This is a genomic window from Nostoc sp. DedQUE02 (assembly GCF_034531035.1).
GTDB lineage: Bacteria > Cyanobacteriota > Cyanobacteriia > Cyanobacteriales > Nostocaceae > Nostoc.
On record NZ_JAVRBY020000002.1, the window covers coordinates 115,343 to 173,013 of the forward strand.

The following is a 57,671-nucleotide window of genomic DNA, read 5'->3' on the forward strand; positions in this document are numbered from 1 at the left end:
CATCTTTGTAGCAAGTCATAATCCTATTGGGTATCCCGGTACTAGAGTTTTCAAACCGCACTCGCCAGTAGAGACTGTTTCCTGAGAAAAAAGCCTTGTTGACACTGCTGTTCTGGACAGTATTGAACTCCTCTAGCGACCAGTACTCATCGTGACCAACCGACAGAAATACTTTGTGCTGTTGCAGCAAATTTGGGTTGGCGTGGATGTCAACATTAGTTACGTAGGAGACATCATAGCCTTGGGACTCCAGCCATCGCACCATATTATACTCCCAAATTAATGGGTCCCAGTAGTAGTGATAACCAGTGGGATTCATAGTGCTATATTGCGAGAATGGTCGGTCATAAGAAACCTTGAACGCCCTTTGACCATTGATACTCAAGTCTGGGTATAAAGAGTAACCGCCACTGAGATTATAAGCTTGGATTGTGTTAAAGCTGCTCTGGAATAATATGTCAGACCCTCCACTGTCATCGCGAACAACAAACACTACCTGAGACTGACTGCCACTTCTCTGGTCAGTTAGCTTGGCAATATACAAACCACTAGTCCAGTCATTGCCAACTTGTAATGTATAGGAAGTTGACCAGTTTTCACATGAGGTTGTGCGGGTAGAACTGTCGAAATTACATGCGGGCTGGGTAATTCCATTGAGCTGACCGCTACTTAATACCAATCGGCTACCTTGACCCCCGTAGTAACCTAAGCGGTAGAAATCAATGGTATAGTTTCCAGATTGTGCCAGGGAAACTTTAATTGCCAGTGAACCGCCCTTATTTACACTAGTTGCTACTGCATAGCCAGCAATATCCGATTGAGGAGATTTGGGAATTTCCCAACCCGTATTACCAGGTTTCTGGTTTTCCAAATAAATGGCATTAGTAACACCTGGATTCGCTGCGGCACTGAAGGTGACGCTGCCTATGCCAGAAGCTGTTGCACTCACGGTGTTTGTTATACCAACTGTTGTCCCCAGAGTTAGTATCGTGCTAGCTTGACCATCGTTACCAGTTACCACACTAGCGGACGAAACTGAACCCCCACCATTGATGACAGCAAAGTTTACTGTCACTCCTGATTGAGGATTGCCACTAGCATTTGTGGCTTTCACGACCAAAGCATTGGGTAAGGCAGAACCTGCCGTACCAGTTTGATTATCTCCGCTTAATTTGGTCAGACTACTGCCAGCGATAAATACTATGTCGCGGAAATAGTTATTATTCTGATAGGAATTAGTCGGGAAAGAATTCAGACTACCAAAGACTCCATTGTTGCCATCAGCAACTGATCTAATATCGCCATTGACAACTGGGCTGGCTAATCCATTATTCGTGACTCCAAAATAGCTATTGCAACTGACAGTCACGACATAGGTAGTATTAGCTAAGATGCTCACTGGATTGCTGAGAGTCTGCTGTTGCCAACCCGAAGCCGTTTCATTCGAGAAAGTAATGCTTCCTAGTATAGATCCTGTTGCCGACCAGATTCTACCAATGTGGGTGCCAGTCTCATTCACCGCTTTCCAATAGCGAATCGCAGTAATTTGACCACTCTTGGCACTTTGGAACTTCATTCCTAGTTCATAGGATACGCCATCACTCCATTCAAACCCAGGTACCTGACTTGTAAATACACTTTGCAAGGTAGTCTGAGCCTGAGCTAAAAGTATCCTATCGAAATCGCTTTGCTGAGTCATTATTGTTCAAAACTTTTATTCAAACATTAGTTAAAATAAAAAAAATAAGTGCAAAATCTTAGACTGGGTAGTAAAGTAACTGATTGATATTGTTATTATCAAATCTTTAAAATACTATCTTTCAAATACTTATTAAATTACATCAGCAAATGTCCGTTCCATTTTGCGGAAGTACCAAATGCCACTTACTACTAACAGAGCAACTAGTCCTAGAGATAGTGTGAATCCAGTCCAGTAAAGTTTGGACTCTCCCCCTAAAATCGCCCAGCGAAAGCCATCAATCACGCCTACCATTGGGTTCAAATAGTAGAGCAAACGCCATTGTTCTGGTATAATACTGCTACTAAAACCGACGGGCGATATATATAGACCAAACTGCACAATAAACGGCACAATATACCGGAAGTCTCGATATTCGACATTCAAAGCTGCTAACCATAGCCCTACTCCTAATGAAGCAGCAAAGGCAATGCTAATAAATAACGGTAAAGATAATATCCGCCAACTGGGAACATAATTATACCAGGCCATCAGCCCTAAGAGAATCATTGCAGAAACGAGAAAGTCCACAAAGCTAACAATCACTGAACTAGCAGGCACAATCAAGCGCGGAAAGTAAACTTTAGAAATCAAGTTGGAATTACTAATTAGGCTGTTGCTACACTCACTTAGGGAATTGGAAAAAAATTGCCAGGGTAACAAGGCAGCAAATACCAGTATCGGATATGGTGCTGTCCCCTCCGAAGGTAATTTCGCCAAACTTCCGAAGATGACGCTAAAGACCACCATCGTCAAAAATGGTCGAATGAGTGCCCAGAGCATACCAATCACTGTTTGTTTGTAGCGTACTAGAATGTCACGCCAAGCCAGAAAATAAAATAGCTCTCGATAGCGCCACAGGTCTTTCCAATACTGCTGCTCACTACGTCCAGCTTTAATTATCAACTCTGGCTTTGAGGCAATTCCTTTACTACTCATAATATTGATTAAAGACCCTGCTTTTAAGCATTAATTGACAAACTGAAAATTTTTGATGTCATGATACTTAAGCACTTTTGCTTGTCTGCGAGTAAATTCTCCAACAGAAGGGTTTCCCTGAGGATCGATTACTCCTGCTACCTGCCGCCAAAGCTCTTGTGGTGCTATAGAAATTTCATAGGTGCGCTCATCAGACTTGCGGATGTAATACCACTTTGTTTGCTGGCAACGATCGCACCAAAAAGCCTCTAACCATTCTCCTTCTAAAGGAACTGCGGTTTGGCTAGCGACCAGCATCAATGCACTCCGCCGACTCATGCCCCGTTTCTGCAACTGCCCTGCTTGATCGGCAAACAGTTGATATTTCTGACTGCTGCTATCGAGATAGCAGCCATGAACTGGACAGTAGACAGCCCGTCGTTTTGAACGTTTCCGATTTCGATCACACCTTCTCTGCAATTTGACCTCCCACTTCAGTAAATAAACAGCAAAATTAGGAAGGTTATGTTGGAGGGACTGAGATCAAAAAGACCATCAAAGCCCATCTCCTAAAGTTAAGCAATACATATTATTTAATTACAGTCCACCAATTATTTTTTTATCAATAGTATTTTGTTTGATAACAACAATCTGAAAACCCCACTTGTTCAAGTTTTTAAATAAATTAAATTTGAATTGCTAATTATTAACCTTTGTCAATCTGTATTAAAGCATAACATATTTTGACGTGCTTAGATTATCTTAATTTAAATAAATACAATACTAAAATAAATCTCTTTGCAAGGCTTTTTAAGTATTTTTAAACATGGTAATATTTCAAGCTTTTAAACCAAGCTTAATTCGTCAGTCTATTTGCCAGATATTACTATAATAGGCTTATGAAAATTGTTTACAGCGTTGATTACCCATAATATATACCCCTTCCAAAGCTAAGATTTTCTTGAATCAATAACAATATTTTCTCAAAAAAACGCAAACTTTATGATAAAAAATGAAAATTTTTATAGTTGATCATAAGTTATCTTTTATCTATTGGTCTTGTATTTTGGATATTGACAAAGTGTTAACAAACTCAAAAATCTGATGGAAAATCTGATTATGAAACCTGACTTTATCTAGACTAAACCCTGATGTCAAAAAGTTGTAAGCTGCTTAAATACTGCGATGAGGAACTAGCATAGCCCTGACTATTATGAGTGATTTTCAACAAAGCTGAGGCTGAAAGTCTTTGTAACCTACCACCAATATATGGTGACAAGTTATCAAAAACTTATTTTCTATGGCTTTTAGACATAGCTATCCCACTATCAGTGAATATTGCCTGCTGTAAAACATCAAGGTATTGTTGAGAGATAATTTTAGGTGTAAAGTGCGATCGCAAATATTGGCGACCTGCTTTGCCCATCTGCTCCCCTATTTGTGGATCTCGATTGAGAAAGCGAATAAATTGCGCTAGACCTTGACCATCTCCATTGTCAAATGTCCCGCCACAGTTGGCTTCAACTATTAGTTCCCTCAGATATGAAGTCTCGGAGCAAATTACTGCTATTGGTCGACCAGAGGCTAAAGCTGAATATAGTTTGCTGGGAACAACTAAACCCTCTGTAGTTGCATCTACACTCACTAGTGATAGATCGCAAGCTGTTAAAGAATAAGGTAGTACTTGCTTGTCTTGATAAGGTAGAAACGTAAAATTGTTTAGCCCTAACCGCTCCACTTCGATGATTAATTCATCGCGTTTGGCACCACCACCAATACAAACAAACTGAATTGGCTCATCTTTCAATTGCTTTGCAGCTTCTAACATGGTGTCGATGTCATGACAACGACCCATATTGCCAGAATAGAGGACGGTAAATTTGTTAACTAAGTTATGCTTCCAAGCAAACCAGTTTTCTCGCTTGGCAATCGGTACGATCGCTTCTGGGTTAGCCCAACTGTGAATTACAGAAATTTTCTCACTAACTTCGGGACAATGCGCTACTACCTGTTGTTTCATTGCAGGACTAAGTACTATAATCCCCTTGGCGTTTAACCAAACCTGTTTGTTAATCCCACGCCACAAGCGCACTAGCCAGTTACGCTTTGGAATTACGCCTAATGCGATCGCAATATCAGGGTATAAATCATAAAGTATGCACACATAGGGCAATCGGAACAAGATATAAGCTAGATATCCGATCACTGGCAAAAATGGGGGAGCTGTAGTTAGTAACAATATATTGTTACGACGCCAAGCTTTGAGGAGATAGAGTGTAGCACGTAAGGTATATAGGACTCCATTAACTGCTTTACCACGAATCCTTCCTGGCCAAAGTTGGGCAGTGCGCGATCGCTGAATTCGGATTTGGTCAGCCCATTCAACTGCTGGAGCCGTATGAGAACTAAACGCATATCCTGGCTGACTTGTAAATACTTCAATATCTACCCCTTGCTTGCCTAACTGTTTTACTAGTTCTTCAATCAACTGTCCTGTCGCAGCATAATCTGGAGGGAAAAATTGGGTGACTACAGACAATTTAATTGATTTTTCAGCTTTCATAGAAGATTGGTTCTTCGTATGTAACTGAGTAGAAATGGATTGCAAAAAATTTTGATTAATCCATTCATTAAGTCTCATAAGCTATGTCCTAGTCTGGAAGAGAAAAGTTTTGTTTAAGTACGTTACTAAAATCAGCCAAGCCATTAATCTTTGTTATTAAACTTGTCAGAATTGATACCTGTTTCTATACAATCAATCTCAAACTAGTTTAAATTAACTTTAGTACAAAATTGAAATTGTTTAGAATTATAATTCTCTGGAAAAATAATAATTTTAACCAGATTATTTTTCAAAAGTCTACCAGATCAGAGGAAACTTTCAATCAATCAAACTTAAGATTACAACTTAAGAGACATAAATTCAATAATCTGCGACTTACGTAGTGTACGCAATAAATTACAAAACTGAAGTTTTGCATTTTGTTTAATCCACGCTTTGAAATAGTACCTCAGTTAATAAGATCATACAGCTTCAAAGGCTTTTTATAATTAGCTCTAAGGGCTTACGTATAAGCATATTAGTTTTATTGTTGGTAAGACTAACTCACAGAATACTTACTCTTTTAGTTTCTACGCACACTTATCTAAAATATAATCTGGGAACACAAGGATAAAAATGATGCGTATAAGCAGCAACAAACTATTTTAAGTAGAGCTAATATGTTTTCTGGTAAGGTCTTTTATCACTTCCTAAGGTACTTGTTTCAACTTTCAAAGAGATACTTAACGGTAGTAATCTCTATTTTGCTGTTAGGCAACTGAAAGGTTTAGAGTGAGCGCTCTTGTTTGGATTAAAGTCTACCATGCTTTTTTTAAGCAATGATATCTATTTGATTTTCAGTCATTTCGTACAACACAAGTAAACTATTTACCCTTTATGGGTAGTAAATGTAATATTCGATTTTTACAATACCATGTTTGAATATGAAATCAAGTTATTCATGAAAAATTCATATTTTTAAAGGAATCTAAGTTAAATCTTTATAAAACAAACATTTTATTGACTATCAAAGTTGTTAAATAACTAACTAAGTTGGTATAAATATTTATCATTATTAATAACAGAGGAAGTAGTTTTGCTAGAGGTGAAGCAGTGCCGTCTTCTCCATCGGCACTAGCCTTTTCCTTTAAAAGCTATCCATTACCCACAACTTTTTTAACAATCAAAAAAGATACTTAACGTAGGAGTGAAAGGTCTGACACGTATAGTTTTAAGAGAATAGAAGCTTTAAAAAGCGGTTGTGGATTTGAGAAATTAGATGATTTTAGCGAAGTTTATCAAAACTTATATAGTTTGGTTTTATTGTGCCAACCTATTTATAATTTTCTCACTTTAATTTTGAAAAAATACTGAGAATAAGTCAAAGTAAATTGTATAAATTGTGTCTATAAATTTGACCAGTTGACTATTTGCTGTGTTTTTAATATCTCCAAATATAAATCGTTTTGATCAGAGGATAATGAAATATCCTTTAGTTATCAAAATGTGTTACGACTTACACACTGTACAAATTGACCATCTTATGTATCAACTAAATTTAGTCGTTGTAGGCTTTTGGTGATTAACTTCAGATACAGCAGTTTGCAAGTAACTGAGATACAAAACGCAGGGATTAAAATCAGACATAAACAGTTTCTAACTTCTGCCTTCTGCTTTAAGCCCATAACTTTGTACCTTATGCAAAAGAAAACTGCTGTAAATAGCGTAGGCGTAGCCCGCCGCATCCCTAATAAATGTTGACAGATCAAGCTTGAATGCCTGAAAATCACATCACATATTTGGTATTTTATATCAATGCATAAGTTACATAGGGTTTTTCTTAAGTACAAAATTCTAAAATTTCTTATTCAGTAATATATATAAAATTGGTATTATTAAATACTTTGTATAAATAAATAAGTAGTACCATGCATTCCAGAAAAAATACTTAGACTTCATCATAAGTTTATCAAATAAATATCCTATTTAGAATAGATTAGTGCTTATGTCAAAGCTATCTCACTGAAGCTTTTAAAAGCCTTTCTACTTAATCGTGTCCAGTTGTATTACCGAATATTAAGCAAATGATGGAGAATTCTTCTTCCCAATCCTCCAGTTCCGATCGCAGTAATAATTCTGTGCCTCCATTTCCTCAAAATCAACTTGTTCCGTGGGCTGAGGAACAAGAAGAGGGGTGGAACTTTCAAGAGTTTCTAAGTCTTTTACAGAGGCGATCGCTAGTCATGGCAGGTGTAACGATTGCTGTGATGATAATTGTAGTTATTAGCTTGGTGCTAAACCGAAAGCCCCCAGAATATGAAGGCACTTTTCAACTGTTAGTGGAACCTGTAAATGATGACACCAAAGCTGTGGATGTTGTCAAAGACCCTAACTCACAGAAGTCTAGTCTAGATTATGAAAGCCAAATTCAGGTTCTTAAAAGTCCTGAACTAATGAGAAGCACCCTTAAACAGTTGCAAGCATCTTATCCAGAAATCAACTATTACACTCTTCTCCAATCTTTGAAGATTACTCGGTTAGGTGAGACTAAGATAATACAAGTTCTCTATCAAAGTAATAATCCGAAGAAGACTCAATTTGTACTAGAGCGAATTGCTGATAATTACTTAGATTACAGCCAAGTTAGGAGGCAAACCAAGTTACGTCAAGGGCTTCAGTTTGTTGAAAAAGAACTACCGGTTACACAGAATCGAGTAGATAAACTCCAAAAAGAGTTGCAGATTTTTCGACAAAAATATAATTTTAACGACCCAGAAACCCAAGAAGCGGAGATTGGATCACAAACTGTTGAATTCTCTAAACAAAAACAAGCGATTGATCTACAGTTAGCTCAAGCTCGTGCTAATTTGGCTATTCTAAAAGAAAAAAATGGAGCAACTACAATCCTGAATAATGATCCTTTATATCAGCAGTTGATTGCTCAAATACGCCAACTTGATATTCAGATTGCTACAGAATCAACTCGTTTGCAAAAAGAGAATCCAACTATTCAAACATTGAAAGAAAAACGAGCTAGTCTTTTACCTGTATTACGTCAGGAGTCGCAGCGCTTATTGGGTGTAAAGTTTGCAGAACTAGCAACGCAACTTCAGACCTTAGAAATACAAAGCCAAGAACTTATCAAAACAGAACGGGAACTTGCACAAAGACGCAACCAATTGCCAGTTTTAACGCGACAGTACACTGAATTGCAGCGTAAATTACAATTTGCAAACGAGAATTTAAATCGCTTTCTTTCAACCCGCGAAAATCTCCAAATTCAAATATCCCAAACAGAGCTTGGTTGGCAATTACTTCAAGCTCCAACTACACCAGAGGTTCCTGTTTCTTCTTTTAATACCGGACGAAATTTGATCTTGGGAATAATTGCAAGCCTCCTCGCAGGAATTGGTGTTGTTTTACTAATAGATAAGCTAGAAAATACCTACCATAGTGTTGATGAACTTAAAACAAAAATAAAACAGCCATTGTTAGGGAATATTCCTTTTGAAAAACAAGTTCAAACTAATAAGCCAAATCACGCTTTGAATCAAACGATTTCCTTAGCAAATATACAAAATTATTTTTCTCAGGCAATCGCTAATTTGAGCGTTTTACCAAATCAAGAAGATGGTGATTCTTCAACCAACTTTTCAGAAGCCCTGCGCGTACTTTATACAAATATTCAACTACTCAGTTCCGATCGCCCGATTCGCTCTATAGTTATGAGTTCAGCTATGTCTGGTGATGGGAAGTCTACGGTTGCTCTCCATCTAGCTCAAATAGCTACAGCAATGGGGCAACGAGTCCTACTGGTAGACGCTGATCTTCGTAAACCCCAAATTCACGACCTCTCAAATTTAAATAATCTACGGGGATTAAGTAATTTAATTTCTACAAACTTGCAAATGGGAGAAGTAATGCGACAACTACCTTCCATGAACCAATTATCTATAATCACTGCTGGGCCAATACCACCCGATCCCACAAAGTTGCTCTCATCTCAAAAAATGAAGCAATTAATGGCAGATTTCCATAATAGTTTTGACCTAGTGATTTATGATGTTCCTCCCTTGGTGGGATTAGCAGATGCTAGCCTAATAGCACCCCATACTGATGGACTTCTGATAGTAGTCAGGATTCATAAAACAAATACCTCTATGCTAAAAGCAGCTTTAGATAACCTGAAAATTTCTCGGTTGAATATATTAGGCATAGTTGGTAATGGTCAGCAAAGTACTATCAAGAGTTATTATCAATAGTTATTTGAGTTCAGAAAAAACTTAAAAGAGTTGAGGATAAATGGCTAATAAGGTATGCGTACCAAGCACCACAATATTGAGGAGCCGTGTGAAGGGAAACCTTTATGCACGGTTTTGAACAGCAACGGGGTTGATGACAACCTTGTTGAGTTAGATTCTGAGACTGCAATTACTGTTTGAGCTAGAATCCCCGTGCGATCGCGTCGAGGAGTTTGATAGTATCTCAAATAACTGATTTTGATATATTTTGATATGAGCCATCTAACATAGACGATATCAAAATTTGTTCAAAAACTTTGGAAAGAGCAGTTTGAAAACGCTGACGATGCTTGATTTTGAAAAAAGGTCGAACTATTTCTGCGATTGCACCTTTACCTTCTCTATTATCAATAACTCGAATTGCCCGCAGAGTCCCCAACTGGATTTCTTTTTTTACCATCAACTCAGAGATTCCAGTTGCGCCTACGCCATTTTCAATTGCGGCTTTTGCCATCTCACCACTGGTGAACACTAAAATGACATTCAGTTCACTGAGGTTGATGCCCCAATTTTGCAACGCTTCCTCAAACCTTTGCTGGGTTCCAGATTCGCGCACCCGCATCACCCAAGGAGTTTGGGTTAGTTGACTTAAATCAACTTCTCCCCACTCAAACCAAGGGTGTTTTTGACCGACCACAATTTGCAAGCGATCGCTCCCCACTATTTCGTACTCCAGAGTATTCTGAAGCGCTGGCTTCACATCTCCTTCCACCAAACCTAAATCAAACTGTCCCATCGCTGTACCGACACAAATCGTTTCTGCATTGGCAAGGATACAGTCAATCTGGATACCAGGATATTGGCTTTTAAACTCACTAATCTTGCTAGGTAGCCAGTAGTTGCCAATTGTCAGACTCGACCCTAATTTCAATTCACCCCGTTGCAGATTGTTCAATTCTCGCAATCCCCTTTCAGTTAAGGAAACTTGATCGAGAATTTTTTGCGCTTCCACTTGCAGTAATTTACCCGCCTCAGCAATCTCAATATGGCGACCAATCCGATGGAATAGTTTCACTCCGTATTCTTGCTCTAAGTTGTGGATCGCTGCACTGACGGCAGGTTGTGTAATATAAAGCTCCTCTGCTGCGCGAGTAAAGTGTAAGTTCTGCGCCACAGCCAGAAATATTTTTAGCTGCTCAAGCGTCATTCCTGCCATTTATCGTATCCCTAAGACTTGGTGTCAAAATTTTAATCACTTTCATTTATCATTCTGACAAATAAAAGCATTTGATTCTATCGGTTAGTTTGACTAAAGTATAAATCAAGGCTTCGGCACGGACTCAAACGACCAAGTAGAGAGCAGAGGGGCAGAGGGGCAGGGGGAGAATAACTCCTAACTCAGCACTCCTAACGCCCAATGCCCCAGCATGAAAATAAGGACATTCACAAATGAACGATTTAGTAACTGCAATTACCACAGGGATTACCGCATTCACTGCCACTAATATTGATGATATTGTCATTCTGACGTTGCTTTTTTCACAAATCAGTAAAACGTTTCGTAGTCGTCACATCCTTGCTGGTCAGTATCTCGGTTTTGCAGCATTGATCATTGCTAGCCTTCCCGGTTTCTTCGGTGGACTAATCATACCGCAGGACTGGATTAAACTACTTGGTTTTATGCCCATAATCATTGGTGTGAACAGTTTACTAAAACGCGAAGAGGATTCATCTGAGGAAGCCGAAGAAGAAACCGAACCGTCTTGTCCGTCTATAGTTAGAAGTTTTCTCTCTCCGCAAACTTGCAATGTCGCTGCGATCGCCTTTGCCAATGGCAGTGATAATATCAGTGTCTACGTGCCCCTGTTTGCCAACTCAGAATTAGATAGTCTGCTAGTGATACTAAGTGTATTCTTTGGACTAGTGGGCGTATGGTGTTATACCGCTTATAAATTAACCTACTTGCCTGCGATCGCCAACTTTTTAACTGAAAATGGCAACACTTTTGTACCTTGTATCTTGATTGGTTTGGGCGTGTTTATTGTCACAGAAAATGTTACTTGGACTCTTTTATCAGTAGTTTCTAGTTATGTATTCTCATTAATCTTAGGTTTTACTACTCAGCCGTCGAGTGAAGAACAAGAAAAATTAAGTGTCTAAAAACAGGTGCATCATGAATTTTCTGAGCTAAATGAATTCTAAACTAGAAAATATCTCACCCATCAACAGGAATCAAAACATGAAAATCTGGAAATCTCTGCTAATTGTCTTAATGATTGTCGCTAATCTAGCCTTTGCTCAACCTTCTTTTGCTGATAGACCAAAATTTAGCAAAAACCCTGATTACATCGAAGTCACTAAAGCACTTAAGCAACTCTCGCAGACAAAAGATACTCAAACTCAAGTTGAAGGTCTCACACCAGAAGAAATTCAAAAGAGAACCGAGGAATTAACACTGCAAAAATATGCTTTAGAGACGGGAATCAATTGGGGACAATGCAACAACCAAACAGGTAATACTATTGCGGTATACGGCAAAAGACCAAATGATGAAGAAGATGAAGATGCCGTATACGAGAATGGTCTATATTTTCTAGCTGATGGTCAATCCACTAAAAATAACTGGGATTGTGATGGCATCTATCTACCGAATGATGTTCAGGTAGAAAATTTCACCTCTAGTCCTAATGGACAAGGTGAAGAATTGACAGGGGCGGCGGCTTTGAAGATTCTTGATGGAACTCAGTTAGTAATTAAGAGAAATCCAGATACTGCTGCGATTGAATTGAATGTCCCGACTGTAAAAGTTCTTAACAGCAAAGAGGCTAACTGGTTTATCCCAGACATATCGCAGGATCTCATAAATACACGAGTTCCTAATGCGCCTAGCAATCAGTCTTGAAATATAGCAATCCAATTTGATTTCTGTATCCCTCACGGGAGCGTAGCCATACTTATTTGCGTAGGAGGCAAGAGGCAATAGGCAATAGGCAACAGTCAAGAAGCCTCTTTGAGTTGTACTGAATTTTTTCAGAAATCAAATATGAGTTCTATAGAACTGCATAGTTTATTTTTGAATGATTGTTCTGAATTTAAACAGGTTAACAGCCAAAATCAGAGAAAAAACAGGACAAACACTGGTGAAAAATCTCTCTGATCTTGGCTGTTTTTTTGAATTGATCGAATAGAATTCATGATTCAGGAGTCAGAATTCAGTTGCGTATTTTGTACAACTGGCGGATGAATAATCAACGTTTTCGCACCTCCACCAATTTGTATATTTTGTGGCGCAACAATTCAGTCGCAGGTTTGAATCCCGACTGATAGCGAGCGTCTTGATTCTGACTCCTGTTAGCGGTAGCGGGGCGTTTAGCCCATTCTAACTTCTGAATTCTTCTTCAATTATTTATCCTCAATTTTAGGCTTGTTTTATTTCGATATCTGCATTAAAATAAATTTTGGAAAAATGTACAATCATAACAAGTATATTTCAATAGCGCAACTATTGCGCTCGTTGCGAGTCATTTGGAAAGAGATTTCCTACTATCTTCGCATTTTTTTGATAAGAGCGGCTTTGGGGATAAAGGTATTATTGATGCAGTTAAAATTGAAACCTACAGAAGAAGATAAAGATAAAAAAAAGCCAGGGCGACTGAATCCGTCCAGAATCCGAGATCATTTGGCAAATGAGCGTACCTACCTCGCTTGGATGCGGACAGGAATCGCTCTTTTAGGTTTTGGTGTTGTTATTGTACGTTTGCGTGCTTTCCAAGTACCTTTAGTACCTCGTCCTGGCAATGGCTGGAAGTTAGGTTTAGTCTTCTCGCTAGTGGGTTTAATCACGGTGTGGCTCTCAACAGTACATTATTTTGCTGTCCGTCGTGATATCGAAGAAGATACTTACGAACCAACAGACCGATGGGTGTTGCTGTTTAGTCTCGCTGTGATGATTCTCGGCACTGGGGTAATCTATTTTGTTTTTACAACTTCTTTAGATCCCATGAGTCCACTTATCCCTGAGTAATACAGCAGAATTCAAAATTCAGAATTTAGAATGGGCTAAACGCCCCGCTACCGCTAACAGGAGTAAAACACGCTTTATAGCTTGGTAACAGACGCGAGCTTGTGTACATCACCAATTTGAAATCTGCTGTAAGATTTTTAAAATCGTACCTTATACAACTCGAATAATTCCCCTGATTTATGCGTTACGACTTTAGCACCAGCGGCCTTAATTGTTTTTTCCCATTTAGCCAAAGGCTCTAAAAACACTTCAGCCCCTAGATAGGTTTCCAGAACTGCCCAATCTTCCGCTAAAGGCTGTTCTGGATTGAGAACGTCAAACACAAAATGTCCACCCGGTTTTAACACCCGCTTCACCTCTGCTAGTACAGCATCCCAATATTCGAGGGGAAAATAGCAGCTAAATCCGGTGGCGATCGCTAAATCAAATTGCTCTGATGGATAGTTTAACTGATGAGCTGCTCCCGACTCAACACCTTTGAACAGCTTAGAATTCAACTGTGGCCCGCGAGAATTCAGGGTATCGCGTGCCACATTACTGATTTCTTGCCCATGAAAAAATGCTTGCCAATCCCGCCAAGGATAGATTAAAAAGCTGATACCACAGCCAATATCTATACAGTGTTGGTTTTTTTGAGGTTTAGCAATTTCCCAGAAAGGGGAAGCGATTCTTCCTGAAAAACTACCAGCAATCCACTCGCGGAATATCGGCATCGCCTGTACTTCTGCTGGGAGTTCAAAGGTTTCACGTTGATATTCTCGGTTAAAGCGATAGGCTACTTGGGCTAATCTTTCGTCCCAGTTGGTTGATTTGGGTGAACTAAAGAGATTTTGAAACTGAGAATCGGACTTTTTAGACATTTAGGTTTTTGCTACTCTTTCTAAGGATTGTAGTCAAATTCGCAAAGCGATCGCCAACGCCGAGCGGGTACGCCATCGCACCTGCATCCAATCTCCTGCTAAGGTTTGTCCGAAGTCATTGGTACTAACGATCAATGACTTCGGACAAATGACTAATACTTCGACTACGCTCAGTACAAGTGACAAATGACTAATACTTCGACTACGCTCAGTACAAGTGACAAATGACTAATACTTCGACTACGCTCAGTACAAGTGACAAATGACTACTCAACTTTTTCATACCAGATACCTACTTTCTCAAAAGCACCATAAGCAAGCTTCAGAAAATTCACTACTCTCTGTTTCCCAATTATCCCAAATTCTTTATACTCTCTAGCCTCTGCAAAAGTCAGGCGATTTTGGTCAATTATGTTTCTTTCTCTGTATGCTAACTTCGGAAAATCTATAACTTTTATCTGATATTTATTTACTATGTTCTGAAAGTTGGAGTCTGAGTCTAGATGCTCCCAATCATCACACAGCCCTAAATTTCTCACCAGAATATGAGGGATTTTATCACCGTAAGTATTCACTGATTGAGCAAACAGGTTGATGCTGTCGTATCCTCCTGTCGATACAAACCATTTGCAAAACAGAACTCCCTGCGAACTTCCTAATTCAAGTAATTGATTAGATTCAATCCACCCTTGTACTGCTCTATGCGATTGTGCGGCTAAATTCACAATTACTGGCTTCTCTATCGCCCACTCAAATATTCTATCTGCCTTATTTGCCTGTCGTTCATTCTCACTAAACACAGCATATTTACATATTTCCTTATATACCCCTGCAACATCTGGATTCGATCTATCTGTCTCCACTGGTACAAATGGGATTCTCTTATCCAGACAATACTGAATCATTGTCCTAGCAAAGAGAGACTTTCCTACCCCGCCTTTTTCACCATCTACAAAATGAATCGTCGGCATTACAGCCACCTCTAATAATTATTAAAGTCTGATATATCTTTCCCAAACTTAGAACTTTTTGGCCATTGCCCCCCAATACTTGTCGGTTAACGGGAAAAGGGGAATGGGAAAGGGAAAAGAAAAAACCTTTAACCTTTACCCTTTAGCCTTTTCCCAAAACCAAATTCCAGTTTAAAATCCAAAATCCGAGCAGTATTGCATTGCCCCCTAGTGTTGTGGTGGTTTTATGAGAAAGTATAACCATGATTTGAATATATTCCAACAGTCTCATTTTACACAGGCAAAATCCGCACTTCTCTACGAGACGCTGCGCGTAGCTTGCTTCCCCGGAGGGGTACGGCAGGCTCAGTTACCATCTGCGCGGACTAAGACAAAACAAGGGGCTTAAGCGCCTTGTTGTAAGTTGATTGAGAACTAAAAACCGAAAATTTAGGTTTTCAGACATTCTTTACAACAAGAATTAGGAATTTTTAGAAGAAATTGCTTTGGGATGTTGTTTAAAATAAGCCTGGAGTTACTTGCAGATTAACACTATGGCAGAAATTCGGTTGGCGATCGCAGGTGAAGATGCGATCGCAGCAACAGAGGCGCTTTTGGAAATTCCTGGTATATCTGGTAACTATGCAGTGAGTTCAGATGCACCGGAAAGAGAAGGAGTAACAGCAACAGTTGTTACCATCGTTACTATTGTTGGGGGTGCGATCGCCATTGCTGAACAAATCCGCAAGTGGTATCAAGAGTATAAAGCCAAGCAGTCTGGTAAAAGAATTGAAAAGGTGTTGATTGTCGGGCGCAATGGTAGGCGACTTCTTTTAGAGGATGCAACCCTGGAAGAGATTCGCCAAATTTTAGAATCGTAGAGACGGAATTGGGGGTGGTAGACTTGGGGTAAATACTGAAGTCTCAAGATTGAGAACGTGCAAACCCTCCACCTCGACCTCAAGCCAGTTGATGAGAATTACGTAGAGTTACGTTACTTTGTTGATAATCCAAACCAGTATGAAAAGCGCTCGCTTCCTCTATCAGAAATCGCCGATTTGATTCAGTTGGCAGAGCGAGATTATTACGTTGCAGATTTACCAGAGGATTATACGGTAACTGGGCGGCGGTTGTATAACTGGTTGGATGGGAGCGATCGCACTCTGCAACCCTTACTAGATAAGCATCGGCGTGAGGGGATTGTATTGGCGATCGCCACTACAGAAAAACTCGCCCATCTCCCTTGGGAAGTGCTGCACGATGGCGTTAGCTTTTTGGTTGAGCGAGTCCCGGCGATTGTCCCCGTGCGCTGGGTGTCAGATAGTACGGTAAAAAAATTGACCATTGACGGGGAACCAGAAAATCGGGCGCTGCAAGTTTTGTTTATGGCAACTTCGCCTTTGGATGTCAAACCTGTGCTGGATTTTGAGGGAGAGGAAGCACGGATTTTGGAGGCGACAAAGCGCCAACCTTTAGCGCTGACTGTGGAAGAAAGCGGCTGTTTGTCGGAGTTGGGTTATTTAGTTGATGGTTACGACAGAGATTATTTTGACGTTTTACACCTGACGGGTCATGCTACTTTACAAGATGGGCAACCCCGCTTTATTACAGAAACAGCAACAGGTGAAGCTAACTATGCCAGTGCTGGAGATATCGCCCAAGAATTACAATTTCGATTGCCTAAACTCATCTTCCTGTCTGGGTGTCGCACCGGACAAGCAGGCAATTCGGGATCTGTGCCGTCAATGGCTGAAGAATTGCTGAAATCTGGCGCAAAAGCGGTTTTGGGTTGGGGTCAAAAGGTTTTAGATCCTGATGCTACAGCCGCAGCTGCCGCACTATATCAGGAATTGTCAGCCGGAAAGCAAATCACCGAGGCTGTTGCTTGTACATACCAAGCATTAATTAAGAACAAGGCGCGGGATTGGCATTTGTTGCGGCTGTATGCAGCAGGTAATTTACCAAGTTCATTAGTTACACCTTTGCGGACTCGCAGACGGAAACCAGCACCACCGCCTTCTGTTTCTACCCAGTTTTTAGATCCTGCGGGTAAGGTGAAAGTCCCGACGCGGGAGAGTTTTGTTGGTCGTCGTCGGCAATTGCAAAGTTGTTTACGGGTGCTGAGTCAACCAAGCGATAAAGTTGGGGTGTTGATTCATGGGATGGGCGGTTTGGGTAAAAGTAGTTTAGCAGCTAGGCTTTGTGACAGACTGCCCAATTTTGAGCGTGTTGTCTGGGTGGGGAGAATCGATGAAGCTAGTTTGGTGAATCGCTTGACTGAAAAGTTGGATGACGACGAACAACGCAAACGCCTACAAGATTATGATGAAGAATTGAGATTTCGGCTGCGGCGAGTTTTCCAGCAGTTGCATGAGGATGCAAAGCCGTTTTTGTTGGTGCTGGATGACTTTGAAGTGAATTTAGAGACCTCTCCCCCAACCCCTCTCCGAAGCAAAGAGGGGAGTCAAGTTCCCCCATTCCCTGGTAGGGAAGGGGGGTTAGGGGGGTTAGGTCGTCTGCAACCGGAAGCAGCAGAGGTGTTGAAAGCTTTAGTTTGGGCAATTAAAGAAAATTTCACTTCTCACCGCATCATTATTACTTGCCGTTACGATTTTGAATTTACTCAGTTGCAGTATTTCCACAAGCAGCCGTTGGATGCACTGCAAGGCGCAGATTTGCAAAAAAAGTTTAATCGCCTCACAGCCTTTAATACTAAATCTCAGGTGGATGAGGCGTTAAAATTGCAAGCGCAGAAGTTGGCGGATGGGAATCCTCGCTTGCTGGAATGGTTGGATAAAATTCTGCAAAATACAACTGTTGATGTGGCGGCAATTTTGAATCGGTTAGCAGCAGATCCGGTGGAGTTGCGAGAGCAAGTTTTGGCTGAGGCGCTGCTGGAACAAATGGATACAACCATGCGGGAGATGTTGTCATGGGGATTGGTGTTTGAGTTGCCAGTACCAAGGGAAGCTTTAGCCGCAGTTTCTGAGAATATCCCCAATTTGGAACATTATATTAATCGGGCAGTGGCGTTGGGGCTGTTGGAAGTGAGCTATGATGAGGCGTTACGAGTACCACGCATTTTGCCTGTGCAGTTAGCAGGAGATGGGGAGGTTTTGTATGAGCAAGCGGCTGAAGTTTTGTATCGTCTTTGGTGGGAGACAAACATAGCAACTGAAGAACAATGCTTAGAAATTCATCGGCTGGCGTTGCAAGGGAAGGTAGACAAGATTGCTGTAGAAATGGCAAAGTTGACAGGGCTTTGGATAAATCAAAGCCGATTTCGAGAAGCTGTTCAACTGTGCAAATCAACTCTGGAAATTTGTGAAGTTTACTTAGTCTTACATAACTTAGCTCGTTCTTATCAAGCATTAGGTGAAGTTAGTAAAGCACAAGAGTATTACCAAAAAGCTCTAGATAGTTGTCTGGTAGAAGATAAAAAAGAAAAAGCTGCAATCTTTAATAATTTGGGAATACTCAAAGCCGATAGAGGAAAAATAGAAGAAGCGATCACCTTTTATCAACAATCTCTTGCTCTCAATGAACAAATCGGCGATGTCCAAGGTCAGGCGACGACCTTGAATAACTTGGGAACGCTCAAAGCCGATAGAGGAAAAATAGAAGAAGCGATCGCCCTTTACGAACAATCCCTTACTTTCAATGAACAAATCGGCGATGTTAAAACCAAGGCAGCGACGTTAAACAATTTGGGATATCTCAAAGCCGATAGAGGAAAAATAGAAGAAGAAGCAAACTGTTATGACATATACTTGGTGAAAAAAAAAAAATTGGGGATTGGCCAAGGTGAAGCGGGGACGTTAAACAACTTGGGACTGCTCAAAGCCAATAGCGGAGAAATAGAAGCTGCGATCGTCCTTTATGAGCAATCCCTTACTCTCAATGAACAAATCGGCAATGTCCAAGCGACGGCAACGACGTTGAACAACTTGGGAGCGCTCAAAGCCAATAGCGGAGAAATAGAAGCTGCGATCGTCCTTTACGAACAATCCCTTACTCTCAATGAACAAATTGGCGATGTCCAAACCACAGCAAAGACATTGAACAACTTGGGACTGCTCAAAGCCAATAGAGGAGAAATAGAAGAAGCGCTCGCCTTTTATGAACAATCCCTTGCTCTGAGTGAACAAATCGGCGATGTCCAAACAACGGCAAGGACGTTGAACAACTTAGGGTTACTCAAAGCCAATAGAGGAGAAATAGAAGAAGCGCTCGCCTTTTTTAAACAATCCTTTGCTCTCAATGAACAAATCGGCGATGTTTACGGTCAAGCATTGTCATTATCAAATTTGGGGGCTATGGCAGAGGAACAGGGAGATTACAATAAAGCACTAGATTATTTGCAGCCAGCCTTGGAGATATTACAACGTATCCAATCTCCTGATGCTGAGGGAGTTAGGCAAATGGTAGCGAGAGTGCAAGATTTAATTCGTAATTCGTAATTCGTAATTCGTAATTGAGAAAGTCAGAATTGAATTTGGCTTTGCAGGTTGGCAGCGATCGCCTATCTTTCAAAATTTGTATGAGCGATCGCCTATTTTGCGTTAAGTTGATTTATACACGAGTCTTTGAACTCCATTAATGAGCCTTTGATACTCATTAAAGAGGTTCTGAACTCCATTAATGAGTCTTTGATACTCATTAAAGAGGCTTTGAACTCCATTAATGAGCCTTTGATACTCATTAAAGAGGCTTTGAACTCCATTAATGAGTCTTTGATACTCATTCACCAGTTTTTTAGGCTTGTGGCTTGGTTGTCGGAGATTGCGATCACCATAATTTACCCCAAAGCACATTATATTCTGAGTTAAAGGCTCATTTAGATGAGCCTTTAACAGAGAAAAGAGATATTAGCCTAAATCGAAAAGCAAGATTTCGCCGCCGATGTTGGTGCTAATTTCTAGCTGTTCTTCGCCGTTGATTTGTACACCATCACCGGCTCTGAGTTCTTCGCCATTTAAGTTGACTATGCCTTTGGCTACTTGTAACCAAGCATAACGACCGGGTTTGACTTGATGATTAACAACATCACCTGACTCTAAAACAGATGTATATAACTCAACATCTTGGTGAATTGTCACAGCACCATCGCGCCCATCTTTAGAGGCAATTAAGCGGAGTTTACCGCGCTTTTCTTCGAGAGGAAAAGCTTTTTGTTCGTATCTTGGCGTTATTCCTTCTCGATCGGGAAGAATCCAGATTTGTAGCAAGTGTAGTGGTTCAGTTGGTGAAGGATTAAATTCACTGTGACTGATTCCAGTTCCAGCGCTCATAATTTGGGCATCACCGGGACGAATCACTGAGCCAGTACCCAAGCTGTCTTTATGCTCTACAGCACCTTCTAAGACATAAGTGAGGATTTCCATGTCACGATGGCTGTGAGTAGGGAATCCAGCACCAGGGGCGATGCGATCGTCGTTAATTACCCGCAGAGAGCGAAATCCCATGCGGTTGGGATCGTAAAAGCTACCGAAGGAAAATGTGTGATAACTATCGAGCCAGCCCATTTTAGCGTGACCGCGAGAATTGCGATCGTGAATTAAGTGGGTAATTGTATTTTGAGACATAAATTTACCTCGTTGTTAATGAGTATTTAGAGACGCAATTCATCGCGTCTGTACAATAGTTAGGAATCAGAATTGAACTAGCATTTATTTTCAGTAACCTAATAACTTCTTCAAGTTGAAGCATTAATCTTGATGTATTACTTGTCGAAGATATTTGTGAATTTTTTGACCTAGTTTTTAACTATTTCAATAGTAAAGTATATACATATAAATGAAAAGTACGCACTTAAAAGTGACGTACTTACCAAAAAGATACTATTAGATTTAAGAAAGACTACTTTTCTCAGAAGTGCTTACTTTACACCAGCAGGGATCTTTTGAGTTGTAGTAGCACCCGCTTTGCCATTCTCTGCTTTAATTTCTGCTACTTGCAGATGAGCTTCTAAGAACCAGAGTCGTTTGTCAATGGCGCGAGAAATTTCGGTGTAAAGGTCGGCGGTATCGAGGTCGCCTAATTCATCATTTTTATCGATCGCTTCCCGGAGATGTTTAGCATATAATGCATAACGATCTGACAGAGCTGTTACGTGGTCTTTACCATCCAAAATATCTAAGGGATATTCTGGCAAAATTGAATTACTAGCTGCGGCGCGGGCTGTTCCGAAAGCGTATCCGCCTAAAGCTGTGACACGTTCAGCCACCATATCGATGTATCCTTCCAATTCCCCAGCAAGTTCATCAAATAATAAGTGTAACTGGTAAAAGTCAGTACCTTTAACATTCCAGTGCGCTTGCTTTGCTTGGGTTTTTAGATCGGAAGTAGCTGCCAAAGTTTGGTTAAGAAGTACTACGATTTGCACTCGCGCTTCGGCGGGAATGTCAATGCGGGTAGGGTACAAACGTGATGTAATGCTGTTGTCGCTCATGATTCTACGTTGTTAATGCCTTTTAAATCCAACTTTACAGAATTGTTTGGTTTGGCGAAACTCTCTGACGATGGATTGAATTAATGCCTGAATATGTTACTGTTTATAACTATTAGTTAAATACGATGGTTTTCTATGGTATTGAATGTACCACCGAAAAGGCGATCGCGAATTACGTCATTGTGCAAAAAGTCATGGGGAAAACCCAGTTCAATTTGACTAACTTCATCTAACCGTTGCAGATGTTCTGGGGAAAGCTTGACATCTATTGAAGCTAAGTTATCTTGAAACTGCGTTAATTTACGTGCCCCAACGATCGGAATAATCACACCACTTTGAGCGCGTAACCAAGCTAATGCTACTTGTGAGGGTGTATGCCCAATTTCTGCTGCAACTTGGCTGACAACTTGCGCGATCGCTAAATTCCGTTCGGAAATAGTTCCTAACGCTGGATTTGCTAATCGTCCTTGTTCGTCGCCTGCTTGAGGAGGCTGATTATACTTGCCTGTCAGCACACCACCACCTAAAGGCGACCACGGCGTTACTGCTAAATCGAAGGCTTTAGCTAGAGGTAGCAAGTCTCGTTCTGGTGTTCGCTGAATTAAACTATACTCAATTTGCAGAGCGACAAACTGCGTCCATCCCTGGTAATGGGCGATGGTATTTGCTTGGGAAATGATCCAAGCGGGGGTATCAGAAATACCGATGTAAAGTACTTTACCTTGACGGACTACATCATCAAGCGATCGCAAGACTTCTTCAATCGGTGTTGTAAAATCCCAAGCGTGCAACCAGAATAAATCAATGTAATCGGTATTCAGCCGTTTGAGACTACCTTCCAAAGACTGAATTAAATTCTTGCGATGGTTTCCACTGGCGTTAGGGTCGCCCTTTTGATCGTTCATCCGCAAGGGAAAGGAATATTTTGTCGCAACTACAAAGCGTTCGCGTTCTTTAGCAATCAACTCGCCAACAATTTTTTCACTGCTACCATCGGTATAACCATTAGCGGTGTCAATGAAATTTCCGCCTGCTTCTGCATAGCTATCAAAGATTTTCCGACTTTCGTCAACAGATGCACCCCAACCCCAATCTTCACCAAAGGTCATGGTTCCCAAGGAGAGTTCCGAGACTCTTAACCCGCTTTTGCCCAAGAGTTTGTATCTCATGAATATTTTCTCATTAATGAAAAAACTAAGCAAATACCATCCCAAAGGCATGATAACTGGAAACCAGGAGCGATTTTTGAGGATAAGTTTTTTAGTTATTTATGTCGTGCTATCTAAACGCAATAGGCAATAGGTAATAGGCAATAGGCAATAGGCAATAGGCAATAGGCAATAAGCACTAGGCAATATAGGCAATAGGCAATAGGCAATAAGCACTAGGTAATAAGCAATAAGCAATAGTCAAGAAGCCTGTTTGAGTTGTACTGAATCTTTTCAGAAATCAAATATGAGTCCTATATCTGTAGTCAGTAGTAAAAAAATCGATTAAGTTTTAAATAATACAAAAAATCTCCTAGCATCTTGATATACATGTAAAAAAAGAGGAATTAAATTTGACTATTTTAGAATTTTCATTACTAATTTGGATTGGTTCGTTTAGCGCTGGCTTCTTAGGGGCGCTAACTGGCTTAGGGGGTGGAGTAGTAATTGTTCCTTTATTAACTTCGGTATTTGGTGTTGATATTCGATACGCTGTTGGTGCTTCACTGGTATCTGTAATCGCTACTTCTTTAGGTGCAGCATCTATTTATATTAAAAAAGGCTATACCAATTTGCGATTGGGAATGTTTTTAGAAGTAGCGACAACCATTGGTGCGATCGCAGGAGCAATGATTGCTACTTTTGTCTCTGTAAAAGCCCTAACTATCGTTTTAGCGATCGTCCTTATTTATTCAGCATACCTTTCACAACGACCCAGAATAGAACACGCTGAAGATGAAGTAGCAGATCCCATAGCAAACTATCTGAAACTAAATAGCAGTTATCCAACTTCTGATGGAGTTATGTCTTATCAAGTTCATTCAGTGCCAATGGGATTTGCTGTGATGTTAATAGCTGGGGTACTTTCTGGATTACTTGGTATCGGTTCCGGGGGATTCAAGGTATTGGCGATGGATCAAACTATGCGTCTACCCTTCAAAGTTTCTACCACGACTAGCAATTTTATGATCGGCGTGACAGCAGCAGCATCAGCCGGAGTTTACTTAACACGAGGCTACATCGATCCGGGACTATCCATGCCAGTGATGTTGGGGGTATTACCTGGTGCTTTTTTAGGCGCACGAGTTCTTACAGGCACTAAAACGCAGATTTTAAGAATTATCTTCAGTGTTGTGCTGGTGGTAATGGCTTTGAAGATGGTCTACAACAGTTTGATAGGGGGACTGTAAAATGTATAAATTTAATAATAGCTTTCGTTGGACATTATTGGCACAGCCAGATACTAAAGTGGTTACACTAACCTTACCACCGGAAAATCCAGATTCTAATATCGAACAATTAAAAGAGCAACCCACTAGTACAGCAACACAATTGCCTAATGACTGTGAAATTGATGTTAACAAGAATGTGACGAAAACATCAAGTGAGCAGCAATTAGAATATTTGCTTAGTAACTTGATGAAATATGGGGTTTTGATAGCGAGTGCTGTGGTTTTGCTGGGGGGTATACTCTACTTGATTCATCACGGTAATGAACCTGCGGAATATCACTTTTTTCGGGGAGAACCATCGGAATTTCGCTCACCAGTAGGTGTAGTAAAAGCAGTTTTATCAGGTAGCGATGCCTACAGCGAGCTACGCCTACGCGGCATTATTCAACTTGGACTTTTACTACTAGTTGCTACTCCTATTCTGCGCGTTTTTCTTTCCCTATTAACTTTTTTACTACAGCGAGAATTTATCTATGTAATTGTTACTTTATTAGTAATGGTTAGTTTAACTTACAGTCTGATCGGAGCATATTATTAGTAGTATTTTTAAAATTTAAGGGTTAAATTCCACATTTAACCCTTAGAGGTTGTTTGAAAAGTGTTTCGCTGTGACTTTAGGCACTTTAGATCCCCCCTAACCCCCCTTTTTAAGGGGGGAACCGGAGTCAAAGTCCCCCTTTTTAAGGGGGATTAAGGGGGATCTAAAACTTTTGATACCGACAAGAGGACTTTTCAAACATCCTCTTAACTAAAAGTATTTAAAATCAACTAAAAATGATTTTTTCGGATTATTAAGAACCTTGCAAAAGTTCATTGATTGAACTTATACTCTGCTTTATTTGCTCTGTTAGAGAAGTTCTTAATAAGTCCAGGTTTACGGCTGAAAAATTGAGTAATCCCAAAGCATACAATAGGCTGGAAACACCAATGAATAAAGCCAAAAGTCTCCCAAAGCAGCCGGGATTTATTTCAATAAAAGCTAATTTAGATTGCCCGATGACGGCAATCGTTATAAAAACAATTCCTGCTATTAAAAAGGTGCTATTTGGAGTTAAATCTGTCATTTTCCGATTAAGATGCCTTAGTACTTTTATTGTAGCTATTCTTAGTTAAAATTTTTGTCCCTGCTATATGCAAAAACAGAAAAATTTTGCAACTCCACATCCACCTACCTCAACCTAATGAGGCTCTAGCGATCGCAGTATCGGTGTTGGATCTCAACTTGTGTTATGATTTAGAAAGATATATTTTGATTTTGAAACTTATTGAGCGAAAAATAACGTTGATTGTCTCAATGGTGTATAAATCGTTCTATTTCGCTCAGATACCCCAGGAAAACCCAAATTCTGTAAGAAGCGAACTAACTGATGTGTCTCTGGTAGAAATTAGATGTCGTGAAGTTGCAGCTAATTTAAACCTCAATTTTACTTTTTATTATTTTGCTGAAACTATGCAGTGGTAATACTTTCAGCATCAAAAAGCCAAAATATTATCACCCCTATACTAGACTTTGATTTAGTTTATATATTAAACTACACTAAGACGATAGGAATAGTGGTTTTTTATGGAAAGCGTCCAAAACGTTAGTCAAGAGTTGAATGTAACAGGAGACACAGCATTAGAGCAATTACAACAACCTACTCCAGAGGAGTTCAAAAAAGATATTTTCAAAAAACTTAGAGGTGGGTTTTTTCTAGTACTAGGATATTTGTTGTCACCACTATGTTGGTGGAATGACCTACTATTCAATTTGCCAATAGCTTATGGTTTTGGGTATGCATGTAGTTTACTTTCCCCAAAATTGCTTCTACCTTGTTCAATTATAGGATACTGGCTCTCTAATATTGTGGGGATTCTCTTGATGCAATTTGGTTCTAAGGACATTTTTCAAAAAGAACCTCAAGAGCATAACCTCAAAAAAGAATTACTTACTGGTTTAATTTCTTCAACAGCTTATACACTGTTGATTATACTATTGATCCAGTTAAAGATTCTCGATTCTCCGATTTTATTCTCCAACAGTTAATTTAGTTTATCACCTTGCTAGAAAGAAATTGGTGTTGCTAAATCGAGGTATGAATTTGGATGTAGAGACGTTGCATTGCTTGGATGTAGAGACGTTGCATTGCAACGTCTCTACAAGGATTTTGAAATAACGCAAAATTATTCATACCGCAATCAGCAACGCCAGAAATTGATAGTATAGTCGCACAGCTGTGCGTTCATACGCAGATATAGTAATCCATGCAAGCATTATGAACCAAAGAACCCCAACTTATTCAATAAGTTGGGGTTCTAAGTATGTCAATGGAGAGCAAATCAGTGAACAAGAAGATCATTTTTCGTCAAATTTTAAGAACTCACTTAAATTAAACATTTTTGGAGCCTCCTTACTTACAATTAATGGCAGCTTACCATTCCATTTTTCTATTGCTTGCCTTTGCAGGATTTCTGGAGTTAAACCGTCACGTAATAATCTATGTGCCTCAGCCTCTCCTTTGGCTAAATTAACTTTTGCCTCAGCCTCTTTTGTTGCTTTCAGTGCGATAAACTCTGCTCGTTTTGCTTCTTGTTCAGCAACCTGCTTCGCCTCTACCGCCTCACCAAATCGTTCGGAAAAATGGACATGAACTAGAGAAATATCATCAACTGCAACGTGATAATTACCTAGCCGTGTGGACAAGGCATCATCTACTCCACTTTTGACTTCTCCTCGTTTAGTAATAATTTCTTCAGCAGTATACTTTGCGATTACTGCTTTGATGACTTCTTCAACTGCTGGGTTAATAATCCGAATAACTACATTTTGTTCATCTCCAATTTCTTGAAAAATGGTATTTGCTTGCTGGGGAATAATATGCCAATTGAGAGCTACATCGGCGAAAACATTTTGTAAATCTTTGGAAGAAGCTTCAGCAGAAATTTCCTGCTTTTGGACTCTAATACTCAACTTTTTCACAGTATTAACTACAGGAATAATTAAGTGAAGTCCTTCTCCTAATATCTGGTTTTGTACTTCGCCAAATTTCATTAAGACACCACGTTCTCCTGCATTTACAATCACACAAGGTGTGAGAAAGAGAGTTATCAGAAACAAAAAAGCGGTCAATTTCCCGGCACTGTTAAAACTTGTAACTTTTATCATCGCTGTGAACCATGTATGCATCTTACATAGAGACACATATTTAGGAGTTATGGGCTTTTTCCCGTCATGATTTTAGCTCGACTTGATCCAAAATTAAGAACATTCTCGACTCAATAGCAACTGCCCATTATTCAGACGATATACACCAGTAGGTTCAATAATCGGATCGCCTTTTTTCCAGGAATGGGATATGGTCTCGACACCTCTCACTTCACCAGTTGTGTAGTTAGAAACCAAAACCCCAGGACGATTAGGGGTCAAAGCACCGGAACCTGTAATAGTAAAAGAATTTTCTTGCCGCTTTGTGCCGCGTGAAATGCAACTATTGGCGATGAGTGCGTTGGCGTCGATGACTGGAGATAATTCGGTGAAGGTGTTTTGAATAGAACTATTATCAGGGGAATTAACCTCAACAGTTCCCGATAAACCGACTCCAGAAGTCGCTGTAATAAATTTGGAAACATCGCTGGGTTGAGTACCAACAAATACACCTTGGCTGTTGACTACAACTCGACCACCACGAGAATTATCTGAGTTAGCGCTGATGCGGCTATTTTCTAAAGCGATGAAGAATTTTGTTGTATATATATTGATATTGCCACCAAAGACATTTTCGCCTGTGGCATTGGTAGTAATGCTGCTACCATCACGAAGGGTTAAATTTTGGGTGTTGAGGTTGATGGTTGCTTGTTCTCGGTTGGGGTCTTTATTTGGACTACGGGTGTTGGCATTGAGAGAGGCTTGGTTGTCTAGGTTGATGGTGTCGGAGTTAATGGTCATTATACCTGCGTTACCTTTACCTCTGGCGTTGACCAATACTTCTGCACCATTGCGTACAAGTAATTGAGGAGTGTCAAGCTTTAAATCTCCTGCATCTCCGGTTGAGTTAGGTTCAGCAGAAGCTAACAAGCCACTAGGAAAACGACTATCAGCAGACCTACCAATTAGTTCAACTCGACGTGAAGCATTAACAGTCAAATTTCCAGCTTTTCCTGCACCAAATGTACTAGTAAATACCTGCGCCCCATCCCGCACAAGTAAATTTTGGGCTTTAATCGTTAAGTTTCCTGCATTTCCAGTTGAGTTTAGGCTAGTAGAAGTTCTCAATGCAGTTAAACGACCATCAACAGGACTACTACCGATGATTTGTACATTATGATCGGCATTGATAGTCAAATTTCCTCCGTTACCTGCACCAGATGTGCCTGCAAAAATAATTGCTCCATCTTGCACCAGCGCATTTTGGGTGTTAACTATTAAATTACCTCCCTTACCTGCACCAAAAGTACCAGCATTTACTACCCCACCTTGCAGTAGTAAATCTTTGGTAGTAACAGTCAAATCACCCGCGTCTCCAGTAGAACCTGGATTCGTAGAAGAAAGTAAGCTACTAGGAAAACGACCATCAGTAGAAGAACCAATGAGTTCTACGCTATGGTCAGCATTGACAGCCAAATTACCTCCCTTGCCTTGACTAGATATATTAGTGCTAACAAATGCCCCATCACGAATACTTAAACGACCTGTGTTAATGTTCAAATTTCCAGCATCTCCAGACCCTAAGCCGCTAGTAGAGATAGTGCTACGACTATTAGGTGAACCACCTACAACTTCTACTGAGTTTTTAGCATCTACAGTCAAATTCCCGCCCTTGCCTGTACCAAGAGTAGCCGTTGCAATTAGTGAGCCATCACGAATGCTTAAACGACCTGTGTTAATGTTCAGGTTCCCAGCATCTCCAGACTGTGAAGTACCAGTAGAGATAGTGCTGTTTTGACCACTCAATAAACTACCTAGTTCTACTGAGTCTTTGGCATTTATGGTCAAATTTCCTCCCTTACTAGTTTGACCAGTTGCACTTGTGGTTATATTTCCACCATCGTTAATACTTAATCGTTGTGTATCAATAGTTAATTGCCCACTATTTCCAGCACCGAAAGCACTGGTTGATAGGCTACTTCCGCCAATGTTCTCTCCAGTTTGTGGATTAATCAACGTTGATATACCGCTCAAGGTAACGGAGTCTGAAGCGTTAACTAATAAATCGCCGCCATTACCGCCTCCTGATGTGGACGTTATAATATTTCCACCGTTAGTAAGTGTAAGCGATCGCGTTTGAAGTTCTATATTTCCACTATTTCCTTGACCAATACTAGAAGATGAAATTGGCGCAAAACCATTTAACAAAATTGAGTCATCAGCAATAATCCGAATATTGCCACCCCTGCCCTCATCAGAATTTGAAGAATTGATAGAGGTATTATCACCATCAAGTGTGAGGGTTCTCGTTTTGATTTCAATATCACCGCTAGGCTGATTATTAACCTGACCAAAACCAGATGCAACAGAAGCACTTAAAATATTGCTTCCACTCATTAGCGAAATAGCTTCTTGAGCTTTTAAGGTTATTTTTCCACCTTGCCCTTGTCCAGTATTGGCGGAACTAATTGTGGATTCGTTGCTTAAATTAATATTTCGAGTTGCAATTGTAATGTCACCAGATTTACCTATTGGATTGAAGATTCCAAAGGTACTAATCAAACTATTGTTATTGAGGCTGAGATTATCTTTAGCATTTAAAATAATATTTCCCCGACTTCTTGTACCAGTGGTAGTGATTTGACTTTGGTTTGTGAGGCTAATTGATTGGGCATTAATTGCTACATTTCCGGTATCACCTAAAGAGTTTTGCAAACCTTGATTACTAATATCACTATTATCTAGCGTGACATTGCCACTTGCATTAACTACGATGTCTCCTGCGGCAACACCCGGTTGACCTTCACCTGTTTGAAGTACTGAACGAATAAAACTATTCCCAGAAAGACTAATGTCACGAGCGTTAACTGTAATTGTATTCCCTCCTGTCAAAACAAAAGCGTTATTTTGCAGGGCAATATCCGCTTTCGATAAACCTTCTGGGAAGGCTAACTGCGTTTGATTACCACTACCAATCAACTCAACATTTCCTATTCTTGCAACTGCACCCAATTCCAAACGATTTCCTAAGGAAGCTGCAACACCACCATCAAATGTAATATCTCCACCTATTAAGTAAAGACTTCCCGGTGTTGCAATTTGACGACTACGGTTAATTATTCCATTTTGATTAATCTGATTAAACAACAAGGCTGAAGGATTAATAGTCAACAATGGTACTGTTTGGGGATTTGTCGCACTAAAAACACCTTGATTGGCAAACTGCACACCATTTGCAGTTGTCCCCATAAATGAACCCTGCACATCTAAACTTGCATTCTGCCCAAAAATAATTCCATTGGGATTAATCAAGAATAAATTGGCATTAGAACCAGCTATACTACCGTTAATAATCTGGAAAGTACCCAACTTACCCAATATCTCAGAGCGGTTTCCACCTGTTACCCGTGCTAAAACATTCTGGATATCGGCATTAGGAATAAAAAAATAAGCTCCTCTATCAGCGCTGACATTAAATTCTCCAAAGCTGTGAAACAGATTGATTTGGCGAATTGCACCACCTGTAATTACTTCTATTGGTTGTCCCTGAAAGTTACCTATAATTTGAGAGGACTCAGCGCCAAGTGTGTTATCAGGCACGATATTGCTTTGCTGTGCCTGGGTTTTGCTAGTGAGAAGACTTACACTCAAGCAGCCTAGTAAGCCTGTCACTCCCAACTGCAAACACTTGTGTAATCCGTATTTGATCGTCATAAGACGCGCTTTTATATAGATTATTTCAGTATCTAATAAAGCTGCACCTTTGGATGATAAACAAGCAAATATTTGTTAATTGTGCAGTTTTCTGCAATGGTGCGATGTCTGACGAGAAGCCTTACAGCTAAACACTTGTGCATTCTCCAGCTAATATCATGTCTTTAATTAGAACATTCTCGACTCAATAGCAACTGCCCATTATTCAGCCGATATAATCCTTGTGGTTCAATAATCGGGTCGCCTTTTTTCCAAGGACGAGATGTAATTTCTATACCTCTCACCTCACCAGTTGTGTAGTTAGAAACCAAAGCATTATCAGGACGATTAGTAGTCAAAGCACCGGAACCTGTGATGGTAAAAGAATTTTCTTGTCGCTTTGTGCCACGGGAAATGCAACTATTGGCGATGAGTGCGTTGGTATCGATGGCTGGAGATAATTCGCTAAAGCCGTTTTGGATGGAACTTGTATCGGGTTTGTTAATGTTGGTTACACCAGAAACGCCTAATTCTGAACTTGCAGTAATATCGCTTTTTTCCGTTGGTTTTGTCCGTGCTTCGATACCGAAAATACCTTGCGAGTTGATTTCGACGTTTCCACCGCTTCCTAGAAAAGCGTTAGCACTAATGTCATTGTTTTCTTTGGGAATGGCAACGATGAATTTAGCGTTAATATTGATGTTACCGCCATCACCGCCTGACTTGGCTAACCCCGCCGTTGTGCTGATATTGCTGTTACGACGCAATAGTAATAAATCTGTAGCAGTTAAGCTAATATTTCCACCATCACCAGAGTTATTTACAGCACTAATAGCTGCTTTATTATTTAATAGTACAGTACCTGAATTAATGTTAATATCTCCTGCAATTCCATCTCCAAGGCTACTAGAAGATAAAACTGCACCATTGAGGGATAAATCATGGGTTGTGACGTTAATATTGCCGCCTTCACCTTTACCTGTTAATGCTGCATCTATTCCAACTGTAGTAAAAATGCCAGTATCAAAGTTAAAACCATTAGGGGTTGTTCCTTGAAGAGAGAATTTTCTCCCAGCATTAACGGTGACGTTACCTGCATTTCCTTGTCCAAATGTAGCTGCATTGATTTGACTACCATTTGTGAAAGTAATATCATCGGTAGCATTAATTAGCACATTTCCAGCATTGCCTTTACCAGCAGTAGTAGATAATAAAGCAGCACCATCAGATAAATAAAAATTACGCCCCTGAATTTCAATATCTCCACCCTTACCTACTGCATTTAGGTAAAGGATGGAGAATAAAAAGCTTTTTTCTGAAATCAAGATATCGCCACCTGCTCGAATTGTAATTTTACCAGCATTTCCGTCTGTGGCAAATGTTGCTATATTACTATCTTTAATTGTTGTGTTACCTGATGTAGTTATCAAGACGTTACCTGCATTGCCTTTACCATTAGAGAGTGTAAACAAATTAGCGCCATTAGATAACTCTAAACTAGGGGCTACAATCTCAATATCACCACTGTTACCTATGCCAGTTTCCAACACTCCGCTAGATATTCCACTACTAAGTCTTTCACTGCGTCCAGAAAATGTCACAGCATCACCAGCTTGAATTTTGATATTCCCACCATTGCCTTCACCTGATGTACCATTACTCAGGTAAGAACCACCTGTAAAGAAAACATTCTCTTTTGTATTTATTGAGATATTACCAGCGTTACCTTTACCACCAAGATTGCTGTTAAAAATGGCAGATTCTCCGCTTACAGAAAATGACTTTGCAAAGATATTAATATTCCCAGCATTACCTACACCTGTCTTAGAGATGCTGTTACTTATACTACTCCCATTTGCAAGAGAAACTGTATCTGTTGCATGAATTGAGATATTACCAGCATTTCCACCGCCAAAAGTACTAGCGAAGAGATAAGAGCCATTATCTAAAGAAACCTTTATTGTTTGGATATTAATATTTCCACCATTATCTACTAATTCTGAAGTTGCACTACTAAAATAGGCTTGATTATTTAAAGATAAAGTATCTTCAACTTTAATCGATATATTACCAGCATTTCCCTGACTAGTTGTAAAGGCATTAATCGAAGCATTATCTAATGATAAATCTCTAGCTTTAATGTTTATAGTGCCACCATTACCTCTAGCTTTATCGATAACGGCAGTACTAATTTGAGTAAAACCAATATTATTAGTATCGCTGAGTAAAATCTTTTCTGCTGCTTGAATAAATATATTACCGCCATTACCCAGCCCAAGGGTATCAGCACTTATTTGACCTTTGTTGTTTAAGAATAATTCTCTGGTATTGATGCGTATATCTCCACCTTCACCTACGCCATTAGAACTTACATCACTACTAATATTACTGTGTAATTTACCTTCTCCTAATTTTTCAGTGAAAATCTTACCAAAACCATCTATATTAATAATTTCGCGGGCATTAATGGTAATATTGCCAGCATTACCTATGCCATCTGTACCTGTATCAATACTTGCACCATTTGTCAACGACAGTGAGCCGGTTGCAACTTCTATATTTCCACTATTACCGACACCTCCAGTTATCACATCACTTTGGATACCAGCAATGGAATAGCCCACTATCCCGTCTAGCTTAATTGTGTCATGGGCATTAATAAAGATATTACCTGCATCACCTTTACCGGAAACTCTTGTAGATATTTGTGAACCACCCAATAATGAAAGAGTTCTAGTATTAACCCAGATATTTCCACCTTTACCCACACCATCTGTAAACACTTTGCTGTCAATAGAACTATCACTATCAAAAGCAATATTATTAGCATCAATCGTAATATTTCCTCCATCCCCTTTACCAAGAGTACTGCTGCTAATAAATGCCCCATTGGTTGCTTGAAGAAAACCTGTTTTTATCTGAATATCTCCAGCTTTACCTGTGCCTTCTGGGTTGACAGTACTAGTAATCCGGGTATAGATTCGACCTTGTTCGCCGTCGCTTAAAGTAGTATCTATAAAACCATCTAAACTTATGGCATTACGAGCATTAATATTGATACTACCGCCATTTCCTTGTCCTAAAGTTTTAGTGTTGAGTTCGGAACCTTGCGTTAGAGAAAGAGAACCTGTTTTGATGTTAATACTACCACCATTGCCTACACTTCCTTCCTCCGCAGAACTATAAATATCACTACTATTTGTAAGGTAAATATTATCCTTAGCTAAGATCAAAACTTTACCAGAATTACCTTGTCCAAAAGTACTGGCATCTAGAAATGAATCATTACTTATATTCAAGGAACCTGTAGTTATATTGATGTCACCAGATTTACCAAATGCTCCTTGTCGTAATGTGTTAGAAATAAAGCTTTTATCTGTCAGATTTGTTGTTCCTGTGGCGTTAATTTCTATATTACCACCTTGACTGTTTAGTGTTCCTAAACCTTTCTCTATACCTGCTCTCAGTTTGCTTTCTCCTGCCAAGTTCACATCATGCGCTTGAATTTTGATATTTCCGCCATTCGTATTGCGAACATTAACTTCTGCGGCGTTATTTAAGTCAACATTTGCCCGTTCTACACCATCAGGCATAACTAAACTGAGATTACCACCTGCAATATTTAATCCCACATTTCCTGGTGCAGCCAAACCCGCTAACTCAATATTCCCACCATAAGCGTGAATTCCACCACCATCAATATTGATATTTCCACCCACAAACAGCAAACTTTTACCATCAGCAACTCGCAAACCCACGACATCTTCAGCAATAAGATTCTTATCAGCAGCAGCTTGCGATTGATTGCTAATTCCTGCATTCGCTTGAATTTGGTTAAACAACAACGCTGAAGGATTAATAGTTAATAATGGCACTGCTTGGGGATTTGTCGCACTAAAAACACCTTGATTGCCAAACTGTACCCCGTTTGCAGTCGTCCCCACAAATGAACCTTGCACATCTAAACTGGAATTTTCCCCAAACACAATCCCGTTGGGATTTATCAAAAATACATTAGGATTAGAACTACCAAATGTGCCGAGTCTTCCCAATATTTCTGAGGAGTTATTACCTGTTACCCGTGCCAAAATATTCTGAATATCTGCGCTAGGACTGACAAAATAAGCGCTACGTCCTTCACTGATATTAAATTCTTGAAAACTGTGAAAAAGATTGATTTGGCGAATTGCACCACCTGTAATTGCTTCAATCAGTTGTTCTTGATAGTTGCCTATAACTTGAGACGACTCAGCACCAAGTGTGTTGTCGGGTATGATATTACTTTGTTGTGCCTGGGTTTTGCTAGTGAGGAGACTGACAATTAAGCAGCCCAGCAACCCTGCCAATCTGAAATGCAAACACCTATTTAATAAGTCTTTTCTCGTCATTGGGTGCTATTCATATAGATTATTTGAGTATCTAATAGAACTGCACCTTTGGGTGATAAACAAGCGAATATTCGTTAATTATGCAGTTTTCTGCAATTCGTGTATTCTATTGGTATCAATAATGCACATAAACCAGCATAAAAGCTGGATGTGTAACATTAATTAGAACATTCTCGACTCAATAGCAACTGCCCATTATTCAGCCGATATACACCAGTAGGTTCGATAATCGGATCGCCTTTTTTCCAGGAATGGGATGTAGTTTCGACACCTCTCACCTCACCTGTTGTGTAGTTAGAAACCAAAACCCCAGGACGATTAGTAGTCAAAGCACCGGAACCTGTAATAGTAAAAGAGTTTTCTTGCCGCTTTGTGCCGCGTGAAATGCAACTATTGGCGATGAGTGCGTTGGCGTCGATGACGGGGGATAATTCGGTGAAGCTGTTTAGGATGGTACTGGTATCGGGTGCGTTAATGTTGATTACGCCTGAAACGCCAAGTTCAGAACTGGCGGTAATATCACTTTTCTCGGTTGGCTTTGTGCGTGACTCGATACCAAAAACACCTTGAGAATTGATTTCGACTTTGCCACCTGTCCCTGTGAAGGCATTGGCTGCGATATCGCTGTTTTCTTTGGGGATGGCGATGATAAATCTGGAATCGATATCGATGTTACCACCATCGCCACCTGATTGCGCTGTACCTGCGGTGGTCGAAATTTGGCTACCGTTACGTAATAATAAGCGATCGCTAGCAGTTAAATTAATATTTCCCCCATCACCAGAATTAGTTATTGCTGCAATAGCTGCTTGGTTATCAAGTGCTGTGGAACCAGAATTAATATTAATATCTCCGGCTTTTCCTTGCCCAAAGCTGCTTGAACTGATTCCCCCGCGATTTAAAAATAAAGAATCTGTTGTCAGGTTAATATTACCTGCATTGCCTACTGCGTCTTGATTGACTGTACTAAAAAGACCGCTAGCATAACCTGTGGTACTAACACCATCGATGAAAATGCGATCGCGTGCATCAATGGTAATATTACCTCCATTTCCTATAGAAAAAGTACTACCACTGACTCTTCCACCGTTGGTTAAAAATAAAGAACTTGTTGTCAGGTTAATATTGCCTCCATTTCCTTCAGCTTCACCTTGCAAGCTAGTAAAAACACCGCTTCTTCCATTACTACTGACACCATCAATGCCAATAGCATCGCCAGCATTAACTATAATGTCACCTGCATTACCTTTACCGAAACTGCTAGCACTAAGTTGTCCACCATTGCTTAGTGTTAAGGAGTTGGTTGTTATTTCGATATTCCCGCCTTTACCAACACCTCCAGCAGACAAATAACTAAAAGTGCCACTAATACCATCAATAATCACAGCATCGTTGGTATCAATATTTATATTTCCAGCATTCCGGTTTGCATCGGTGAAAATTACACCGCCATTTCTTAACGTCAGCGTTCCTCCTGTTTTAACTTGGATATTTCCACCATTCCCGCTTCCAATAGCAGAGCTAATTGCCCCAGTTAAAGAATTGTTACTATTGGTTCCGTCAAAGGTAACGGCATCGCGCGTATCGATAAAGATATTACCAGCATTACCTTGACCACTACTAAAAGCGCTAAGTGTAGCACCATTTTTTATAAATAATCCTCCGGCGTTGATGCGGATATTTCCAGCGTTACCCGTGCTATTATCTAGCCCAGAAGTGCTTACGCCAGTAAATAAATCATTTCCCCCACCATCAGAAGTTACTGTATCGCGAGCATTAATAGTGATATTTCCTGCATTTGCGCCTCCAGTAGTAACGCTAGATATTCGGGCGCTATTCTTAACAGAAAGTGACCCTGTTGTGATCTCAATATTACCTCCTTTATTAAGGTAAATATTTTCTCCGTCACTTACTCCCTGATTGTACACATTAGTATTAACAAAACTATCATTATCGAAATCTATATTATCAAGAGCATTAATGCTGATATTTCCGGCATTTCCTTTACCAAAGCTACTACTACTAATAAAGGCTCCATTGCTAGCTTTCAACGTACCTGTTGTAATTTGAATATTACCTGCGTTACCTTCAGCAGTGGCTTGCACAGCATTAATAATATGGCTAAAAATATTACCACTTCTACCATCTAACGAAATATTATTACGAGCATTAATGATGATATTACCAGAATTCCCTTTTCCTCTAGTGCTACTTTCAATTACCGAACCATCATTTATTTCAAAGGAATTGGTATTAATAGTAACGTTTGCACCATTACCTATTGCACCCTCAACTACTTCGGAAACGATTCCACTAGATTCCCCTAGTGTTGAGTTACGAAAACTGATATTACCTTGGACGTTGATATTTATATTACCTGCATTTCCGCGTCCTCCTGGTAGCTGATTGTCAAAACCTTCTACCTGCGATTGAATCTGCGAACTATCTGTCAAAGAAAGTGAACCCGCAGTAATGTTAATTTCACCACCATTACCCACACCCCCAGATTCAATGTTGGTAAATATTAAACCACGGGCAAGTTCAACAGCATCTGATGTTTGAATCGATATATTACCACCATTCCCTTGTCCGAAAATACTAGTACTGAGGCTAGCATCATTACTTAGTGTAAAAGAACTAGATTTGATGTTGATATTACCACTGTTGCCTGTTGCTCCTGTAAATACAAGATTGCTAATTCTACTAACTAAATCATCTTTTTGACCTGTAACAGTAACATCACCTTGAGCATTGATATTTACATTTCCTGCATTGCCTTGTCCGTAGAGATTAGCATTAATTTGTCCAGCATTTTGTAACGTCAATGTCCCAGTTGCAATGTTAATATCGCCAGCTTTACCAAATGCTCTTTCTTGCACTACGTTAGCGATCGCACTTCCATCTATTAACGTTGTATCTCCTGTAGCATTAATAGTAATATCTCCACCCTTACTATTTGGAGTACCTAAGCCTGTATCTATTCCTGCTCTTAGTATACTTTGCCCTGCTAAATTGACATTCCGAGCCTGAATTGTGATATTACCGCCACCCGCACCGCGAACATTAACTTCTGCACCATTACTCAGCGAAACATCGGCGCGTTCCACATCTTCAGGTATAACTAAACTCAGATTATCACCCGCAATATTCAACCCCACATTTCCCGGTGCAGCCAAACCTGCTAACTCAATATTCCCCCCATAAGCGTGAACACTTCCGCCATCTATATTGATATTTCCACCAACCAGCAGCAAACTTTTACCATCAGCAACTTGCAAACCCGTAACATCTTCTCCAATGAGATTTGTCCCTGCGGGTGCTTGGGATTGATTGATTATTCCCCCACTTGCTTTAATTTGATTAAACAGCAATACTGAAGGATTAATCGTCAACAATGGCACGGCTTGCGGATTTGTCGCACTAAAAACCCCTTGATTACCAAACTGAATTCCGTTTGCAGTTGTCCCCACAAATGAACCCTGTACATCTAAACTGGCGTTTTTCCCAAACACAATGCCATTGGGATTTATCAAGAATAAATTCGGGCTAGAATTACCAAATGTGCCGAGTGTTCCCAAAATTTCTGAAGGGTTATTACCTGTCACCCGTGCCAAAATATTCTGAATGTCTGCGCTGGGACTGAAGAAATAAGCGCCCCGTCCCTCGTTGATATTAAATTCTTGAAAGCTGTGAAACAGATTGATTTGGCGAGTTGCACCACCTGTAATTACTTCTATAGGTAGTCCCTGAAAATTGCCTATAACTTGAGATGACTCAGCGCCAAGTGTGTTATCAGGCACGATATTGCTTTGCTGTGCCTGGATTTTGCTAGTGAAGAGACTTACACTTAAGCAGCCCAGCAACCCTGCCAATCCGAACTGCAAACATTTGTGTAATCCGTATTTGATCGTCATTGGGTGCAATTCGCTATAGATTATTTGAGTATCTAATAGAATTGCACCTTTGGATGATAAACAAGCGAATATTCGTTAATTATGCAGTTTTCTGCAATAGTGCGATGTCTGACGACAAGCCTTACAGCTACGCATTTGTGCATTCTCTAGGTATGAAAACTGCACGCAAACAAGCAGAAAAGGTGGATGTGTGGCATGAATATGTCGGATATTGCATAACTCATTGGCAACAGTAAAAATACTCACCGCTAATTATAGGAATAATATTTGATTTCTGAAAAAATTCAGTACAACTCAAAGAGACTTCTTCCCTATTGCCTATTGCCTCTTCCCTATTTACGCTTTTGGTAAACCTACGAATGCAAGACAGAGTATTTAGTTCAACAAGCGATGAGGAATGGAAGTGAAGTCAACCCACCTTTCTTACAAAAAAACCGTCCAAAATTAACATCTGAACGGAATTTTTACATATTAATATTTATGCCAACCTAGTTATGTTACCTGTTGTACTGATACCACAAAACTACAAGTCAGGAGGCAAAATCACCTGATCAATTGCGTGGATTACACCGTTAGTGCCTGTGATATCTGCCTGTGTCACTTTAGCATCATTGACAGTTACACCAGTAGTAGGATCAACCTTAACGTTGATTGTGCCGCCTTCAAGGCTTTTAACTTCGCCAGACTTCAAATCAGTAGACAATACCTTACCAGATACTACATGGTAAGTTAGGATTTTGATCAATACTTCTTTATTGTCTGGTTTTAACAATTCTTGTAAAGCATCTTGCGGCAACTTAGCAAAAGCTGCATCAGTGGGTGCAAAAATAGTTAAGTTATCTTTGCCTTGCAAGGTTCCGGTTAATCCTGCTGCTTTCAAAGCCTTGGTTAACGTGGTAAAGGAAGCGTTTGACTCTGCCAACGCTAACAAGTTTTTGCCCTGATTGTCGCTTGCTCCTGGCCCTGATGGTGTGGTAGGTTTAGTTACCGGTGTAGTACTTGGGGTAGAAGGTGCAGATTCAGTAGGTGCAGCACTACCACCACCACGATTATAGGGAGGCTCGCTGAAAATACTTGGTTTGGGATTTAATCTTCCACCACTATTCTGTGCTACTGGTTTGCTTTTGGTATTGCCTTTTTCTGTTGCAGAAGCGGCCTCAGTAGGTGTGTATTGAGCCTCTGCTTGAAGGCGTTGACCCTGGTTATAGGGGGCTTCGTTAAAAATACTGGGGTTAGGATTTAGTGCCGATTTCGCATCAGATGGTAAAGTAATGAGGACGCTGAAACTAGTAAATCCCGCTATGCCTGCCAACGTGGTCAGCAATTTGCTGTAATTTGTCTTCATAAATTTTGTTTTTTTGTCCACACATTACATAAAGATTTATAACATTTTGCTATGCACAAAATCTAACCGAAGAGGGAAGTAAGATTTTTCTCTAGAAGAGTTTGTACTGCTAAGGTAAAATATGTTACTTTTCCTTACGTTGACAAGTATAAAATATATTTAGCATAAATTCTATGTAAATTGAGTAAATTTTCTTATTCGCACCAAAAATAGTTAAAAAGCTCTACTTGGTCTAGCGTCAACTCTAAGGAAATATGAAAATCTCACATCTACAACTTATGAGTTACAATCATCTCGGAGAAATGTTTGACTTAGAATAGCTAATTTATATACAAAGTTGTACTTAAATTAATAGTTGATTCAAAAATTCTGAATATTATAGAGAAGAAGGCTGTGATGACGAAATTCCAACATTCATGACTCAGCAAAAGTACAAAAATTAAGTACCTAAATATCTTAGCTTAGTGGTCTTTCAAGTTTAAATTGATGTGTTAGGGAGTTAGTCGCTTATGGAATAAACCCCAAACGCTCTCTACAAGACGCTGCGCGAAGCGAGAAGACCGTCTTAACTCACTAAAAACCTTCAAGCAAAGTAGTAAAACAACAATCATAGAAATGAAAGTAATGGCTGAAAAATTCACAATTAAGCATTTAAGTTTATTTATAATATAATATACAGAATTAAATTATTTAGTTATTTGATGTAATTCAGACAGATATCGTTGAAGCTGAAATCGCGCGACTTCTAGTCATGCAAAGTTCAAATTCTAATCAATTAGAAATATTTTTTTAATCGAGAATTTTGCCAAAAATCAGGCATCAGTTAAACCCTAATGTCAATTAAATAGACATACCAACAAAAATTACTTAAACTAAAGATACAATTGTAAAGTTAAGAAGTTGACCAGTTAAAAGGTATACAACAAATGCTGGAATTATACCAATGGGAACTCTCTCAATACTCAGAGAAAGTGCGCCTAATTCTAGATTTTAAAGGACTAGATTACCGCAAAATCGAGGTTACGCCTGGGATTGGACAGGTAGAACTATTCCGGCTGACTGGTCAAAGACAAGTCCCGGTATTAAAGGATCGTAATAAATATATTGCGGATTCTACGGAAATAGCTAAGTATTTAGACTTAGAGTATCCCGATCGCCCAATAATACCGCAAGATCCCAAAAAACGGGGTTTGACTTTATTAATAGAAGAATGGGCGGATGAATCCATAGGCATTAAAGGTCGCAAAGCACTATTTGCTGCCGTAAGTCAAGACCAAAATTTCCGTAAGTCTTTATTACCCACCTCAACACCAGATATATTTAAAAGTCTGGTTCAAGGAGTACCTACTGACTTACTGACAGTGTTAGGTTTTGGCGTAGGTTATAGTCCAGATGTGATACAGTCAGCGATCGCATCCTTAAAACAAGACTTGGAAGCCTTAACTTTATTACTGGCAGATAGTCCTTATTTAACAGGAGATGAGCCGACTTTAGCTGACTTAGCGGTGGCTGGCTTATCGATATTGCTCAAGTTTCCCTCTGGCCCATATCTGGATTTACCAGCTTCTATTAGAGGTAAAGGATTACCAATCTTTGCCGAGAATATAGATTATGAACCATTCTTTACCTGGCGCGATCGCCTTTACGCCCAATTCCGCAAACCGTTAATTAGCACCACTCCATCAACCGGAAGTACGCCAACCTCGATTCAGATTGATTAGGTAATTGAGCATAGGAAATTGGGCATAGGGGATGAGGTATGGAGAAGAAAAACAAATGACCAATACTTCGACTACGCTCAGTACAAGTGACCAATGACCAATGACAAATGACAAATGACAAATGACTAATCAGATGAATTCCGCACAGCCATTAGGTTCGGTCATTCAAGGTTCTCTAACTGAAGGTTTAGAAGTACGATTGCATCCTGACATTTCTGTAGAAGATATGCGTGTGGGTAAGTTTCTTGTTGTGCAAGGGATGCGATCGCGCTTTTTTTGTATGCTGACAGATGTAGCATTGGGTGCTGCTAATGCCCGAATTATTGCTAATCCCCCCAGTTGGGAAGACACTTTTTTACGAGATGTTTTAGCCGGAAGTGGCACTTACGGTACTATCAACCTTGCGCCGATGTTGATGTTCACTCCCGAATCTGAAGAATCTTTCTCCCCAACAAATGGCAAATCAACAAATCCTTTCCTCCCATCGGTGACGGGTTTGGCTTCATTTGTGCCACAAACCAGCACGACAATGGAATTGTTGCCTGTTAAAACTATTCCTAGCCACTTTAGCCAAGTTTACGATGCAAGTGTTGATGATTTTCGCCGGGTATTTGGTTGGGAAGATGACCCCCAAAGGCGCAATTTTTCCATCGGCAAACCTTTGGATATGGATGTGCCCGTTTGCATCGATTTAAACCGTTTTGTGGAACGGAGTAATGGGGTTTTTGGGAAATCTGGTACTGGGAAATCTTTTCTAACTCGCTTACTTTTAGCTGGCGTTATTCGTAAAAATGCGGCAGTCAATTTGATTTTTGATATGCACTCTGAGTATGGCTGGGAAGCCGTTGCAGAAGGGAAGAACGTCAATACAGTTAAGGGATTAAAGCAACTTTTTCCCAGTAAAGTCGAAGTTTACACCCTCGACCCGGAATCGACAAAGCGCCGGGGTGTACGTGATGCTCAAGAACTTTATTTGAGTTATGAGCAAATAGAAGTTGAAGATATTAAGTTATGTAGCCGAGATTTAGGACTCTCTGATGCAGCCTTGGATAACGCTAATATCCTCTATAGCGAGTTTGGCAAGTCTTGGATTGTCCAGTTGCTGAATATGACTAACGAAGAAATCGAGATGTTCTGCGAGGAGAAGCGCGGACACAAAGGCTCGATTATGGCATTGCAGCGTAAACTCTTGCGGATGGATAGCTTGAAGTATATGCGAGCAGTTTGCCCCCAGAATTACATTAGTAAAATTGTCCAATGTCTGGAAGCTGGGAAGAATGTTGTGATAGAATTTGGTTCCCAGTCTAATATGCTCTCTTATATGTTGGTGACGAATATGATCACCCGACGTATTCACGAGCATTACGTCAAAAAAGCAGATAAATTTCTGCAAAGCAAAAATCCGAACGATCGCCCCACGCCATTGATGATTACCATTGAAGAAGCGCACCGTTTCCTTGACCCGGCCATCGTCCAAAGTACTATCTTTGGGACTATCGCCAGGGAACTGCGAAAGTATTTCGTCACACTTTTGGTAGTTGATCAACGTCCATCGGGTATTGATAATGAAGTCATGTCCCAGATTGGGACTCGAATTACCGCTTTGCTGAATGATGAAAAAGACATTGACGCGATTTTTACGGGTGTATCTGGTGGTGGCGGACTGCGATCTGTATTGGCAAAGTTAGACTCAAAGCAACAAGCTTTAATATTGGGTCATGCTGTTCCGATGCCAGTAGTAGTACGTACCCGACCTTACGACGCAACTTTTTACGAAGAAATTGGTGAGCCAGCCTGGGAAGAAAAACCTGACGCGGAAGTATTCGCAGCTGCTGAACTAGCCAAAGCTGACCTTGGTTTTTAAATAGTTATTTGTCATTTGTCATTGGTCATTTATACTGAGTTCGACTGCGCTCAATTACCGTGTTGCCGTTGGTACAGCCTCTTTAAGAGTTGTATTGGTCATTTTTGTTTGGCTTATTGATGACTCTTAACCAATGCCCCATCCCCAATTCGTAACATCCCTCCATTGTCACAGCAAATTAAGTTCGGTTATCCGGCTAGTTTTTGGCAACAGAGGAGGGGTTTTTGGAGTCACTATAGATATAGTCAGTAATTTCAAGGAGATTTAATTTTTTTTTGCAAATGGACAATTTTCAATTATAATTAGAGGTTTTATCTTAAGATACTTTACTATCTGCCTGATTTATCGTATTATAAAGTTAAGTAAAACTCATACCGACTTCGGATTTGCCAGTCACTATTCAGTAGCTGCCCAAAAGAAGAATTATCGAAAATAACCAGCGTGCTTATAAAAAATTAAAAATTTAGGGAAGGTAGGGGAACCTATCATTGGGAGTTTACATCTTAAGAAAGTCTATATCAATTGATAATTACTTTTGATAGCTCCCGATATCTCGTGATAGATGTACTACTTTTTCCCATTAGTAAGAAAACATACATTTTAATTACGGAGTAGAGGACATCGCACCAATGCCTACTGTCAATACCCAAACGGAAAACCTCAACACCAAATTCACGGCCGATATGGTGCGAACCTATCTGCGAGAAATTGGTCGTGTACCACTGCTAACCCGTGAACAAGAAATTGTCTTTGGGAAGCAGGTGCAACAAATGATGGCGCTTATCGATGCCAAAGAAGCTTTGGCGAAAAAGCTGCAACGCGAACCAGAGATATCAGAGTGGGCCGCTCACGTTAAACAATCGGAAACCGATGTGCAACAAACGGTGGCGCAAGGTAAGCGAGCAAAGCAAAAAATGATTGAAGCGAATTTACGCTTAGTCGTTGCTATTGCTAAAAAATATCAAAAGCGGAATATGGAGTTTCTGGATTTAATTCAGGAAGGAACACTAGGATTAGAGCGGGGTGTGGAGAAATTTGACCCAATGAGGGGTTATAAGTTCTCGACTTACGCCTACTGGTGGATTCGCCAAGCGATTACCCGTGCGATCGCCCAACAAGGTCGTACAATCCGCTTACCGATCCATATTACCGAGAAACTGAACAAAATCAAAAAAGTGCAACGCGAGTTAGCTCAAACCTTGGGGCGATCGCCGACTCCAGCCGAAATTGCCAAAGAACTGGAACTAGAACCTACTCAAATCCGCGAGTACCTGAACATGGCGCGTCAACCAGTTTCTTTGGATGTTAAAGTTGGCGATAATCAGGATACTGAGTTGCAAGAAATGCTCGAAGATAGTGGCCCATCACCAGAGTATTACACCAACCAGGAATTCTTACGCCAAGACTTGAACAACCTGCTAGCAGAACTAACCCCACAACAGCGAGAAGTTGTAGCTTTACGCTTTGGTTTAGAAGATGGTAACGAAATGTCATTGGCGAAAGTAGGTGAGAGATTGAATCTCAGCCGCGAACGCGTTCGTCAGTTAGAGCATCAAGCTTTGGCTCATCTGCGTCGCCGTCGTGCCAATGTTAAAGAATACGTTGCTAGTTAAAACTAGAGACGCAAAATCTTGCGTCTCTACACCACCTTGGTGATGCGCCTCCTGAATTCAGGGGGCGATTTTTTTTATACTGAAAGCTAGGAAAAACTCACGGGCGATTTCTATAGTGATCGGCTTTTTGAAGATGTTATTGAAAGTTAAAGTTTTAATTACTTTCATAATTTGACACCAGATCCAATACGGTTCAGTTAGTATATTTAGCTCTCGGAGATCCCCCTTAAAAAAGGGGGGCTTTTCCTCCTATTTACCCCCTTAAAAAGGGGGTCGCCGTAGGCGGGGGGATCTTAACCGAACCCTATTGACACCAGATCCCCGATTTCTTTAAGAAGTCGGGAACCTGCGGATTGCAATTCTTACAAACCAAATAGTTTGGCTGCTGCGGCAAGTCATTAATCTTTAATTTTTTCAACGCCTTTATTAACTACGCTCTCTGTTACAAGAATAGGATTTTGTGAAATTCCAATCATGTACACCTCATTTAGGTTATGATGCTTCTCTAAAGCAGCTTCATGAATGGTAAAGTAAACGGGCGTACCAGTATGCACGTAGTCTGGCATCCTTCTTTTATTCCTGTCATACATTGCTTTAAAGAAGCCAAAAACTGGATTTGGATTTTTGTCTACTCCAGTTACTCCACCAATTCCAAGTTCTCCTTCTGGTTCTTCATTAGATGGTGCTGGTTTTATAACGTTTCCCGTTGGAAATGGCAACATAGTTACAAAATCTTCCGTGTTTGCAATTCGCCAGTGCCGAACCTTTAAAGCTTCAAAACTTGCGGCAAATTGTCTATTCCCACATCGAGGGCTAGCAAAAGTGTAGAGTGCAACGTTTTCAGGATTTTTAAAATTGGTGTTTTTCAGAATATCTGGAATTGCTAATGTTGCTAGCGCTCCACCTAAACTGTGTCCCGTGACAAATATTTTAGCATTCTGCGACTTCTCCCACTTTTCATTAAGTGCATCAATAAGTTTCTGCCGTAAACTTACATAAACACCTCTAAAACCTGCTGTTACAAACCCAAAATTATTATCAATGTTTGGGATAATAATTGAACCTTGGTTTTCTTGCACAAGACCTTCTGCAATTTTATCCTTGATGTCTACTCTTTCATGATTTATATTAGTACTATCTTTGAAAGAAACAAGCTGAATATTCACATCCTTGAACCATTCAAGAAAGCGTCTAGTGCCACGAAAAATTACATATATATTACCAGGATCAGCTTCAGAGGCAACATATCCAAAAGGAACACCATTTTCTGCAAATTCAGTGTGTAGTAGAAACGGCTCCTTCAAGTTAAATATTTGTGAGTTATTTTTGAGTTCAAATAAATCGAACTGATTATATGCATACTGCGTTAGCTCTGCCAGTTTTCGAGCCATTTCTGCATCAAAACCTTTAGGATAAGTATTGATATCCAGTTGAGAAATAATTATTCTGTCTGTTGACTGGTTTGTATCAGTTGAAGAAGGCATTAGTTTTACCTCAAGCTCAGAAAGATAATTAAATAATTACGAGAATACGTGCAACAAGTCCTGTAACATTTTTGATTGTGGTTAAAATATCTACAGTATTTTGTACATTATCAATGGATTTTGCTAATGCTTCTAATCCGTCATTCAAATCTTCTTCAAGGCACTTAAGCCGTGCAGCAATTTTTTCTAAAGTTGCGCTTTCGAGTTTAACACGCAATACTGATAAATCGATCCGTTCATCAATGAATTTTCGTTTTTTTGCAGTATCGGTTTGCTGTTCAAACTTGTTTTGAATTTCTGCTGAATAAAGTTTCAGTTCGCAGTCACGGAGTTTATTAATAACTTCTTCACGAAATTTATCAATTGTTGGAAGCTGTTCAAATGTAATTGTTTGGTTGCTGTATGTCATGGTAATTCTCCTATTATGTAAATATCTACTTTGGTTTTTTATCCGCTTCCACAAGTTGCAGGAAAGCATCAACGTCTTGTAAAAAAGCATTAAGTCTAGCAAGGCTTAATTTGCCTTCAACAAAATCTTGAAATACTTTTTGAAAGTTACTTAATGTTTTGCTTGCTTCATTGAGTTCTTTTCCTCTTGCTTCCATTATTAATAAATTCCGTCGCGTTTCAATCCATGTATCTGCATCAGAAATTGCTGTATCTTGAATTAGTGGACGGATAACAAAACGTTCTTCTCTGGCTATACGAATAAGTTTGACATCTTGTGCAATTGAATCTCCGAGAGCTTTTAACATTTCCTTTTGGATTGTTAATTCAAGCATGATTGTACGATTGCGTTTTTCTAGCTCATCGCGTAATGCTCCACGAATTTGTGATGAAACTACAAGATTGGTAACTCCTTGGACAAGACCGGAATTTGTAATTAAATCGCTGCCTTGCAGTTGTTTTCCAATATTGTTGAGATTATCAACTACTCCAGCAATTTCTCCTTGGGCGCGTGTGGGTGCATCAGAAGAAGCAAGTTCGTTGAGCAGTCGAAAATAATCGCCTAATAACTTGTTATGTTTGCGTAATTTCCCAAGTATTTCTAGACGCTCTTCGTCAACTTGGGCAAGTTTTTGATAATCCTCTATTGTTTGATTGAGAATTCGGTCATTGCCTAATAGTTGCTCGGAAGTAGTATCAATGCGGATATTGCTTGCAGTATCAAGTAATTTATCAACTGCATTGGTATACTGACTTCCTGCATTAGCAAGTTTTTTGTATTCATCAGTTGAACGACACCCCGTTGTTATCGATGCAATCAATACAAAAACAATGACAACTTGATGGAGGTTTTTTTGGATAATCATTGTAGAATCCACAAAAATTTATACCTTGTTATGCAAGGTAGATTTAACATCCTAATTAAGTCAGCTTAAATGCCTCTAGTTCCCTAGTTATTTGCACTTGAACCGTAATAGTAAAAAGTCATGTCTTTGTCCTTATTATTGGTTAGATTTTTCGATCGCTCTGATCTTCCAAATACTTTAACGGGCTGGTATAAAGTTTGTCGGTCGGAAAAGGTCGGGAAAAAGTCAGGTCTTTTTGGGAGATTTACGTAAATTTTTGGAAAAAATCAAGTCGAGCGTGGGAATATTGTAGTTAGCCTGTATTACTACCGAATAAATGACGGTTGATGAAGCGATCGCACTCGTTGAGCAATTATTAGAACGAGGACGCTTAACAAAAGCCCAAGAGCTTGTATTTCGCCACACTTGGGAAGGGAAAACTTACCTAGAAATGGCGCGAGATGTCACTTATGACCCCGGACACATCAAAGATGTTGGTTCGCAACTATGGCGATCGCTCTCTCAAGTTTTAGATGAAAAAGTTACCAAAAATAACCTGCACGGAGTACTGAAGCGAACCGCACAGCGCCAAAAGGATACAAACGCTTCTTTAAACTTTCAACCCTCCACGAGCTGGGGGGAAGCAATTGACGTTTCCCAATTCTACGGACGTACTACTGAATTAGAAACCCTCAGCCAATGGATTGTGGGCGATTGCACTCGTGTAGTCACATTGTTAGGCATGGGTGGCATGGGTAAAACCGCGCTTTCGGTGAAGTTAGCAGAACAATTGCAGGGAGAATTTCAGTATGTCATTTGGCGATCGCTCCGGCACGCACCTTTTTTCTCTGACAAGCTAACTGAATTTATCAAAATACTTTCTTGTCAACAAGCGATCGCATTGCCCTCTGACCCTCACGAGCAAATCACCTGTTTAATCGAGTACCTTCGGAAATTTCGCTGCTTACTGATTTTGGATAATTTTGACACGCTGCTGCAACATGGCAAGCAGACAGGTTGTTACCGTGAGGGTTATGAATCCTACGGTGAACTTTTGTGGCGATTAGGAGAAACTCAACATCAAAGCTGTATTCTGCTCACCAGTCGGGAAAAGCCTACCCAAATCGCTGCTTTAGAAGGTGAGGGTTTGCCAGTTCGGACTCTTGCTCTATCAGGATTAGAAGTTGCAGCCGGAGAAACAATTCTCTCCCTCAAAGGGCTATTAAGTACAAACAACGAAACCCACCAACTAATTAAATGTTACCGTGGTAATCCTTTAGCGTTGAAAATTGCTGCAACTTCAATTCGGGACTTGTATAAAGGCAGCATTTCCCGCTTTTTTAGCGAAGGGACAACGGTCTTTAATGGTATTGGCAATCTCATAAAGCAGCAATTCCAACGACTCTCTGCGTTGGAGCAACAAGTCATGTACTGGCTAGCGATTCATCGAGAAAGCGTTTCTGCGATAGAATTGCAAACCAATCTGGCAGCACCAATATCTAAACCTAAATTAATAGAAGTTCTAGAGTCCTTATCCTGGCGTAGCTTGATTGAAAATAACACAGGCGGATTCACACAGCAACCCGTCGTCATGGAATACTTAACAGATTGTTTGATTGAGCAAGTCTGTCAGGAAATTGTCACGGAATCGCCGCGATATCTTCTGAGTCATGCCTTGATGAAAGCCGAGGCAAAAGACTATATCCGCGATAGTCAAATTCACCTGATTGTGCGGCCGATCTTAGAGCAACTGCAAATAACCCTTGGTTCTACTCGTCAGCTTGAGCATAAACTTGGCAGACTGATTAATAAATTGCAAGATGAAATTGTAGATCCAGTTGGATATGGTGGCGGCAACTTGCTGAATTTGTTGGTTCAATTAGAAACCGATTTGACCGGGTATGATTTTTCTCGTCTCAACATTCGTGACTGCGATTTGCGTAGGCGTAGCCCAACCCAGGCATCGCTCAACTTACATCAAGTTAACTTTACCCAAACAACATTTCGAGAATGTGTTTTTGCTGCAACCTTTAGCGGTATTACTAGCGTTGTCTTTAGTCCAGATGGGTGTTGTCTTGCTACCAGTGATTCCAACGGTGAAATTTATATTTGGGATGCCAACAACGGAAAACAACTCTTTAGCTGTAAAGAACATAACAGTTGGGTGTGGAGTGTTGTCTTTAGCCCTGTGCATCCGGTCTTAGCGAGTTGCGGTCAAGATCACACTATCAAACTTTGGGACACTACCACAGGAAAATATTTTAAAACTCTGTATGGACACACCAGCATCGTTATAGCCTTGGCTTTTAGTCCTGATGGACAATTTCTGGCCAGTGCTAGCGACGATCGCACAGTTAAAATTTGGGATATGACAACAGCAGAATGCGTGCAAACTCTAGAACATGGCAGTTGTGTGTGGAGTGTCGCGTTTCATCCCACAGGAAAAACCCTAGCAACAGCTGGTGAAGATAACACAATCAAGTTGTGGAATCTAGAAACTGGATGCTGCGTACAAACCCTTGAGGGACATCAGCATTGGGTAAAAGCGATCGCATTTAGTCCAGAAGGGCAAAGGTTAGTTAGTGGCAGTTTTGATCAAACAGTGAAACTTTGGGATCTGCGGACTGGGGTGTGGATGTGTGTGATGACGTTGCCAGGACATACAGGATTTGTCACATCAGTAGCATTCAGCCCCAAAGAAGATCAAGTGGCAAGTAGCAGCTATGACCAAACTGTGAAGATTTGGGATATACATACCGGAAAATGTCTGGATACTTTAAAAAAGCATACAAACCGGATTTGGTCAATTGCTTTTCATCCCCAAGGACGCTTAATCGCTAGTGGTGGGGATGACCATACCGCTAGAGTCTGGGAAGTTTCGACTGGCCAGTGTACCAAAACCATCCAAGGACATAGAAATGCGATTTATGGCATCGCCTACAGTTGCCAGCAAAACCTTCTTGTGAGCGGTCATGAAGACCAGACAATCAAACTCTGGGATATCAACCTCAATGCCCCGCAACAGTTAAAGGTTGGCCTCCAGCCTTTTCGCGTACTTCACGGACACAGCAATCGGGTCTTCTCTGTTGCCTTTAGTCCCAACAGACAATTTCTCGCCAGTGGCAGCGCCGACCGTACTATTAAACTTTGGAGTCCCCATACAGGAAAATGTCTGAATACTTTGCACGGTCACGGGAGTTGGATCTGGGCAGTTGCTTTCAGTCCAGACAGTAATTTACTTGCTAGTGCCAGCCACGACCATACAATCAAAATTTGGGATGTGCATTCTGGCGAATGTTGGCAAACCTTGCAGGGACATCCCGGATCTGTGCTAGCGATCGCTTTTAACCAAGATGGCAAAACTCTCTTCAGTAGTGGCCATGAAAAAATAGTTAAACAGTGGGATGTTAAAACAGGCATCTGTTTGAATACTTGGGAGGCAGATTCCAACCGTGTTTGGGCAGTTGTTGTCAGTCCAGATGGTCAATACGTTGCCACTGGCGGTGATGAGCAGACAATTAAACTGTGGGACATTCACAGCAGAAGTTGTCATCGGATATTCCAAGGACATACCGGGCAAATTGTTTGTATCCTGTTCACCGCCGATGGTAGTCGCATGATTAGCGGTAGTAGCGATCGCACGATCAAAATTTGGCAGATGGCTACTGGAGACTGTCTTACTACACTAGAGAATCACCAAAATTGGATATGGTCGCTCAGTTTGAGTCCAGACGAGCAAACTCTTCTCAGCAGTAGCCTGGATGAAACAATCAACTGTTGGGATATTACTACGGAGCAATGTTGGCATTTCAGACCCGCCCGCCCGTATGAAGGGATGATTATTACTGAAGTGACAGGGTTGACTGAAGCAGAGGTAGCAACTTTAAAAGCTTTGGGGGCAAAATAAGTGGATTGATGCATGTCCCAATAGTTCTTGGGTTTTGGGGGAAAGGGGAAGGGGTAAGGGTAAAGAAAAAACCTTTAACCTTTACCCTTTACCCTTTACCCAAACCCGATTCCGAGTTAAAAGTGCTTAACCGAGAAGTTCCGATGTTTAATTAGTTGAAAAACGTTTCAAATCTTGTAAAACTGCGGTGGCAGATTGATAGCGATCGCTAAAATGATAACAAACCATTTTATCTAAAATTGCCGCTAATTCTTCACTTACTTGCACCGTTTGCCGCCACATAATATTACCCGTTTCTATATCTGGGTGTAATTCTTGCGGTGGTATGCCAGTTATGGCTTGAATAGCAATGATTCCTAAAGCGTAAATGTCACTGCATAAACGGGGATGACCGGCAAATTGTTCTGGAGGTGCATAACCCCGCGTCCCGATGGCTACTGTCTCTAGTTCTGTTTGCTCACTACTCGGCGGTTGCATCAATTTCACAGCCCCAAAGTCAATCAATACCAGCCGATTATCTTGAGCCGATCTAATAATATTAGTCGGTTTGATATCACGATGAATCACTCGATGCTGGTGAACAAATTCTAGAACTTCTAAAACTTCTTTGAGCATTTCGATTACAAATGATTCATTCTGCACATTCTGCACAGGTGGTAATTCTTCACTGAGGGTATGTCCCTCAATATATTGTTGAATTAAATAAAATTCTTGATCATCTTCAAAATAAGCAAGTAGTTCGGGAATTTGATGATGTTTACCCAAAGATTCTAAAATTTCAGCTTCACTATTAAACAACCTGCGAGCAACTTGCAAAAATCGTGTATCTTGACGGGCTGGCATTAACTTTTTAACTACACAAGTAGGATTACCCGGTCGTTGAGTATCCTGTGCTAAATAAGTCCGACCAAATCCACCAGCACCGAGAGTTTGAGAGATTTTGTAGCGTCCACCCAAAAGCAAATCGCCTGATTTTGTTTCTCGTGAATCAATTGGGGGAAAAAAATCAACAGACGAGTCGGGAATTGCTGTTTTATCTTCTAAGAGTACATTTAATTGGGCGATCGCCTCTTGTTGTTTTTCAACTTGCAGAATAATCACCTGAGTTTGCTGTTGATTTTGGTAGCTAGTATAAGCAATCACACAGATACTACTAATCACCAAAGCAAGGGCAGAAGGGATTAACGGCACCCATCCAGCTTGCAAAAATAAAGCAACGCAGATTAGTACTAAGCCCAATAGAGCTATCGTTACCGCCACTAGCAAAAACAGTGGATTTTGCCACCGCCATGCTAAAACACTGCCTAATAGCGACCAGCCCCATATCCAAATAAGTTCCGCCCAGTTTGGCCAATACCAAATTAGCGATCGCCCATCCAATACTGTACTGATGAGTTGACTTGCTATCTGTGCATGAATAAACAGAGCAGGCATCCTGGGCGGTTGATCTGGCAAAGCACTGTAAGGCGTATAAAAACCACCTGGAGGAAGATTAGCTGCTGTCGTGCCAATAATTACCAGACGATCTTTAAATAAACTGGGGTTAACTCGACCACTAAGAACATCTTTTAGGGTTACTTGGTTGGCGAGACTGTTGGGGTGACGGTAATTTAATAATATTTGATAGCCATCTGCATCCAGATGTTGGTAGCCACCAGAATTAGCTCGTAAACGCAAAAACAGGGTTTTACCTAATAGAAAATCTCCTTTTTTGGTAAAATCGTATTCAATCCCTTGTTTTTCTAGATAATTAATTGCTATTTGGGCACCAAATGCAAATGATGTTGTACATTTTTTATCTATAGATTTAGCAAATAACAAACTGCGGCGGAGAACTTGATCGTTTTCCTTGTCAGCAACCACATCGCTAAACCCAACATTATCTATAGGGACATTCGACGGCGGTGGAATTTCATCTCTACCTAAGCTGCTGAACAAACAAGTGCTGATAATGTTATCTTGATTTGGGAAATTAGCTACCAAATTATTGTCTTCTGGTTGAAAAAGATATAAACCAATAATTCGCGGTTGATAAGACTCTATTTTCTTTAATAGCCGATTGATTGTCCGAGGTGATAAAGTCCATTTCTCTCGTTTAAGATCCTCATCAGTGATTTTTACTAGTAAAATCCGCCGATCGGGTGCTTCTGGTGGACGCGATCGCAACATCTGGTCATAAACTCTTAACTCCCAAGGCTGTAACCAAGTGAGTTCTCGAACTCCCCAAATAAAGGCAGTAACTCCTACACTGGTAACAAAAATAATTTGCAGCCAGCTTTTGCTCTTGGAAGTTTCATGAGAATCCTGAACTTTGACAAAGGGGACACGGAGTTTTTCTAATAGTCCACTAATCACGGCGTTGGGGCGGTAGCCTGAATTGGGTAGATGTTGCAGGCGCAGAAGTTAATTTTCGGAATCTAAGTTAAAAGCTAGTTAACCTGAGCTTCTATTAATGTAGCAATTTACTTGCTAGTTAGAGACTTTGGCGTATTCCTACTTTGAAAGCAAGCTTACGCACAGCGTCAACTAGAGAATCAGACAAGTGCTAGTTATCTGTTTGAGATGTTTGAGTATCTTCAACAGAACTGGCAATTGGGAAAGAAATAGGATTGGTAGATGGAGTTAGTGAATCTAACTGAGGTTGTTCCAGTGATGCTTCAATGCTGGAATCAGCAAAATAAGAGCCAACAATTTTATCATAGTTAGAAGCAACAGCTAAAAAAGCGCCACCCAAAATATAGATAGGTAATGGCAGATTAAATTCTTGTAACCAGTCAAACAGTTCCGCCAAAGCAAACAGCACCAAAAAGCAGGCAAGCCAAACCTTCATATTCTCATCTCCTAGATTGAAACAATTCTATTACTAGCTTAAATAGCTTGCATAATAGTTGATGTAGTACATAATCTCCAACTTACAACCTCTACAACCTAGTACAAGACGGCGTAAATAAACCACCAATTCCCAATTAATGAAACACTTACGCTGTATTCATTTTTAATTTTTAATTTTTAATTCCGCCTTGCGGTATTAGCCCTTTCAAGGTGAATCGGAAATCTACCCATCTTGATAGGCTGCCTCAATACCTTAGATAGGTGCAGTCTAAGTTATAGCAGCTGCTATATTGCAATATCTGCTAAAAAAATCAAAATATATTTAGCTTATGCCTGCAATCGAACAACAAAGGATTGCACAGTTGGTTCGGGAGACTCGGCAGTACCTCAAACTCACACAGGTAAAACTGGCAACGATGTTAGGGGTTTCGTTCCACACTATAAACCGATGGGAAAACGGACGGACACAACCTTCGCCACTGGCTATGAAACAAATTAAAGAACTACTACAGCAGATGGGAGAACCCGGTAAGTCGCTTTTAGCCAAATACTTTTCAAAATGAGTGATAATCTGAAAGCTCAAGAAGTTAGTAATTTACAGCAATATTTGAGCGAACACCAAGCTGCGTTGCGCGATAGTGAAGCACGCTACCGTTCACTGGCAGAGGCAAGCGCATCCATTGTCTGGAGGGCAGCGCCTTGGGGCAACGTTGTTGATGATATTCCAACTTGGCAGGCTTTTACAGGGCAAAGTCCCGAACAATACAAAGGCTGGGGTTGGGTTGAAGCACTACATCCAGAAGATCGTTCTGCGATGGTGGAAATTTGGAAACAGGTATTTCCTACACGTAGCGTTGCAGTTGCCGAGTATCGTGTTCTGCGGCACGACGGCGAATACCGTTATATGAATATACGCGGTGTGCCAATACTTGATGAAAGAGGCGAAATCCGCGAATGGGTGGGAATGTGCGTCGATATAACCGAACGCAAGCAGGCTGAGGTAAAATTGCGCGACAGTGAGGCGTGTTTTCGGCTGCTGGCTGAGAATTCAACTGATATTATTTCACGCCATTCAGTAGATGGAATTCTTCTCTACGTTTCACCAGCTTGCTACACAGTGCTGGGATATCAACCAGAGGAACTAATCGGTCATCCCAGCTATGAGTTAGTTCACCCTGATGATTTGGTAGAGATTGCGAGAAATTACCCAGTCAATGCCGATTTACCAGATATTTATACTATTACTCACCGGGCGCGTCACCAACAGGGACATTATATCTGGTTGGAAGCAACTATTCGAGCTATCCGCGATCGCCAAACTCAAGAAATTCTAGAAATGCAAGCGTCTTCGCGAGATATTACTAAGCGCAAGCAGGTGGAAGAAGAGCAGCGTTTTATCGCTGAGGCTAGTGGGATTTTAGCTAGATCATTGGATTACGAAACAACCTTAGTAGGTTTGGCACGTTTGGCAGTGCCGGAAATAGCTGATTGGTGCTTAGTTGATATTATTTGTGACAATCAATCAGTTCACCGAGTTGCAGCAGCCCATGCCAATCTAGAGAAACAAGAATTGGTAGAACAGTTACAAAATTATCCGCCTGATTTGGCACAAACAAAAGGTATTGCTGAGGTAATACGCACAGGGAAATCACAAATTACTCATTTTGTTTCTGATGAACAGATGCAAGGGTTAACCCACAACGCCAGTCACCTCAAAATCTTGCAAGAACTAAATCCGACATCTGGTATAAGTGTACCCCTGATAGTTCGGGGACGGGTGTTGGGAGCTATGACTTTGGTATCTTCTTCAGGTCGTCGCTACAACACCAAAAGCCTGATGTTAGCTGAGGAGTTGGCTGGCCGGGCAGCGATCGCTGTTGAGAATGCCCGACTATACACAGAAGCGCAGCAATGTCAACAATCAGAGCAAACTGCACGAGAAGCAGCAGAAAACGCCAACCGGATTAAAGACGAGTTTCTGGCAGTACTTTCTCATGAATTGCGATCGCCACTCAACCCAATTTTAGGATGGGCAAAGCTACTCCAAACCAAAAAACTTGATGAAAAGACAATTCCTCAAGCGCTAAAGACTATTGAGCGAAATGCTAAGTTACAGGCTCAACTGATTGAAGACTTACTGGATATCTCTCGGATTTTACAAGGTAAACTTAGCCTGAATATCTACCCAGTCGATCTGACATCTGTGATTTCGGCAGCAATGGAGACAGTGCGGCTGTCGGCAGAAGCGAAGTCAATTGAAATGCACATCAGCCTGGAACCAAATTTGGGACAAGTTTTGGGAGACTCCAGCCGATTGCAGCAAATCGTTT

The 57,671-nt window shown here is 40.4% G+C and carries 39 protein-coding genes (2 of these 39 running past the window's edge); 17 read left to right on the top strand and 22 right to left on the bottom strand.

Going from position 1 to position 57,671, the window contains the following annotated elements:
• From RMX98_RS03035 to RMX98_RS03050, 4 genes are all read right to left on the bottom strand, one after another.
• Window positions 1–1,699 carry the 5' portion of a N,N-dimethylformamidase beta subunit family domain-containing protein gene (locus tag RMX98_RS03035; protein WP_322678203.1) on the bottom strand. 533 nt of this gene lie to the left of the window's left edge, so the window shows 1,699 of its 2,232 coding nt (coding positions 1–1,699); the start codon lies at window positions 1,697–1,699; its stop codon lies off the left edge, out of view.
• 132 nt (window positions 1,700–1,831) lie between these two features.
• Window positions 1,832–2,677: an ABC transporter permease gene (locus RMX98_RS03040; protein WP_322678204.1), complete on the bottom strand. Its 846-nt coding sequence runs from the start codon at window positions 2,675–2,677 to the stop codon at window positions 1,832–1,834.
• 30 nt (window positions 2,678–2,707) lie between these two features.
• Window positions 2,708–3,136 carry a hypothetical protein gene (locus RMX98_RS03045; protein ID WP_322678205.1) on the bottom strand — a complete coding sequence of 143 codons (429 nt, stop codon included), beginning with the start codon at window positions 3,134–3,136 and terminating at the stop codon, window positions 2,708–2,710.
• An 811-nt stretch (window positions 3,137–3,947) separates the two neighbouring features.
• Entirely contained in the window at window positions 3,948–5,297 is a 1,350-nt protein-coding gene (locus RMX98_RS03050; RefSeq protein ID WP_322678206.1) for a glycosyltransferase family 4 protein, read from the bottom strand.
• 1,988 nt (window positions 5,298–7,285) lie between these two features.
• Between RMX98_RS03050 and RMX98_RS03055 the strand changes: the two genes are divergently transcribed.
• Window positions 7,286–9,460 carry a polysaccharide biosynthesis tyrosine autokinase gene (locus RMX98_RS03055; RefSeq protein ID WP_322678262.1) on the top strand — a complete coding sequence of 725 codons (2,175 nt, stop codon included), beginning with the start codon at window positions 7,286–7,288 and terminating at the stop codon, window positions 9,458–9,460.
• Between the two features lie 223 nt (window positions 9,461–9,683).
• Here RMX98_RS03055 and RMX98_RS03060 read toward each other — a convergent pair whose 3' ends face one another.
• Window positions 9,684–10,655 (bottom strand): LysR substrate-binding domain-containing protein, encoded by a 972-nt coding sequence (locus RMX98_RS03060; protein ID WP_322678207.1) that lies wholly within the window; start codon window positions 10,653–10,655, stop codon window positions 9,684–9,686.
• Between the two features lie 233 nt (window positions 10,656–10,888).
• On the opposite strand from RMX98_RS03060, the gene RMX98_RS03065 reads away from it, so the two are divergent.
• The 3 genes from RMX98_RS03065 (at window position 10,889) to RMX98_RS03075 (ending at window position 13,463) form a co-directional block, all read left to right on the top strand.
• A complete protein-coding gene (locus RMX98_RS03065) occupies window positions 10,889–11,599 on the top strand; it encodes a cadmium resistance transporter (protein ID WP_322678208.1) in 711 nt (236 codons plus the stop codon).
• Between the two features lie 79 nt (window positions 11,600–11,678).
• Complete coding sequence (locus tag RMX98_RS03070; protein ID WP_322678209.1) at window positions 11,679–12,341, top strand: hypothetical protein; 663 nt, start codon at window positions 11,679–11,681, stop codon at window positions 12,339–12,341.
• A 693-nt stretch (window positions 12,342–13,034) separates the two neighbouring features.
• On the top strand, window positions 13,035–13,463 hold the full coding sequence (locus RMX98_RS03075) for a DUF202 domain-containing protein (protein ID WP_322678210.1): 429 nt from the start codon (window positions 13,035–13,037) through the stop codon (window positions 13,461–13,463).
• A gap of 137 nt (window positions 13,464–13,600) precedes the next feature.
• Here the strand turns inward: RMX98_RS03075 and RMX98_RS03080 are convergent, their stop codons facing one another.
• The 3 genes from RMX98_RS03080 to RMX98_RS03090 all read right to left on the bottom strand — a co-directional run bounded on the left by RMX98_RS03080 (window position 13,601) and on the right by RMX98_RS03090 (window position 15,294).
• On the bottom strand, window positions 13,601–14,323 hold the full coding sequence (locus RMX98_RS03080; protein ID WP_322678211.1) for a class I SAM-dependent methyltransferase: 723 nt from the start codon (window positions 14,321–14,323) through the stop codon (window positions 13,601–13,603).
• 33 nt (window positions 14,324–14,356) lie between these two features.
• On the bottom strand, window positions 14,357–14,509 hold the full coding sequence (locus tag RMX98_RS03085) for a hypothetical protein (RefSeq protein ID WP_322678212.1): 153 nt from the start codon (window positions 14,507–14,509) through the stop codon (window positions 14,357–14,359).
• 80 nt (window positions 14,510–14,589) lie between these two features.
• Window positions 14,590–15,294 carry a mobilization protein gene (locus RMX98_RS03090; protein ID WP_322678213.1) on the bottom strand — a complete coding sequence of 235 codons (705 nt, stop codon included), beginning with the start codon at window positions 15,292–15,294 and terminating at the stop codon, window positions 14,590–14,592.
• Between the two features lie 533 nt (window positions 15,295–15,827).
• On the opposite strand from RMX98_RS03090, the gene RMX98_RS03095 reads away from it, so the two are divergent.
• On the top strand, window positions 15,828–16,154 hold the full coding sequence (locus tag RMX98_RS03095) for a hypothetical protein (protein ID WP_322678214.1): 327 nt from the start codon (window positions 15,828–15,830) through the stop codon (window positions 16,152–16,154).
• Between the two features lie 57 nt (window positions 16,155–16,211).
• Window positions 16,212–19,733: a tetratricopeptide repeat protein gene (locus tag RMX98_RS03100; protein WP_409881036.1), complete on the top strand. Its 3,522-nt coding sequence runs from the start codon at window positions 16,212–16,214 to the stop codon at window positions 19,731–19,733.
• A 408-nt stretch (window positions 19,734–20,141) separates the two neighbouring features.
• Here the strand turns inward: RMX98_RS03100 and RMX98_RS03105 are convergent, their stop codons facing one another.
• From RMX98_RS03105 to RMX98_RS03115, 3 genes are all read right to left on the bottom strand, one after another.
• Window positions 20,142–20,858, bottom strand: coding sequence for a pirin family protein (locus RMX98_RS03105; RefSeq protein ID WP_322678216.1), 717 nt, complete (start codon window positions 20,856–20,858; stop codon window positions 20,142–20,144).
• 293 nt (window positions 20,859–21,151) lie between these two features.
• Complete coding sequence (gene dps, locus RMX98_RS03110) at window positions 21,152–21,724, bottom strand: DNA starvation/stationary phase protection protein Dps (RefSeq protein ID WP_322678217.1); 573 nt, start codon at window positions 21,722–21,724, stop codon at window positions 21,152–21,154.
• Between the two features lie 116 nt (window positions 21,725–21,840).
• Entirely contained in the window at window positions 21,841–22,893 is a 1,053-nt protein-coding gene (locus tag RMX98_RS03115; RefSeq protein ID WP_322678218.1) for an aldo/keto reductase, read from the bottom strand.
• 392 nt (window positions 22,894–23,285) lie between these two features.
• Between RMX98_RS03115 and RMX98_RS03120 the strand changes: the two genes are divergently transcribed.
• Both RMX98_RS03120 and RMX98_RS03125 read left to right on the top strand, forming a co-directional pair.
• A complete protein-coding gene (locus tag RMX98_RS03120) occupies window positions 23,286–24,122 on the top strand; it encodes a sulfite exporter TauE/SafE family protein (protein ID WP_322678219.1) in 837 nt (278 codons plus the stop codon).
• A 1-nt stretch (window position 24,123) separates the two neighbouring features.
• A complete protein-coding gene (locus tag RMX98_RS03125; RefSeq protein WP_322678220.1) occupies window positions 24,124–24,702 on the top strand; it encodes a DUF1634 domain-containing protein in 579 nt (192 codons plus the stop codon).
• A 253-nt stretch (window positions 24,703–24,955) separates the two neighbouring features.
• Here the strand turns inward: RMX98_RS03125 and RMX98_RS03130 are convergent, their stop codons facing one another.
• Window positions 24,956–25,228, bottom strand: a complete 273-nt coding sequence (locus tag RMX98_RS03130; RefSeq protein WP_322678221.1) for a hypothetical protein — start codon at window positions 25,226–25,228, stop codon at window positions 24,956–24,958.
• Between the two features lie 86 nt (window positions 25,229–25,314).
• On the opposite strand from RMX98_RS03130, the gene RMX98_RS03135 reads away from it, so the two are divergent.
• Window positions 25,315–25,626 carry a hypothetical protein gene (locus RMX98_RS03135; protein ID WP_322678222.1) on the top strand — a complete coding sequence of 104 codons (312 nt, stop codon included), beginning with the start codon at window positions 25,315–25,317 and terminating at the stop codon, window positions 25,624–25,626.
• A 102-nt stretch (window positions 25,627–25,728) separates the two neighbouring features.
• The gene (locus RMX98_RS03140) at window positions 25,729–26,190 is read left to right on the top strand and encodes a hypothetical protein (RefSeq protein WP_322678223.1); all 462 of its coding nucleotides are present in this window, start codon (window positions 25,729–25,731) and stop codon (window positions 26,188–26,190) included.
• Between the two features lie 309 nt (window positions 26,191–26,499).
• On the opposite strand, the gene RMX98_RS03145 is transcribed toward RMX98_RS03140, so the two are convergent.
• The 4 genes from RMX98_RS03145 to RMX98_RS03160 all read right to left on the bottom strand — a co-directional run bounded on the left by RMX98_RS03145 (window position 26,500) and on the right by RMX98_RS03160 (window position 39,283).
• Window positions 26,500–27,309: a prohibitin family protein gene (locus tag RMX98_RS03145; protein WP_322678224.1), complete on the bottom strand. Its 810-nt coding sequence runs from the start codon at window positions 27,307–27,309 to the stop codon at window positions 26,500–26,502.
• Between the two features lie 93 nt (window positions 27,310–27,402).
• Window positions 27,403–31,002, bottom strand: coding sequence for a filamentous hemagglutinin N-terminal domain-containing protein (locus RMX98_RS03150; protein WP_409881038.1), 3,600 nt, complete (start codon window positions 31,000–31,002; stop codon window positions 27,403–27,405).
• Window positions 31,003–31,166: 164 nt separating this feature from the next.
• Window positions 31,167–35,369: an S-layer family protein gene (locus RMX98_RS03155; RefSeq protein ID WP_322678226.1), complete on the bottom strand. Its 4,203-nt coding sequence runs from the start codon at window positions 35,367–35,369 to the stop codon at window positions 31,167–31,169.
• A 158-nt stretch (window positions 35,370–35,527) separates the two neighbouring features.
• Window positions 35,528–39,283: an S-layer family protein gene (locus RMX98_RS03160; RefSeq protein WP_322678227.1), complete on the bottom strand. Its 3,756-nt coding sequence runs from the start codon at window positions 39,281–39,283 to the stop codon at window positions 35,528–35,530.
• Window positions 39,284–39,387: 104 nt separating this feature from the next.
• Between RMX98_RS03160 and RMX98_RS03165 the strand changes: the two genes are divergently transcribed.
• Window positions 39,388–39,519 (top strand): hypothetical protein, encoded by a 132-nt coding sequence (locus tag RMX98_RS03165; protein ID WP_322678228.1) that lies wholly within the window; start codon window positions 39,388–39,390, stop codon window positions 39,517–39,519.
• A 287-nt stretch (window positions 39,520–39,806) separates the two neighbouring features.
• Here the strand turns inward: RMX98_RS03165 and RMX98_RS03170 are convergent, their stop codons facing one another.
• Window positions 39,807–40,628 (bottom strand): fasciclin domain-containing protein, encoded by an 822-nt coding sequence (locus tag RMX98_RS03170; RefSeq protein WP_322678229.1) that lies wholly within the window; start codon window positions 40,626–40,628, stop codon window positions 39,807–39,809.
• Window positions 40,629–41,554: 926 nt separating this feature from the next.
• Here RMX98_RS03170 and RMX98_RS03175 point away from each other — a divergent pair.
• From RMX98_RS03175 to RMX98_RS03185, 3 genes are all read left to right on the top strand, one after another.
• On the top strand, window positions 41,555–42,349 hold the full coding sequence (locus tag RMX98_RS03175) for a glutathione S-transferase family protein (RefSeq protein WP_322678230.1): 795 nt from the start codon (window positions 41,555–41,557) through the stop codon (window positions 42,347–42,349).
• A gap of 133 nt (window positions 42,350–42,482) precedes the next feature.
• Window positions 42,483–44,213 (top strand): ATP-binding protein, encoded by a 1,731-nt coding sequence (locus RMX98_RS03180; RefSeq protein WP_322678264.1) that lies wholly within the window; start codon window positions 42,483–42,485, stop codon window positions 44,211–44,213.
• 629 nt (window positions 44,214–44,842) lie between these two features.
• Window positions 44,843–45,826, top strand: a complete 984-nt coding sequence (locus tag RMX98_RS03185) for an RNA polymerase sigma factor, RpoD/SigA family (protein WP_322678231.1) — start codon at window positions 44,843–44,845, stop codon at window positions 45,824–45,826.
• Between the two features lie 398 nt (window positions 45,827–46,224).
• On the opposite strand, the gene RMX98_RS03190 is transcribed toward RMX98_RS03185, so the two are convergent.
• From RMX98_RS03190 to RMX98_RS03200, 3 genes are read right to left on the bottom strand one after another with little or no spacing between them, the layout of a single operon-like run.
• Window positions 46,225–47,310 carry a lipase family protein gene (locus RMX98_RS03190; RefSeq protein WP_322678232.1) on the bottom strand — a complete coding sequence of 362 codons (1,086 nt, stop codon included), beginning with the start codon at window positions 47,308–47,310 and terminating at the stop codon, window positions 46,225–46,227.
• Window positions 47,311–47,338: 28 nt separating this feature from the next.
• A complete protein-coding gene (locus tag RMX98_RS03195) occupies window positions 47,339–47,719 on the bottom strand; it encodes a hypothetical protein (protein ID WP_322678233.1) in 381 nt (126 codons plus the stop codon).
• A 25-nt stretch (window positions 47,720–47,744) separates the two neighbouring features.
• Entirely contained in the window at window positions 47,745–48,623 is an 879-nt protein-coding gene (locus RMX98_RS03200; protein ID WP_322678234.1) for a hypothetical protein, read from the bottom strand.
• A gap of 316 nt (window positions 48,624–48,939) precedes the next feature.
• Here RMX98_RS03200 and RMX98_RS03205 point away from each other — a divergent pair, with 316 nt between their 5' ends.
• Window positions 48,940–52,509, top strand: a complete 3,570-nt coding sequence (locus RMX98_RS03205; protein ID WP_322678235.1) for an NB-ARC domain-containing protein — start codon at window positions 48,940–48,942, stop codon at window positions 52,507–52,509.
• Between the two features lie 147 nt (window positions 52,510–52,656).
• On the opposite strand, the gene RMX98_RS03210 is transcribed toward RMX98_RS03205, so the two are convergent.
• Window positions 52,657–54,864 carry a CHASE2 domain-containing serine/threonine-protein kinase gene (locus RMX98_RS03210; RefSeq protein WP_322678236.1) on the bottom strand — a complete coding sequence of 736 codons (2,208 nt, stop codon included), beginning with the start codon at window positions 54,862–54,864 and terminating at the stop codon, window positions 52,657–52,659.
• Window positions 54,865–55,054: 190 nt separating this feature from the next.
• On the bottom strand, window positions 55,055–55,339 hold the full coding sequence (locus RMX98_RS03215; RefSeq protein ID WP_322678237.1) for a hypothetical protein: 285 nt from the start codon (window positions 55,337–55,339) through the stop codon (window positions 55,055–55,057).
• 331 nt (window positions 55,340–55,670) lie between these two features.
• Between RMX98_RS03215 and RMX98_RS03220 the strand changes: the two genes are divergently transcribed.
• The gene (locus RMX98_RS03220; protein WP_322678238.1) at window positions 55,671–55,904 is read left to right on the top strand and encodes a helix-turn-helix transcriptional regulator; all 234 of its coding nucleotides are present in this window, start codon (window positions 55,671–55,673) and stop codon (window positions 55,902–55,904) included.
• On the top strand, window positions 55,901–57,671 hold the 5' portion of the coding sequence (locus RMX98_RS03225) for a PAS domain S-box protein (RefSeq protein ID WP_322678239.1). 767 nt of this gene lie beyond the right edge of the window; the window shows 1,771 of its 2,538 coding nt (coding positions 1–1,771); the start codon lies at window positions 55,901–55,903; its stop codon lies beyond the right edge, outside the window. Before RMX98_RS03220 ends, RMX98_RS03225 begins: the two co-directional genes overlap by 4 nt.

Coding starts and splice junctions, on each gene's coding strand:
- RMX98_RS03040 (WP_322678204.1), bottom strand. CDS start 2,677: ATGAGTAGTAAAGGAATTGCCTCAAAGCCAGAGTTGATAATTAAAGCT.
- RMX98_RS03050 (WP_322678206.1), bottom strand. CDS start 5,297: ATGAGACTTAATGAATGGATTAATCAAAATTTTTTGCAATCCATTTCT.
- RMX98_RS03055 (WP_322678262.1), top strand. CDS start 7,286: ATGGAGAATTCTTCTTCCCAATCCTCCAGTTCCGATCGCAGTAATAAT.
- RMX98_RS03060 (WP_322678207.1), bottom strand. CDS start 10,655: ATGGCAGGAATGACGCTTGAGCAGCTAAAAATATTTCTGGCTGTGGCG.
- RMX98_RS03065 (WP_322678208.1), top strand. CDS start 10,889: ATGAACGATTTAGTAACTGCAATTACCACAGGGATTACCGCATTCACT.
- RMX98_RS03070 (WP_322678209.1), top strand. CDS start 11,679: ATGAAAATCTGGAAATCTCTGCTAATTGTCTTAATGATTGTCGCTAAT.
- RMX98_RS03075 (WP_322678210.1), top strand. CDS start 13,035: ATGCAGTTAAAATTGAAACCTACAGAAGAAGATAAAGATAAAAAAAAG.
- RMX98_RS03080 (WP_322678211.1), bottom strand. CDS start 14,323: ATGTCTAAAAAGTCCGATTCTCAGTTTCAAAATCTCTTTAGTTCACCC.
- RMX98_RS03090 (WP_322678213.1), bottom strand. CDS start 15,294: ATGCCGACGATTCATTTTGTAGATGGTGAAAAAGGCGGGGTAGGAAAG.
- RMX98_RS03095 (WP_322678214.1), top strand. CDS start 15,828: ATGGCAGAAATTCGGTTGGCGATCGCAGGTGAAGATGCGATCGCAGCA.
- RMX98_RS03105 (WP_322678216.1), bottom strand. CDS start 20,858: ATGTCTCAAAATACAATTACCCACTTAATTCACGATCGCAATTCTCGC.
- dps (WP_322678217.1), bottom strand. CDS start 21,724: ATGAGCGACAACAGCATTACATCACGTTTGTACCCTACCCGCATTGAC.
- RMX98_RS03115 (WP_322678218.1), bottom strand. CDS start 22,893: ATGAGATACAAACTCTTGGGCAAAAGCGGGTTAAGAGTCTCGGAACTC.
- RMX98_RS03125 (WP_322678220.1), top strand. CDS start 24,124: ATGTATAAATTTAATAATAGCTTTCGTTGGACATTATTGGCACAGCCA.
- RMX98_RS03130 (WP_322678221.1), bottom strand. CDS start 25,228: ATGACAGATTTAACTCCAAATAGCACCTTTTTAATAGCAGGAATTGTT.
- RMX98_RS03140 (WP_322678223.1), top strand. CDS start 25,729: ATGGAAAGCGTCCAAAACGTTAGTCAAGAGTTGAATGTAACAGGAGAC.
- RMX98_RS03145 (WP_322678224.1), bottom strand. CDS start 27,309: ATGATAAAAGTTACAAGTTTTAACAGTGCCGGGAAATTGACCGCTTTT.
- RMX98_RS03150 (WP_409881038.1), bottom strand. CDS start 31,002: ATGACGATCAAATACGGATTACACAAGTGTTTGCAGTTGGGAGTGACA.
- RMX98_RS03155 (WP_322678226.1), bottom strand. CDS start 35,369: ATGACGAGAAAAGACTTATTAAATAGGTGTTTGCATTTCAGATTGGCA.
- RMX98_RS03160 (WP_322678227.1), bottom strand. CDS start 39,283: ATGACGATCAAATACGGATTACACAAATGTTTGCAGTTCGGATTGGCA.
- RMX98_RS03165 (WP_322678228.1), top strand. CDS start 39,388: ATGTCTGACGACAAGCCTTACAGCTACGCATTTGTGCATTCTCTAGGT.
- RMX98_RS03170 (WP_322678229.1), bottom strand. CDS start 40,628: ATGAAGACAAATTACAGCAAATTGCTGACCACGTTGGCAGGCATAGCG.
- RMX98_RS03175 (WP_322678230.1), top strand. CDS start 41,555: ATGCTGGAATTATACCAATGGGAACTCTCTCAATACTCAGAGAAAGTG.
- RMX98_RS03180 (WP_322678264.1), top strand. CDS start 42,483: ATGAATTCCGCACAGCCATTAGGTTCGGTCATTCAAGGTTCTCTAACT.
- RMX98_RS03185 (WP_322678231.1), top strand. CDS start 44,843: ATGCCTACTGTCAATACCCAAACGGAAAACCTCAACACCAAATTCACG.
- RMX98_RS03190 (WP_322678232.1), bottom strand. CDS start 47,310: ATGCCTTCTTCAACTGATACAAACCAGTCAACAGACAGAATAATTATT.
- RMX98_RS03195 (WP_322678233.1), bottom strand. CDS start 47,719: ATGACATACAGCAACCAAACAATTACATTTGAACAGCTTCCAACAATT.
- RMX98_RS03200 (WP_322678234.1), bottom strand. CDS start 48,623: ATGATTATCCAAAAAAACCTCCATCAAGTTGTCATTGTTTTTGTATTG.
- RMX98_RS03205 (WP_322678235.1), top strand. CDS start 48,940: ATGACGGTTGATGAAGCGATCGCACTCGTTGAGCAATTATTAGAACGA.
- RMX98_RS03215 (WP_322678237.1), bottom strand. CDS start 55,339: ATGAAGGTTTGGCTTGCCTGCTTTTTGGTGCTGTTTGCTTTGGCGGAA.
- RMX98_RS03220 (WP_322678238.1), top strand. CDS start 55,671: ATGCCTGCAATCGAACAACAAAGGATTGCACAGTTGGTTCGGGAGACT.